Genomic DNA, 57,191 nt, shown 5'->3' with positions numbered 1-57,191 from the left:
AGAGCGTGACGCCCTCGTGCCAGAGGTTGGCGTACTCGAAGACCTGCCCGCAGACGAAGATCGCGCCCATGCAGTACGTGACGAAGAACCACTCGGTCATGCCCCACTTGAAGGGGCTCCAGCTCGTCCGGTGGACCTGGAAGCGCTCGGCGGCGAAGACCGCGAACTGGCAGGCGAAGCTGGACAGCACCAGGATGATCGTGTTCACCGACGCGAACGGCACCTCGAGCTTGGCGGTCTCGGTGGCCCAGAGCTCGGGGGAGGTGCTGCGGAGCGTGAAGTAGATCGCGAACAGGCCGGCGAAGAACATGACCTCGCTGCCCAGCCACACGATCGTCCCCACGGCCACGGCGTTGGGCCTGTTCAGGACCGGTGCGGTGGCAGATCTGGAGAGAGGGGTGCTAGTCACAGACTCCATTATGGCCGAAACCACCGACAGTGTTTTCGCAGCCAACTGGTGGGTCGCTCGAATTCACTACGATCGGATCATGCACGACCAACTCACCTGGCCCTCGGTGATCAGCGCGCTCATGGCGCGCCAGGACCTCTCGATCAGGCAGTCCACATGGGCCATGGAGGAGATCGTCCAGGGACGCGCGACCGCCGCCCAGATCGCGGCCTTCGCCGTGGCCCTCCGCGCGAAGGGCGAGACGGTCGACGAGGTCGTCGGCTTCCGCGATGCGATCCTCGACGCCGCGGTCCCGCTGGACGTCGACCCGATGGCGCTCGACATCGTGGGCACCGGCGGCGACGTGGTCGGCACGGTGAACGTCTCGACGATGGCGGCCATCGTGGTCGCTGCCGCCGGCGTCCCGGTCGTCAAGCACGGCAACCGCGCGAGCTCGTCGAAGTCCGGCTCGAGCGACGTGCTCGCGGCCCTCGGGCTCGACCTGACGATGGACGCCGCGCGTGTTGCGGACACCTTCCGGCGTGTCGGGCTGACCTTCGCCTTCGCCAGCGCCTTCCACCCCGGCTTCGCGCACGCGGCCCCGGTCCGCCGCGAGATCGGCGTGCCGACGGTCTTCAACTTCCTCGGCCCGCTCGTCAACCCCGCCCGGTGCGAGGCCAACGCCGTCGGGGTGGCGCAGCTCGAGCTCGTCCCGATCATCACGGGCGTGTTCCAGACCCGCGGGGCGACGGCGCTCGTGTTCCGCGGCGACGACGGGCTCGACGAGCTCACCACCACCGGTCACAGCCACATCTGGGAGGTCACCGGCGGGCGCATCATCGAGCACGACCTCGACCCGCGCGACCTCGGCATCGCCCGCGCGCGCACCGATGACCTCCTCGGAGGTGACCCCGAGCACAACGCGGCCGTGGTGCACCGGGTCCTCGAGGGCGAGACCGGCCCGGTCCGCGACATCGTCCTGCTGAACGCCGCCGCCGGCCTGGTGTCGTTCCGCCTGGCCGAGGACCCGGCCGAGGCCGACCGTCCGATCCTCCAGCGCTTCCGCGAGCAGCTCGCCGTCGCGGCCGAGGCGATCGACTCCGGCGCGGCGACGCGGAAGCTCGCCGACTGGGTCGGCAGCGCCCCCGCCGCCTGACGAGCCGCCCGTACCTGGTCCCGCAGGTACGACGCGTGCCGTCGCAGGCACGACTCGCGTCGTCGACGGCGCCCCGCGCCCACCGCGACGCCAGGGAGGCGCGGTGCCGGTCTCGTGGACCGGCACCGCGCCTCCAGGCGGTCGCGTCAGGCGACGACTACTGCACGTCCTCGTCGACCCAGTCGAAGGTCTTGGTGACGGCCTTCTTCCAGAGCCGGAGCGTGCGCTCGCGCTCGGCTTCGTCGAGCTGCGGCTCCCAGCGCTTGTCCTCCTGCCAGTTGGCGCGGAGCTCGTCGAGGTTCGCCCAGAACCCGACGGCGAGACCGGCCGCGTAGGCGGCGCCGAGCGCGGTGGTCTCCGCGACGACGGGACGCACCACGGGCACGTTCAGGATGTCGGCCTGGAACTGCATGAGCGCGTCGTTCGCGGTCATGCCGCCGTCGACCTTGAGCTCCGTCAGGTCCACACCGGAGTCCGCGTTCACCGCGTCGAGGACCTCGCGGGTCTGCAGCGCGGTGGCCTCGAGGGCGGCGCGGGCGATGTGCCCCTTGTTGACGAAGCGCGTCAGGCCGACGATCGCACCGCGGGCGTCCGGACGCCAGTACGGCGCGAACAGGCCCGAGAACGCCGGGACGAAGTACACACCGCCGTTGTCCTCGACCGTCTTGGCGAGGGCCTCGACCTCCGGGGCGCTGCCGATGAGCCCGAGGTTGTCGCGGAGCCACTGGATGAGCGAGCCCGTGACGGCGATCGAGCCCTCGAGCGCGTAGTGGGTCTCCTGGTCGCCGAGCTTGTAGCCGACGGTGGTGAGGAGGCCGTTCTCCGACCGGACGATGTCCGTGCCCGTGTTGAAGATGAGGAAGTTGCCGGTGCCGTAGGTGTTCTTCGACTCGCCCTCGTCGAACGCCGCCTGGCCGAACGTGGCCGCCTGCTGGTCGCCGAGGATGCCGGCGATCGGCACCTCGCGGAGGAGGCTGGACGACTCGACGTGGCCGTAGACCTCGGAGGAGCTGACGATCTCCGGGAGCATCGACGCCGGCACGCCGAAGTCGGCCAGGATGTCGTCGCGCCACGAGAGCGTCTCGAGGTCCATGAAGAGGGTGCGCGAGGCGTTCGTGACGTCCGTCTTGTGCACGCCGCCGTCGACGCCGCCGGTCAGGTTCCAGAGGACCCAGGTGTCGGTCGTGCCGAACAGGAGGTCGCCGGCCTCGGCCTTCTCGCGCGCGCCGTCGACGTTCTCGAGGATCCAGGCGATCTTCGTGCCGGAGAAGTAGGTCGCGAGCGGGAGCCCGACGATCGACTTGTACCGGTCGGTGTCCCCGTCGGCGAGCTTGTCGACGATCGACTGCGTGCGGGTGTCCTGCCAGACGATCGCGTTGTAGACGGGCTGGCCGGTGGTCTTGTCCCACACCACCGCGGTCTCGCGCTGGTTGGTGATGCCGACGGCTGCGACGTCGTGCCGCGTGATGTCGGCGCGGGAGAGCGCCTGGCCGATGACCTCGCGGGTGTTGTCCCAGATCTCGATCGGGTCGTGCTCGACCCACCCCGCGCGCGGGAAGATCTGCTCGTGTTCCTTCTGTCCGACGGACACGATCGAACCGGAGTGGTCGAACACGATCGCTCGGGTGGAGGTGGTGCCCTGGTCGATGGCGACGATGTAGTCGGCCATTGGTGCTCCTTACGGGTGTTGGGTGTGCCGCGGCCGGCAGCGGTGCCGGCCGCGGCGGTGGTGAGAGAGGGAGAGGACTAGGAGACGATCGGCAGGAGGAAGGTCGAGGCGCCGGCCGCGAGTGCGCCGCCGATGAGCGGACCGACCACCGGGACCCAGGCGTAGGACCAGTCGCTCGAGCCCTTGCCCTTGATCGGCAGGAAGGCGTGCGCGAGGCGGGGGCCGAGGTCACGGGCCGGGTTGATGGCGTAGCCGGTGGGGCCACCGAGCGAGACGCCGATCGCGATGACGAGGAAGGCGACGGGGACCGCGCCGAGTTCCTTCGGCGTGCCGCCGTTCGTGAACGCGAGGACGACGAACACGAGGACGAAGGTGCCGATGACCTCGGTGACGAGGTTCCAGCCGTAGCTGCGGATGGCCGGGCCGGTCGAGAACACGCCGAGCTTGGCGGCCGGGTCCGGCTCTTCGTCGAAGTGCAGCTTGTAGGCGAGCCAGACGATGACCGCACCGATGACCGCGCCGATGAGCTGCGCGATCCAGTACAGGAACATCTCGCCGACGGTGATCTTGCCGAGCAGGGCCAGCGCGAGGCTCACCGCCGGGTTGAGCTGACCGCCCGAGCTGTACGACACCGTGACGCCGGCGAAGACGGCGAAGCCCCAGCCGATCGTGACCATGAGGAAGCCCGCGCCGAAGCCCTTCGACTTCGTGAGGGACACGGCGGCGACGACACCGCCACCGAGGATGATGAGCATCGCCGTACCGACGAGCTCGGAGAGGAAATTGACGCCGATGCCGTCCATCGGTGACCTCCAGTGCGTGAGGGTGGGGGTCCCGGTGGTGCTGCTGACCGGCACTCCCCGTTGAGTGATTGGGGCGAGCATACTGACGCGGATCAAGGCTCCGCGACGGAATCGCGAGCGATCCGCGGGAAAGTGCACGAACGTGCATCTGGCCTGCGAGATCGCCCGTTCTGGCGGTGCTGCTGGCCTGGAACATGGTGCACGAACGTGCACGTCGGCCGAACGGTCGGCCGCTGTAGGGTGAACGCGTCACCGTCGACACAAGGAGTTCCGCATGAAGAAGCTCATCAACGACCCGCACGCCGTGGTCGACGAGACCGTCCGCGGCTTCGCCCGTGCACACGCCGGGCACGTGGTCCTGGTCGAGGACCCGATCCACCTCCACCGGGCGGACGCACCGGTCTCCGGCAAGGTCGGGATCGTCAGCGGCGGGGGCAGCGGGCACGAACCACTCCACGCCGGGTTCGTCGGGTACGGCATGCTCGACGCGGCCGTCCCCGGGCCGGTGTTCACGAGTCCCACCCCGGACCCGATCGTCGCGGCGACGAAGGCCGTCGACGGGGGAGCGGGCGTGCTCCACATCGTCAAGAACTACACGGGCGACGTGCTCAACTTCGAGACCGCGGCCGAGCTCGCCGGGATGGACGACGTCCGCGTCGAGTCCGTCGTCGTCGACGACGACGTCGCCGTGCAGGACTCGCTGTACACGGCCGGCCGCCGCGGGGTCGCCGGGACCGTGGTCGTCGAGAAGTGCGCCGGTGCCGCGGCCGAGCGCGGGGACGACCTGGATGCCGTCGCCGCGGTCGCGCGCCACGTCAACGAGGTCACCCGGTCCATGGGGCTCGCCCTGTCCTCCGGCACGGTGCCGCACGCCGGCGAGCCGTCGTTCACGCTCGCGGACGACGAGGTCGAGCTCGGCATCGGCATCCACGGCGAACCGGGGCGCGAGCGCATCCCGATGGCGCCGGCGGACGAGCTGGTCGACCGGGTGCTCGAGCCGATCCTCACCGACCTCGACGCCCCCGCGGGCTCGAAGCTGCTGCTCCTCGTGAACGGCATGGGCGGGACGCCGCAGTCCGAGCTCTACATCGCCTACCGACGCGCCGAGGAGGTCCTCTCCGCCCGCGGCCACGAGGTCACGCGCAGCTTGGTGGGCAACTACGTCACGTCCCTCGAGATGCAGGGGTTCTCGTTGACCGTCACGGTGCTCGACGACGAACTCACCGCACTCTGGGACGCCCCGGTGGAGACGCCGGCCCTGCGCTGGGGCCGCTGACCCCGCCGGACCACGACCCCGGCCCGGGACACGGGCCGGCCGCAGGAAGGGACACCGCATTGGCGCTCGACACCGCATGGGCCATCGACTGGGTGCGTCGCTCGGCAGCGACCATCGACAACCACCGCGCCGAGCTCGTCACGCTCGACCGGGAGATCGGCGACGGCGACCACGGCGAGAACCTCGACCGGGGCTTCCGCGCCGTGGTCGAAGCCGTCGACGCCGGCTCGTTCGACACCCCCGGAGCGGTCTTCAAGACCGTCGCGACGAAGCTGATCTCCACGGTCGGCGGCGCGGCCGGACCGCTCTTCGGCACGGCGTACCTCAAGGCCGCCCAGGCCGCGGGGGAGGCCGAGGCGCTCGACGCCGACGCCCTCGTCGCGGTCCTCACGGCAGCGCGTGACGGCATCGTGTCCCGCGGCAAGGCCGAGGTCGGCGACAAGACCATGGTCGACGCCTGGACCCCGGCGGTCGACGCGGCCGCTGCCGCCGCCGGTGAGGGCGCCAGCCCGGAGCAGGTCCTCGCGGCCGCGGCCGACGCCGCGGCGACCGGCGCCGAGTCGACGGACGCCCTCGTGGCGCGGAAGGGCCGTGCGAGCTACCTCGGCGAGCGTGCCGTCGGGCACCGCGATCCGGGGGCCCAGTCCTCGGTGTACCTCCTCCGCGCCGCGGTGGACGCCGCGTGACCGTCGGCATCCTCGTCGTCTCGCACAGCGCGTCGGTCGCGACCGGCACGGTGGAGCTGGCGCGCCAGATGGCGGCGGACGTGCCGCTCGTCGCGGCCGGCGGCACCGAGGACGGCGGGATCGGCACGTCGTTCGAGGCGATCACCGCCGGGCTCGAGGAACTCCGCGACACCGACGGGATCGTCGTCCTGTGCGACCTCGGGTCGGCCTACCTCACGACCGAGACGGCGCTCGACTTCCTCGACGAGGACGACCGCGCGCGTGTCCACGTCTCACCGGCACCCCTCGTCGAGGGCACGGTGGCCGCGGCGGTCGCCGCCCAGACCGGCGGTGACGTCACGGCGGTGCTCACGGCCGCCGCGAGTGCCGCGGGCACCCCCGACACGGACCGGCCTGGAGGCACGGCACCGGACCCCACGCCGGCTGCAGTCGACGAGACGGCCGGGTCCTCCGACGGCGCTGTCGCGTCGGCCGCCGTCGAGCTGGTGAACGAGAGCGGGCTGCACGCCCGGCCCGCTGCGGAGTTCGTGAAGACGGCCGCGCGCTTCGAGGCGCGGGTCCGGGTGAACGACGTCGACGCGAAGAGCCTGCTCGCGATCATGGCGTTGGCGCTGCCGAAGGGCGCGACGGTCTCGGTCGAGGCGTCCGGTCCGGACGCCCGGCAGGCAGTGGACGCCCTCGTCGCGCTCGTGCGGTCCGGCTTCGGCGAGTGACGCCGCGGTCGGTCATCGCACGGCGGTGACCGAGAGGGTCGACGCGAGGTCGACGTCCTCAGGAGTGCCCGCGACGCCGGCTGCACGGAGCAGCGCGGCGCCGAACGCCGCACTCCAGAACGTCCGGACGTCGCGTGCCAGCGCTCCGGCGGCCCACCCTCGGTCGGCGGCCACCCGGGCGAGGTAGCGCTCCGACCGGCGGAAGAGCAGGTCGAGGAGCTGCGCGCTCCGCTCCGGCCCGCCGGTCGCGAGCGCCCCGACGACGAGGGGGAGCGACGGCATCGCCAGGGCGGTGCGAGCGAGCAGGTTGCGGAACGCCTCGGCCGACGCGACCCGTCGTCCCGCCGCCTGCATCCGGCTCGTGTCCCGGAGGAAGAGCGTGAACGCGGCGTCGAGGACGAGGCGGTCCTTCGATCCGAAGTGGTGCGTGATCTGGTTCGGGTAGACGCCGGCCGCACGCGCGATCGCACTCACCGTGACCTCGGTCGACGCACCCGCCGCGAGGAGCCCGGCGGTCGCCGCGATGATCCGTGCCCGTGTCGCGGTCCCGCGTGCGGTCGTGCCGTCCCCGTCGGTTGCCATGTCGGAATTGTACGTGGTACAACTCAACTTGTTCAACGTACAAGCAGGAGGTTCCGCGTGGACATCGTCATCACCGGGTACGGCACCGTCTCCCCGTTCGGCCACGGTGTGGACGCGCTCTGGGACGCGCTCGTCGCGGGCCGTTCGGGGGTGCACGTCCTCGAGCGCGAGGGCGACCTCTGGGACCGCGTGCCGATCCGCGTGGGCGCCGACGCGCGCCTCGACGCCGATGCAGCCCTCGGACGAGTCCGCGCCGCCCGACTCGACCGCAGTCAACAGCTCGCGCTCGTCGCCGCACAGGAAGCCTGGGCCGACGCGGGCACCCCCGAGGTCGACGGCGACCGGCTCGCCGTGGTGGTCGGCACGGGCATCGGGGGAGTGGAGACGCTCCTCGACGCGCACGACGTCCTCGGGGACGCCGGAGCCCGGCGCGTCTCGCCCCGAGCCGTCCCGATGCTCATGGCGAACGGGGCCGCGGCACAGATCAGCATCGAGCTCGGAGCTCGGGCGGGCGCCTACACCACGGTCTCGGCGTGTGCGTCCGGCGCCGAAGCGATCGCGACCGCCGCGCGCCTCATCGCGACCGGGGAGGCCGACGTGGTGGTCGCCGGCGGGACCGAGGCCGCGGTCACCCCGGTCACCATGGCCTCGTTCGCACAGTCGCAGGCCCTCGCGAAGCCCGGCGACGACGACCCGACGACGCTGTCGCGACCGTTCGACGTCGACCGGCGGGGCTTCGTGCTCGGCGAGGGTGCCGGGATGGTCGTGCTCGAACGTGCCGAGCACGCTCGCGCCCGCGCCGCACGCACCCACGGCCGGCTCGCAGGCTGGGCGGTCACCTCGGACGCGCACCACATCACCGCCCCGCTCGCCGACGGCAGCGAGCAGGAGCGGGCGATGCGCGCCGCGGTCCGGATGGCCGGGCTCGTCGGCTCCGACATCGACCACGTGAACGCCCACGCGACGAGCACCCCGGTCGGGGACGTCGGTGAGGCCGCCGCGATCGCCCGGGTCGTCGGTACCGGGGCCGCGGTGTCCGCGCCCAAGAGTGCCATCGGCCACCTCTTCGGCGCGGCCGGTGCCGTGGAGTCGATCCTGGCCGTCCGCGCGATCGAGACCGGCACCGTCCCGCCGACGCTCAACCTCGACCGGCTGGACCCGGCGATCGACCTCGACGTCGTGGCCGGGCAGGCTCGACGCGGTCGAGTCGGTGCCGCACTCAACAACTCGTTCGGGTTCGGCGGCCAGAACGCCTCGCTCGTGTTCACGGCTGCCTGACCACCCGCGTGACGGGCGTGGCGGCGGCGATCCGTGCCTCCAGGCCGGACCACCGGCGTGTAGGCGTCCGGCGCGTCAGCGCCCGGCGTCGTCGACCGACGCTGCGCCCCGCGGCCGACCCCGCCCGCCGCGCCGACGCAGGACCGCGGTGACCGCTGCGACGATCGCGACCACCACGGCGAGCCCGCCGATGACCCAGACCAGTCCGCTGGAGTGCCCGGCGTGCGTCGTCGCGCCTGCCGGCGCAGCGGTGGCCGTGGCCGTGGCCGCCGCCGCGGATGCGCCGGAGGAGGCCGCGGCCGACGGCGTGACGGGAGCCGTCGACGATGCCGTGGGCGACGGCGTCCGCATCGGGAGCGACGCGGTGAAGCCGTACTCGCCGGTGATCGGGTGCCCGTCGGGGGAGACGTACCGCCAGAGCACGCGGTACCGCCCGGACCCGAGGTCGACGGCCTTGGACATCGCCGTGCCGGACACCTCGACGTCACCGGTCGAGACGTCGGCGCCCTGGCCGTCGCGGACCTCGATGCGGAGTCCGGCGTCGAGCCCGGCCAACGGCGCCTCGGAGAAGGTGAGGGTCACCCGGTCGAGCGGCGCGGACACGGTGCCCTCCGCCGCCGGGTCGCTCGAGACAAGCGCCGAGTGCGCGCTCGCCGGCGCCGCTCCCACCAGGGTCGCCAGCGCGACGAGGAGCAGTGTGACGAGGATGGACCGTGAACGCATGCTCAGGAGCCTACGGGGTACGACCGACCTGCCATGATGGGCGGGTGCGAGCAGTGCAGTACTCCGAGTTCGGTTCCGTCCCCGCCGTCGTCGAGGTCCCCGGGCCGGACCTGCCGCCGCACGGCGTCCTCGTCCGGGTGCGCGCGACCGGCGTCTGCCGGAGCGACTGGCACGCCTGGAAGGGGCACGACGACTCGGTGACACTGCCGCACGTGCCCGGACACGAGTTCGCGGGCGAGGTCGCCGCCGTCGGGGCCGAGGTCCGACGGGTCGCGGTGGGGGACCGCGTCACGGCGCCGTTCATCTTCGCGTGCGGGACCTGCGAGCAGTGTCGTGCAGGGGCGACGCAGGTGTGCACGGCGCAGCAGCAACCCGGGTTCGACCTCGCCGGCTCCTACGCCGAGTTCGTCGCGGTGCCGCACGCCGACCTCAACGTCGTCGCGCTGCCGGACGAGGTCGGCTTCGCGGAGGCCGCGAGCCTGGGCTGCCGGTTCGGTACGGCCTACCACGCACTCCACGCAGTGGGACGGGTGACCGCAGGTGAGTGGGTCTCCGTCTTCGGCTGCGGCGGCGTCGGCCTCTCCACCGTCCAGGTCGCCGTCGCCGCGGGCGCCCGCGTCGTGGCGTCCGACATCTCGCCCGCTGCGCTCGAGCGTGCTGCAGCCCTCGGTGCGGCGACCGTGCCCATGGATGCCGGGGCCGTCGGGGCGATCCGGACGCTGACCGGCGGTGGCGCGCACGTCTCCGTCGACGCCTTCGGGAGTCGGGCGACGTCGGTCGCGGCCGTCGGGACCCTGCGGCCGCGCGGTCGGCACGTGCAGGTGGGGCTGCTGCTCGGCGACGAGGCGACCCCGGCCATCCCGATGGGCCGGGTGATCGGTGACGAGCTCGAGATCCTCGGGAGCCACGGGATCGGCGTGCGGGAGTACGCAGCCATGCTGGACGACGTCGTGGCAGGTCGGTTGCGTCCGGCGGACTCGATCGGTCGGACGATCGGCTTCGACGAGCTGCCCGAGGCGATCCTGGCGATGGACCGCCCGGCCGTCGGGTCGGGGATGACGGTCGCGACGTTCTGATCACGGAGCTCGACGGTCGGACGGACACGAGCACCGCGTCGGCGGTGCGTCGTGGGTCGGCGCTGTCAAAGGGAACGCCATCGATCGGCGGGGGACGACCGGAGACGTCAGGATGTGGACCCACGATCCCCGGCGCGGGCCTGACCCTGCAGCGCCGACGGCATCCCGCACGATCCGTACTGCGGCCTCGCTTCGTCGTGCGCCGGTCGTAGGCTGCGAGCGGGCGTGGAGTGGTCTCGTGACCGCACGTTCGTCGTCGACCTGGTACATGCCTCCCTCGAGGGTGTCGTCGCCGGTCTGCACCGGAACGCGAAGCGGTCGCTGCGTGCTGCTGCGAGCAACGGTGTCGAGGTGCGTCCGGCGCGACCGGGGGAGACGGCGGCGTTGCTGCCGCGGGTGCTGAGCGAGTCGTACACGGTCCGCGGAGTGCCCTCGCCCTACCCGGCCGACATCGGCGAACGCGTCGAGCGGTGGGCGGCTGGTCGTGATGACGTGTACATCGGCGCCGCGGTCGTGGAAGGGGAGACCTCGGGTGTGATCGTGGCGTTGGGCTCTCACCCGGTCGCGTCCGCGTGGGCGGGTGGCACGTTGCGCCAGCACCGGGCGGCGAACCCGAGCACCTCGCTGTACTTGGACGTACTCCGGTGGTCGCTCGAACGCGGGCACACGGCCGTGGACCTCGTCGGCCGTGTGGACGATGGGATCGCCCGGTTCAAGACCGGGATGGGCGGGGTCGAGACGCCGTACACGAGCATCGCTTCCTCGCCGCTGCCACGTGCGGTCCGGGACACCGGGGTGAAGCTCTGGCGGACGATGCAGCGAGGATGACCGCGCTCGATCGGCGCGGACGCTGCGACGGGAGAGCGGCCGGCCCGACTTTCGCTGTCGGTAATCTGACATAATATGCATTATCGGCGCTTGCCGGTCGTGACGTCTGACGGCTTCGCGCAGAGTTCTCGCACCCCAGCGTTCCCGTGCTCGGCCGATGCGTAGGCTTCGGGCGGGCTCTGAAGACGGTGTCCGCGAACTGGAGGTCGATGTGGGTGGGACGATCCGGTTCCGGCGGGCTCGGGGTGCGGACGAGTGGGACGCGCTCGTCGCTGCGCACCCCGGCGCGACCGGGTTCCACGACTGGGGCTGGCTCACGCTGCAGGCCGAACTGTTCGACTGGCGGTTCGAGCCGCTCGTGGTCCTGATCGACGGCGCGGCGGTCGGCGTGTTCCCGGTGCTCCTGCACCATGGAGCGCTGCGTCGGCCGGTGCAGGCGCCGTTCCCGTTCGTCGGACCGCTCGTCCCGGAGCACCTCCTGGCAGCGACCCTCCGGGCGTTCCGTCGGTGGCAGCTCCGGCACGGCGTGCTCGTGGCACGGTACGACCTCGGCCCGGACGCCGCCGTCGCTCCGGCCTCGGCCACGACCCGCGCAGGTGTCCTCGGCGCACCGGACCGGACGTACGTCGTCGACCTCGTCGACGCGACGATCGAACGACTGGAGCAGGGCATGAAGCGCGGCGCCCGACAGGCGCTCCACGTCGCCGAGCGCAAGGGTGTCCGGATCAGGCCGTCGGAGCCGGGCGAGCTGACCGAGTTCCTCCCGCTCGTGCTCAGCGAGTCGTACTCGAGCCGAGGCGTCCCGTCGCCGTACCCGGACGACATCGGCGCACGGATCGAACGGTGGGCCGCCGAGAGCGGCGATGTCCACACGGCGACCGCACTCGTCGACGGGGTCGTCGCCGGTGTCATCGTCGCGCTGACGCGGCACCCCGTCGTCACGGGGTGGGCTGGCGGGACCCTCCGGGCGTTCCGGAGCGTGAACCCGAGCACGCCGCTCTACTTCGACGTGATCCGCCATGCCCTCGAGCACGGGCACACGGCCGTCGACCTCGTCGGGTGGGTGGACGAGGGCATCAGCCGGTTCAAGATGTCGCTCGGGGCGACGGAGCGACCGTTCACGACGGTCGTCTCGTCTCCCCTGCCACCCGCGGTCCGCACCGGCGCACTGGCGCTCCGGCAGCGGGTGTCCCGACGTCACTGAGGTCCGTGCTGCCGTCAGGCGCGGTCGTGGAGCGTGACGTGGTAGCCGTCCGGGTCGGCGAACGTGAAGGTCCGCCCGAACGGGCCGTCGATCGGCGCACTGACGATCCGGTGGCCGTCCGACACGAGGGCGTCGTGGATCTCCTGCACGCCCTCGGCGTGGAACCAGGCGGCGATGCCGACGCCGGGCTGCGGCACCGTCGCGAGGTCGGTGCCCTGGACGACGTCGCGCAGCGCGAACGCGATCGGCTTCGTGTCGAAGACGACGGCGTGCGGTGGGCCGGCCGGTGAGCGGACGAGACCGAGGTACCGCTCGTAGAACGCCTGCGAGGCGTCGAGGTCGCGGACCTGAAAGGAGATGAAGTCGGGGCCGGTGACGGGCATGGTGTCGCTCCTGGGTCGATGTGTCAGTTTCCTGACACAGAGCCTATGTCAGAATGCTGACATGCGTCAAGACTCCCCCGGCATCGACCTCGAGACGTCACTCGGCTACTTGCTGAAGGAGGCCTCGAGCGCCCTGCGTGGCGCCATGGAGGACGTCCTCCGACCGCTCGGCATGAACATCACGCACTACTCGTGCCTCGAGCTGCTCGCCCAGCGCCCGGGGCTGTCGAACTCGGACCTCGCCCGCGGGGCGTTCGTCACCAGGCAGACGATGAACGTCCTGCTGCAGGCACTCGAGCGGGACGGTGTGGTGGTCCGCTCCCCCGAGGACGGGGCCGGGAAGGTCGTCCCGGTGACGCTGACCGACCGGGGACGTGAGGACCTGGCGCGGGCGACCGCCGCGGTCCGCGGCGTGGAGGACCGCATGCTCGCCGGCATGACCGTCGAGGAGCAGGCTGCAGCGCGTCGGGCGTTGCGCTCGATGGTGACGTCACTGCGCGCGGCGTAGGACGTCGACCACAGGTCGGAGGTGCGGGTCGACGGGGAATCGATCCGCCCCTCCGGCTCGGATGGGCTGCTCGTCAGGCCGGTCTGGCGTCACGAGCAGGGGCACGTCACTCCCCCGCGGAGTCGTCCTGTTCGGTGGCGTCGTCCTTCTCGGTGGGCACGTCGTCGGCGTCGATCTCGAGCGCGGCGTCCTCGCGTCCGGACTCCTCGAGGAACTGGTCGTCGGTGTCCGGCTGCTCGGGGGCTCCGCCCGCGGTGGTCTCTTCGGCAGGGTCAGGCTGGCTGTAGGTCATGCGCAGGACCGTACGCGCCGACTGCTGAGCGTGCCGGTCGTCAGCTCCCGACGAAGTCCGCGAGGTGCTGCGCGGTCAGCGTCGACCGAGCCGCGACCAGCGCCGCCGGCGTGCCCTCGAAGACCACCCGCCCACCGTCGTGCCCGGCGCCCGGCCCGAGGTCGATGATCCAGTCCGCGTGCGCCATCACGGCCTGGTGGTGCTCGATGACGATCACGGTCCGACCAGCGTCCACCATGCGGTCGAGGAGACCGAGCAGTTGTGCGACGTCGGCCAGGTGCAGACCCGTGGTCGGCTCGTCGAGGACGATCACGCCGCCGGGCTCGCCCAGGTGCGTCGCGAGCTTGAGGCGTTGGCGCTCCCCGCCGGACAGCGTGGTGAGCGGCTGCCCGATCGTGAGGTAGCCGAGGCCGACGTCGGCGAGCCGCTCCAGGACGGCGTGCGCGGCCGGGATGCGGGCATCGCCCTCGGCGAAGAAGCGCTCGGCCTCCGTCACCGACATCGCCAGCACGTCGCTGATGTCCTTGCCGCCCAGGTGGTACTCGAGCACGGACTGGTCGAAGCGTCGTCCGTCGCACTCTGCACAGGTCGTCGAGACGCCGGCCATCATACCGAGGTCCGTGTACACGACTCCGGCGCCGTTGCACGCGGGACAGGCGCCGTCGGAGTTCGCGCTGAAGAGCGCCGGCTTCACGCCGTTGGCCTTCGCGAACGCCTTGCGGATCGGTTCGAGCATGCCGGTGTACGTCGCCGGGTTGCTGCGGCGGGACCCGCGGATCGCGCTCTGGTCGATCGTGACGACGCCGTCGCGACCGGACAGCGCCCCGTGCACGAGGGAGCTCTTGCCGGACCCTGCCACGCCGGTCACCACCGTGAGCACCCCGGTGGGGACGTCGACGTCGACCGCCCGCAGGTTGTGCGCCGACGCCCCGCGGATCTCGAGGGCCCCGGTCCGGTCACGGACCTCGGTCTTGAGCGGCTGCCGATCGCCGAGGTGTCGGCCGGTGACGGTGTCGCTCCCCCGCAGACCGTCCACGGTGCCCTCGAAGCAGACGGTGCCACCGGCCGTCCCTGCCCCGGGGCCGAGGTCGACGACGTGGTCCGCGATCCGGATCACCTCGGGTTTGTGCTCGACGACCAGGACGGTGTTGCCCTTGTCACGCAGACGCAGCAGCAGTTCGTTCATCCGCTCGACGTCGTGCGGGTGGAGCCCCGTGCTCGGCTCGTCGAAGACGTACGTGACGTCGCTCAACGCCGAGCCGAGGTGCTTGACCATCTTCACCCGCTGGCCCTCGCCACCGGACAGCGTGCCGGTGGGGCGGTCCAGCGAGAGGTACCCGAGGCCGATCTCGACGAACGAGTCCACGGCGTCCCGCAGGCCCTCCAGGAGGGGGCCGACGCTCGGCGCGTCGAGCTCGTGCAGCCACCGGGCAAGGTCGCTGATCTGCATCGCACAGACGTCGGCGATGTTCTTCCCAGCGATCCTCGATGACCGAGCCGTGTCGTTGAGGCGCGTCCCGTCGCACGCCGGGCAGGTCGTGAAGGTCACGGCCCGGTCGACGAAGGCGCGGACGTGGGGTTGCATCGCCTCGCGGTCCTTCTGCAGGAACGACCGGCGGAACCGGAGGACGAGCCCCTCGTACGTCATGTTGATGCCGGCGATCTTGCGTTTCGTCGGTTCGCGGTACAGGAAGTCCTGACATTCCTGGTCGGTGTACTCCCGGATCGGCTTCGTCTTGTCGACGTAGCCGGACTCGGCGTACATGCGGACCATCCAGCCGTCCGTCCCGTAGCCCGGGATCGTGATCGCCCCCGCCGCGAGGGACTTCGTGTCGTCGTAGAGCTGGGAGAGGTCGATGTCCGTGACCTGCCCGCGGCCCTCGCAGTCCGCGCACATCCCGCCGAGCCGGTTGAAGGTGACGTGCTCGGCCTTCACGTCGGTGCCCTTCTGGACGGTGATGGCTCCCCCGGCCGACACGGTGGCGAGGTTGAACGAGAACGCGTTCGGGCCGCCGACGTGCGGCTGTCCGAGGCGGCTGAAGAGGACGCGGAGCATCGCGTTGGCGTCCGTCACCGTCCCCACCGTGGACCGTGGATCCGCGCCGATGCGCTCCTGGTCGACGACGATGGCGGTCGTCAGTCCGTCGAGCACGTCGACGTCCGGCCGACCGAGCGACGGCATGAACCCCTGCACGAACGCGCTGTAGGTCTCGTTGATCATCCGCTGGGACTCGGCCGCGACCGTGCCGAAGACGAGTGAGCTCTTGCCCGAACCGGACACGCCGGTGAAGACCGTCAGACGGCGTTTCGGCAGGTCGACGTCGACGTCGCGGAGGTTGTGCTCGCGTGCCCCGCGGACACGGATGCGGTCGTGCTGGTCGGCGGCGTGCCCGGAACCGGTGTGCATGCGGATCACGGTAGCGCGGCCCCGTGCCCGACCGACCCCCCTGTGGAGCGAGCCGACCCGGCGGCGGCGATCCGAGCCTCCAGGCCGCTGCGGAGCAGTCTCCTAACGGGACGGCGCGAAGCGACGGACCAGATCGGGGAGCTCGGCCGGTTCGAACGGTTCGGTCGTCGCGTCCAGCTCGTCCGCGGTCCACCACCGCGCGGCGGTGATGTCGACCCGCTCGTCCTCGGTCCACCCCGCGTCCGACAGTTCGAACCCGTCCGTCCGGACGACGTAGAACTCGGAGTGGCCGCGGTCGTGGTCGGCCTGGTCCCACGCGACGTCGAAGTCCCACGACCAGACGCTCTCCCCCGGGTCGTCGATGACGATGCCCGTCTCCTCGTGCAGCTCGCGCACCGCGGCCGTGCGGTGGTCCTCCCCCGGATCGACACCGCCGCCGGGGGTGATCCAGCGGTGGAAGCCGTCCGAGGAGGGCGCGGCCGTGTCCATGAGGAACACGCGTCCGTCCGGGTCGAGCAGCAGGATGCGGGAGGTGCGGCGCAGGCCGGGCTTCGCGGTCACCCCAGCGACGCTACGCCTCCGCGGAAGCCGGCGTGGGCTGTGGGCGGGGGCGTCCGCGGGTGGGCCGGCGCCGGCGCGGGTGCGTGCGTGCGTGCGCCGGGGCGCTACGCGCCGAAGCCGCTGACGTCGCCGACGAGCTTGGTGTGGTCGGCCGGGATGGGCTCGACCGCAGCGAGGGCGATCTCGGCGGCGAACTCGGACACGCTGTACAGCTTGCCGACCTCCTGCCGACGGCCCTCGATCGCACCGGGGTTGAGGCGGTTGAGGAGGGTCGCGGTGATGGTGCCCTCGATCATGTCGCCGGAGACGACGACGAACTCGATGCCTGCGGCCTCGAGCTGCGGGATCAGCTCGCGGAGCGCCAGCTCGCCGGCGCGCTTGCTCTTGGCGACGGGCACGTACTCGTCCATCGTCTCGGCGGTCTCGACGAAATGGGCCTGGTGGCTCGTGACGAAGACGACCCGGGACCCGGCGGGCATGTGCGGCACGGCGGTCTGCAGCATGTCGACCTGCGCGTCGCGGTTCAGGCGGAGGGCGTAGTCCTCGCCGACACCGGACTCCATGCCGCCGGAAGCGTTCAGTACGAGGAGGTCGATGCCGCCCCAGGCCTCGACCACCTGGTCGACCATGGCCTGCACGGAGGCGTGGTCGGTGAGGTCCGCGCCGATCGCGAGCGCGGCGCCGCCGTCCGCGACGACCTGCTCGGCGATCTGCTCGGCGCGCTTGGCCTTGTTGCGGTAGTTGACGACGACCTTCGCACCGGCCCCGGCGAGGTACCCGACCGTGTCGGCGCCGATCCCGCGCGACGAACCCGTCACGAGGGCGCGCTTGTCGGCGAGGGATCCGGGGGCGAGGGGGTTGCTCACAGTCGTGCTCCTGGTGGGGTCGGAGGTCTCATTGCCGCAACGAGCCTACCGTCCGGCGCCCCCGTGTCGGTCGCAGTTGATATGTTGAACGGAGTTGGATCGGCCGTCGCGACGCAGCGAACGGCGTGCGCGACCGAGGGAGGGAGATCGCGTGTCCGGACCTGATTGGATCCAGACCATCGTGTGGATCGGCCTGGTGCTGATCCTGGGGGTGGTCGAGATCTTCACGCTCGACTTCATCTTCATCATGCTCGCAGCAGGCGCCGCCGGTGGCCTGGTCGCCGCGCTGCTCGGAGCGCCGTGGTGGCTCTCCGCGCTGGTCGCAGCCGCGCTGGCCCTGCTGCTGCTCCTGCTCGTCCGACCGCGGCTCCTGCACGCCCTGAACCGCGGCGCGGACCCGCACCGCACCGGTATCGACGGGCTGGTGGGCCTCTCCGGCACGGTGGCCGTCGCCTTCACGTCCTCGTCGCCCGGTCAGGTCCGCCTCGCGAACGGCGAGACCTGGAGCGCGCGCCTCGCCGGTGACCCCTCCGATCGTCTGCCCGCCCTGGGCACCCCCGTCGTCGTCGAGTCCATCGAAGGCTCGACCGCCGTCGTCCGCATCAACCAGAAAGACGTCTCATGACCCTCTCAACGGGGACGATCCTGCTCCTCCTGCTCATCCTGGTCGTCGTCATCTTCGTGATCGTCGTGCTCGCTCGCGCGATCCGGATCGTGCCGCAGGCCACCGCGGGCATCGTCGAACGCCTCGGGAAGTACCACAAGACGCTCAGCCCGGGGCTGAACCTCCTGGTGCCGTTCATCGACCGTCTCCGGCCGCTCATCGACATGCGTGAGCAGGTCGTCTCGTTCCCGCCGCAGCCGGTGATCACCGAGGACAACCTGGTGGTCTCCATCGACACCGTCGTCTACTTCCAGGTGACGGACGCGCGGGCCGCGACCTACGAGATCGCGAACTACCTCGGGGCGGTGGAGCAGCTCACCACGACGACGCTCCGCAACGTCGTCGGTGGCCTGAACCTCGAAGAGGCCCTCACGAGCCGCGACAACATCAACGGTCAGCTCCGCGTCGTCCTCGACGAGGCGACGGGCAAGTGGGGCATCCGCGTCGGCCGCGTCGAACTGAAGGCGATCGAGCCGCCCGTGTCGATCCAGGACGCGATGGAGCAGCAGCTCCGAGCCGAACGGAACCGTCGTGCGGCGATCCTGCAGGCCGAAGGAACGAAGCAGTCGGCGATCCTCGAGGCCGAGGGCCAGCGGCAGGCAGCGATCCTCCAGGCCGAGGGTGACGCCAAGGCCCAGGTGCTCCGTGCCGAAGGTGAAGCGCAGGCGATCGCGACGGTGTTCGACGCGATCCACACCGGGGACCCGGACGAGAAGCTGCTGTCCTACCAGTACCTGCAGACCCTGCCGAAGCTGGCCGAGGGCACGGCGAACAAGCTCTGGATGATCCCGAGCGAGTTCACGAAGGCGCTGTCCGGCATCGCCGAGGGCTGCACCGCGGGACGCAGCGGCGGTGCGCCGTCGGCCGGCGGCACAGGCGGAGCTGACTTCCTCGCGCGGATCTCGAAGCTGGCGAACGAGAGCCTGGCGAACACGGCTGCAGCGAACACCGCGGCCAGCGCTGCTCCGCGTCCGGATGCGACCGCGGCCGACATCGTGCCGGAGTCCGACCTCGACCAGCGGCTGGCGGACTCCGACAAGAGCGTTGACCAACGACTCGCGGCGGCTGACGAAGCGACCGACCGGGAGCTCGGCGACACCAAGTAGCCCGCAGCACGCGACGACGCCCGCCTCGGTTCTCCGTGGCGGGCGTCGTCGCGTTGCTTGGTGCTTCCGACCTCAGCCGTGTTGCAGCAGCGAGGTGGTCGATCAGTGGGTCAGGCTCCGCGGCGGGCGCGGAGGAACTGCAACCGTTCCTCGAGCAGTTCCTCGAGTTCCTCACGGGAGCGCCGCTCGAGCAGCATGTCCCAGTGGGTGCGTGGTGCCTTGACGTCCTCTTCGGCGACCTCGACGGGCACGCCGTCATCACCGAGCAGTCGTCCTTCGCGCCCGGAGCGAGGGTCCGACCAGGTCGATGGGACCTCTGCTTCGGCCGAGAAGATCACGTCGAAGGTCTCGCCGGAGTCCGCCTGGTAGACGGCGCGCTTCCGGTCGGAGAGTTCGACTCCTTCTTCGCTCTGGAGACTCTGACTCCCGAGTCGCATGCCGCGAAGACTTCGATCAGCCATCTGTGTGCTCCTTCCGCTCGTCGTCCTGCCCTGCACAACACTGTTCCACCAGTGTTCGTTCCTCGACCCGTGCATTCACAGTGCGTTCCCAGAGGGCGGCGCCGGGAGCGGGGATGTCGCGCGATCCGGCGTCGTGCGAAGTGCGCGGGCGGGGTGGCAGCGGTCGGGGGACGTCGGTGCAGAACGACCGCGCCGATGTCGTACGACGACGGCGGTGTCGCTACCCCGCGCGCGCGATCGTCAGCGGGCGCAAAGAACGACGGCGCCGATGTCGCACGACGACGGCGGCGTCGCACGACGACGGCGGCGTCGGGGCGACGACCCACCCCCGCGCGCGCGATCGTCAGCGGGCGCAAAGAGCGACGGCGCCGATGTCGCACGACAACGGCGGTGTCGTTCCGGGGCGACGACCCTCCCCCGCGCGCGCGATCGTCATCACCGGCCGTGCCCGTCTCGCCGTCGCCGCGCCCACGGAGCGCACGCGAGCAGCACGAGCAGCCCCCCGAGCGACACGAGCAACGTCACGGGGCCGGAGAACAGCGTCGCCGGCGTCGTCCCGGTCCCGAGCGGCACGTCCGTCACCATCGACGTGGCGGTGTACGCCGGCACCTTGTCGATCGTCCGTCCGCTCGGGTCGATCACCTGCGACGCCCCGACGGTCGAGATGTTCACGAGGGACCGCCCCGTCTCGATCGCCCGCATCCGCGCGATCTCGAGCTGCTGCAGGTTCTCGTCGGTGCCGTCGAAGTCGGCGTTGTTCGTCTGCGCCAGGATGACCCGCGCTCCCCCACGAGCCATGTCCGTCGTGAGGCCGTCGTCGACGATGTCGAAGCAGATCGATATCCCGGCCTTGATGCCCGCGACGCTGAGGACGTTCGGCTTGGTGCCCGGGGTGTAGTCGCGCTGCAGCAGCCCGATGAGCGAGGGTGCGAGCTTCGAGAAGAACCACCGGTCCGGGACGTACTCGCCGAACGGGACGGGCCGCTTCTTGTCGTAGGAGGACTGCCAGCCGTCGGCGGTCCACACGAACGAGGTGTTGTGGAGCACGCCGGACCGCGTCTGGGTGATCGCGCCAGCGACGATCGGCGCACCCACGGACGTGACGACGGAGTCGAGCGCCGACGCCACGGCCGGCTGCTGCCGCGGGTCGAACTCCGCGGACGCCTCCGGCCAGACGACGAGGTCGACGCCCTTCGCCTCGACGTCGGTGGCGGCGAGCTGCGCGGCGAGCACTTCTCCCGGGCTCGCGCCGTCGAAGTAGCCCGCCGGCCCGTTGCCCTGCACCGACTCGATGCGGATCGTGCCGTCGATCGCGGTCGGCCACGCAGGCACGGCGAGCACGGCGCCGACGAGGAGTCCGGCGGTCGCGATCCGCACCGGGGGCCGGAACGACCTGCCGAGCTCGGTGGGGACGACGAGCGCGAGCGACACGATGACCGCGACGCAGTAGACGACGACGAAGGTCAGGCCGAGCACCCCGAAGTACGCGGCCAGGTGCGTGAACGGGCCCTGCGACTGCGAGAGGCCGACGCGCCCCCACGCGAACCCGCCGTAGGGCCAGCTCCCCGAGAACCACTCGCGCCCGGTCCAGAGTGCCGCGACCACCGCCGGGAGGCCCCACACCCGCCCGGCGGTCGACGGCACCACGCGTGCGACCCACCGGTAGGCGAGCGCGATCGCGACGCTGCCGAGCGCCAGGTACGCGGCCTCGAGGAGCGCGAGGGCGAACCACGGGACCGGGCCCAGGTAGCGGCCGGCCCAGGAGATCGCGGGCACCCAGAACGCCACCCCGGCCAGGTACCCGAGCCATGCCGCGCGGCGGGCGCGCTGCCCCATCACGGCGACGAGCAGGCACGCCACCGCGGGGTACGCGAGGAACCACCAGCCGGGCGACGGGAAGGACAGCGCGAGCAGGATCCCGCCGATCACGGCGAGCGGGAACGCAACGCCGATCGGCAGCGCCCGGAACGGCTCCCCCGCACCCGTGTCGCCGACCGCCGGACCGACCGCGGCGCCGCGACGCCCACGCCCACGCGCTACACGGCGCCCGCCGGACGCGAAGCGTTCACCGGGCGCCAGGCCCGGGCCCCCCGCCCGCCCCCCGTCGGAGCGACGGCCCGCGCCGATCCACCGAGCAGGCGCGTCGGACCCGGCGCCCTGCGGACGCACGTCGGACCCGGCGCCCTGCGGACGCACGTCGGACCCGGCGTCCTGCGGACGCACGTCGGACCCGGCGTCCTGCGGACGCACGTCGGACTCGGAACCAGGCACCGGGCCTCCCGTCAGACCGTCGCGTAGGCGACGATGCCGCGGCGGACCGCGTCCGTCGCACGCCGCGCGGTCTGCGCGAGGTCCGGATCGCCCGCGTTGCGGACCTGGTCGAGGAGGTCGATCACCTGCTTGCACCAGCGCACGAAGTCACCGGCCGGCATGTCGAGCGTCCGGAGGACGTCGTCGAGCGCGGAGCCCGACGCCCACCGGAACATCCCGACCGCCATCGCCGGTGTGGGCGGCTGCGAGCCCGCGAGCCGCGCGTCCCGCTCGATGTCGTCGAGGCGGGCCCAGATCGTCAGGGTCTCGTCGAGCGCGGGGCGGAAGGCACCGCGCGGCAGGGCGTGCTCCGTTCCGGGGGCGTCCTCGCGTCGGGGCTGGTACACGATCGTGGAGGCCATCGCGGCGAGCTGCGCGGGCGTGAGCTCCTTCCACACGCCGGCCTCGAGGCACTCGGCGACGAGCAGGTCACGGTCGCCGTAGATCCGCTGCAGACGACGCCCACCGGCGGCGACCGTGGCCTCGCCGGAGCCGTCGTCCGTCGCGACGAGGTAGCCGAGCTGCAGGAGCACGTCCGTCACCCGGTCGAACGTCGTGGCGACGGCGCCGGTGCGCGACCGGATCTGCTGCACGAGCTTGTCGTTGGCGCGCTTCAGCTTGTACCAGCGCTCGGCCCAGCGGGCGTGGGCTTCGCGGTCGGGGCAGGCGTGGCAGGGGTGCCGCTGCATTCGACGTCGGACGTCGGTGATCGCGGCCTGGCGTTCCTTGCGGGCACCGTGCGAGGCCTCGCGGCCACCGGGGACGTTCGTGCGCTCGAGGTCCGAGAGCTCGCGCCGCAGCGCCGCGTACTCGGTGAAGTCGCCGAGGTGGCAGGTCATCGCCTGGCGGTAGCCGTCGAGGGACTCCTGCTGCGACCGCACCTTGCGCGCCAGGTCGACCACGGACCGGTCGGCCTGGAACTGCGCGAACGACGTCTCGAGGACTTCGCGGGTGCGACTCCGTCCGAACTGGTCGATGAGGTTCACGGCCATGTTGTAGGTCGGCTTGAACGACGAGTTCAGCGGGTAGGTGCGTCGGCTGGCGAGCGAGGCGACGGCCTGCGGGTCGAGGCCGTCGGTCCACTGGATCACCGAATGACCCTCGACGTCGATGCCGCGGCGGCCCGCACGACCGGTGAGCTGCGTGTACTCCCCCGGCGTGATCGGCACGCGCGCCTCGCCGTTGAACTTCTCGAGCTTCTCCAGCACCACGGTGCGGGCGGGCATGTTGACGCCGAGGGCGAGGGTCTCCGTCGCGAAGACGACCTTGAGGAGCTTCCGCTGGAAGAGGTCCTCGACGACCTCCTTGAACGCCGGGAGGAGCCCCGCGTGGTGCGCCGCGACGCCCCGCTCGAGGCCTTCGAGCCACTCCCAGTACCCGAGGACGGCGAGGTCCTCGTCGAGCAGGGTACGGCAGTGGTACTCCGCCGACTCGCGGATCTCCCGACGCTCGTCCGCGGTGGTCAGCGACAGCCCAGAGCGGAGGACGTTGCGGACACCCTGGTCGCAGCCGGCGCGGCTGAACACGAAGAAGATCGCCGGCAGGAGCATCCGGTCGTCGAGCATGTGGGCGATCTGCTCGCGGTACAGCTTCTCGGTGCGCGGCCCCCGACGGTCGTGGTAGCCGCCCCGGCCCCGTCCGCCGCGGTGTCCGCCGCCGTGCCGCTCGCTCCGCGACGCTCCCCCGACCAGGCGGAGGACCTCGGGGTTCACGCGGTTCGTGGCTGCTGCGCCGCTGGAGTCGAACAGGTCGACCATCTTCGAGCCGACGAGGACGTGCTGTTCCAGCGGGACCGGGCGGTCCTCGGAGACGATGACGTCGGTGTCGCCGCGGACGGTCTGCAGCCAGTCACCGAACTCCTCGGCGTTCGACACGGTCGCGCTCAGCGAGACCAGCCGGACCTCGGTCGGCAGGTGGAGGATGACCTCTTCCCACACGGCGCCGCGGAACCGGTCGGCGAGGTAGTGGACCTCGTCGAGCACGACCCACGCGAGGTCGTCGAGGAGGTCGGAGTCCGCGTAGATCATGTTCCGCAGGACCTCGGTGGTCATCACGACCACGCGCGCCCGCGGGTTGACGTTCGTGTCGCCGGTGAGCAGGCCGACCTCGGTCTCGCCGTAGGCCTGGACGAGTTCGGCGTACTTCTGGTTGCTCAGGGCCTTCATCGGCGTGGTGTAGAACACCTTCGCCGTCGGCTGGCGCATCGCCAGCCAGATCGCGAACTCGGCCACGATCGTCTTGCCCGCGCCGGTCGGGGCCGCCACCAGGACGCTTCGGCCCTGGTCGATGGCGCCGCAGGCGGCGAACTGGAACGGGTCCAGGTCGAAGCGCAGGTCGGACCGGAACAGCTCGAGGTTGCGCGAGCGGTTCCGGACCTTCGCCGCCGCGTAGCGCTCGGCGGGGCTGAGGTCCGTGTTCGTCACAGTCCGTACTCTTCGTCCAGCTTCGCCTGCCGCTTCGCCATGCGTCGATCATGCACCCACGCCACCGCGCACGCTGCGATGTAGAGCACCACCATCGGGACGGCGAGCAGGAACATCGAGATGACGTCGGCCGAGGGCGTCACCATCGCGCAGAACACCAGGATGCAGAGGATCGCCACGCGCCACGACTTGATGATCGCGGACGCGGAGAGCACGCCGACGAAGTTCAGCAGCACCAGGAAGACGGGCAGCACGAACGCGATGCCGACCGCCACGATGAGCTTGATGACGAAGTTGTAGTAGGCCTTCGCGTCGACGATCGAGGTGTCCTGGGTCGACACGAAGCTGCCGAGGATCTGCACCACGTGCGGCAGGATGTACCACCCGAACCAGCAGCCGGCGAAGAACAGCGGGATGGCGGTGCCGAGGAACCCGAAGACGTACTGCTTCTCACGACGCACCAGCGCGGGCACGATGAACGCCCATATCTGGTAGAGCCACACCGGGCTCGAGATCACGATGCCGATGGTGATCGCGATCTGCAGCTTGAGGTCGAACGCGCCCGTGATCATCGGGAAGTTGAGCTCCGCGGTGTGCCCACCGATCTCGGCGAGCTGCGTGACCGGCTGCCGGAGCGCGTCGAGCACGAAGGGCGTCAGGAACCAGCCGCCGATCGCGCACACCACCACCGCGATGACCGCGCGGAAGAGACGGTTGCGCAGCTCGATGAGGTGCTGCCCGAGCGACATGCGACCCTCGGCGTCCTTCTTCGGACGCCCGGGCCGCTTCGCTCGCCCGCTTGCGGTCGTCGAAGCCATGCGCCGATCTTACGGGACCCGACCGACACCGCACGCCGTGTGCGCGCGCTCGCACAGGCGGCCTGGAGGCACGGTGAGGGGCCGCCACGCGCCTCCCGGCCGGTGGGTGGTGACGGTGGCACCGACGCAGGCGGGCGTTGCCACGCGTCGCGCCCGCGACGGGATGGTCGGCCGCTCGGCGCTCAGGCCTCCGCGAGTGCGGCGGCGGCGAAGTCGCGGATCGCCGCCCGCGCTGCCGGCGGATCGAGCACCACGGCACGACCGGGCAACCCCGCGACGAGCCGCACGACTCCGTCGAACCCGTTCGACGCCGCGAGTCGGATCCGGACCCGACCGTCCTCATCGGGCAGGTCGGCGGTGTCCGCGAGGAAGTCCGCCACGAGCGGCAGCGACGACGAGTCGAGCTCGACCGTGACGATGACGTCCTCGCGGGACTGCTGGAACAGCGTGTCGGGGATCGCCACGTCCGCCGCAGTGGTCGTGACCGCGCGCTCCTCGATCCGCACGGCGGACATCCGGTCGAGCCGGAACGTCCGGAGCGCCTGCCGGTCGAGGTCCCACGCGCGCAGGTACCAGTCCGTGTCGATCGACTCGACGCGGAGCGGGTCGACCCGGCGCGTGCCGCCTTGGGTCCGGGGGCCGGCGTAGTCGAACACGAGCCCGCGCCCTTCGGCCATCGCACGGCGGATCGTCGCGAGGGTGGCGTCGTGGAGGTCCTGTCCGACGGCCACGGTCGAGGCGGCACCGCCGGCGCCGCGCGACAGCTTGGCCATGAGCGCACGGATGGCGTCGCGGTCGGCGGCCTCCGGGAGCGCCGAGAGGTACTGCAGCCCCGCGATGAGCGCCGAGGCCTCACGGGCGGACAGCCGGGGCGAGTCGTCGATCGCGACGAGGTTCGTCAGCACGATCATGTCGTTCTGGTCGAAGTCGTCCCACGCGATGTCGAACAGGTCGCCGTGCTGGTACTGCATGGTCTCGCCGGGCACCCCGGACACCGCGATGAGCTCGACGGCCCGGCGGATCCGGGCTTCCGGTACCCCGAAGTGCCGCGCGGCCTCGGCCACCGAGACCCGCTCACGGTCGATGAGGTACGGCACGAGGGCGAGCAGGAACGCGAGTTTGTCCTGCGCCTGGAGCGGCTGCTGCTCAACCACGGACGTCCCCCTCGTGGTCGGCGACGAGCGCTCGGAGCCGGGCGGTCACCCGGTCGCGGAGGTCGTCGGGTTCGAGCACGCGGACCTCGGGCCCGAAGGCCGCGAGTTCCTCGGCGAGGATCTGCGGATCGACGTGGTGGAGCGCGAGCGTGCCGTCGGGTTCGGTCGCGGTGTCGCGGCGACGGGAGAGCCGGCGTTCGGCGTCCGACCCCGGCACCACGTGGATGCGTGCGGTGCGGGTCGCCCAGATGCGGTCGAGCTCGGCGAGGGTCCGCTCCGCCGCGCCGGCCGGGGCCGGGTGTCGGCCGACCTCGTACTGGGTCACGGGGCCGACGATGCGCGACAGCAGGTAGTTCTTGTCGGAGTCCGTCGCGAACTCGTGCGCCGCGAGCATCCACCGCCCGCCGTGCTGCACGAGGGCGAGCGGCGCGAGCTCGCGGCGGCGGGCCTCGTGCTGCCCGGGCGTGATGTAGTCGAAGCGCACCGCCGCGGCCCGGTCGAGCGCCGAACGGAGCGGTTCGAAGGCGGCGTCACGGGCGCGGAGCCGCGGCGCGTAGGCGTCCATCCCGAGCACGCCGGAGGCTGCGTCGTCCTCGGCGCCGGCCGACCGGACCTTCAGCAGCGCGCGGCGTGAGTCGGCGGACAGCGCGCCCTCGCGCCACGCCATCGCCGCGAGGGTCAGCAGCGCCGACTCGTCCGGCGTGAACCGGACGTCGAGGGGCAGGTCGTACTCGCCCTTCGGGATGCGGTACCGGAGTGTCTGGTTGTTGCCCGCCGCGCCGGGGGTCTCGATCGTCTCGAGCGGGATCCCGAGGTCGCGCACGTCGTCCTTGTCGCGCTCGAACTGGCGCTCGAGCGAGGCGTTGTCCCCGCCCTGGGTCCACCGCTGCCGGTAGCCCTGGACGTTCGCCAGGATCTCGGCCTTCGTCAGCCCGGACTCCGTGGACAGCAGCGCGAGCACCAGGCTGAACAGCCGCTCCTCGGCAGGCACACGGGCAACTCGGGACGCTGGCACAGGCCGATCCTACGGCAGCGCGGGTGCACCGGAGTGCACCCGCGCCGGGGCCCGTGGACGGTGCTCGCGGGTCAGCGCGGCATCGCTCCGAGGAGGTCGATCACGTAGACGTCGGTCGAGCCCTGGTTGTGCACGACGGCGAGCACCTGGTCGCCGACGCGGTGTCCGACGATGGCGTTGCGGACGCCGTCGATGACCTGGCCCTTGGCGAGGGGCACGGCCTGCGCGCCCGAGCCGTCCGTCCAGCTCGACCCGGTGACCGACGGGTCCGAGCTCCAGGTCACGGCGGTGTACTTGATGATCGCCGTGTCCTTCGCGGTGAGCTTCGTGCCCGAGCCCTTGCGCAGCAGGTGCAGCTCGTCGGACTTCGGGGCGTCCCACGACGGGATGGTGACGCCGGGCGCTCCGGACGGCGCGAGCACGACGGCGGGCATGCCGTCGCCGGCGAGCTGCGGGGTGCCGGTCGCCCGGGAGTCGAACGCGCGCTTGACGTCGATGACGGCGATGACGGCGTCCTCGGCCTTGGTGCTCGACGACGAGCCCGCGGTGCCGGACGAGCTGCTCAGCGCGCTCTTCGGCAGCGCGACGGCGAGGCGGTCGCCGACGTGGGCGCACTCGACGGCCTCGCCGAGCGCGCCGTAGTTCGCGGCTCCGGCCGTGATCGGGGCGGTCGTGCCGGAGTAGCCGCTCGTCTGGGCGACCTTGCCGGTCTCGCCGTCGACGACCGTGTACTCGATCAGGACGGGCGTGCCGTCCTCGACCTCGCGCCCGGTGCCCTCCTTGAGCACCGACACCTGGGTGCCCTTCGTGGTGAGCCCGGCGGGGACGGAGACCTTCGGCTCCTCGCCGAACGCGCCGGTGGCCGTCACGGCCTCGGACGCGGCACCCGGACGGTCACAGCTCGACGGGGTCGTCCCGGCGCCGCTCGCAGCGCACGCCGTCAGCGACGCGGCGAGTCCGAGGGTGACCAGGAGCGCGGGGATGGTTCGATGCAGGACGGGCACGGTCGGTACTCTACCGGTCGTCCCCACGGGCCCCGGACGCGTCGTCCGCAGCCGGGGCAGCGTCCACAGCGTCGGACGCGGCTTCCGCGGCCGCGACCCGCCGGGCCTGCGCCGCCGCCTGCCGGGCGACCTTCCGGAGCTTCTTGTCGCTCGCGCTGCGCTCCCCCACCGCGCCGGGCGTCCAGGCCTCGACGTCCTCGTCCGAGAACTCCGCCTTGCCCGCGCGGCGCTTGAGGTTCGGCAGCACGACGCCGTCGGCGAGGCGCCGGGCGGTGACGAGGAACCCGGTGTGCCCCACCATGCGGTGGTCCGGACGCACGGCGAGGCCCTCGACGTGCCACGTCCGCACGAGCGTCTCGCTCGGCATCGGGTCCGTGAAGCGCCCGGTGTCGCGCAGGGCCTCGGCGGTGCGGGAGAGCTGGGTGACGGTCGCCACGTAGCAGACGACGAGGCCACCGGGGGCGAGGGCGTCGGCGGCCGCGTCGACGCACTCCCACGGTGCGAGCATGTCGAGGACCACGCGGTCGACGCTCTGCGGCTCGGTGGCCTCGGGCAGCGCCTCGACGAGGTCGCCCACGGTCACGGACCAGTTGTCCGGGACGGCGCCCAGGAACGTCCCGACGTTGCCGCGGGCGATCGCCGCGAACTCCTCGCGGCGCTCGAACGACTGCAGCCGGCCGGTCGGACCGATCGCGCGGAGCAGGAAGAGCGAGAGCGCGCCCGACCCGACGCCCGCCTCGACGACACGCGCGCCCGGGAAGACGTCGGCGAACGCGACGATCTGCGCGGCGTCCTTCGGGTAGACGATCGCCGCACCGCGCGGCATCGACATCACGTAGTCGTTGAGGAGCGGCCGCAGGGCGAGGTACTCGTCGCCGGTGGTCGCGCGGATGACGGAGCCGTCCGGCTGGCCGATGACGTCGTCGTGCTTCAGGACTCCGCGGTGGGTGTGGTACTCCCCGCCGGTCTCGAGCGAGAGCGTCGTCAGCTTGCCCTTCGGACCGGTCAGCTGCACGCGGTCGCCGGAGCGGAAGGGGCCCCGCGGCGGCGTGTGCGGGGCACCGCCGGCGGTGTGCGGCAGCGACGCTGCCGCGTCGTCCGGGTGGGAGGCGCGGATCGCCGCCGCCTCGTCGCCGACGTGGTCGAGGTCGCTCACCGGGCACCGTCCTCGGTCACCGCGGCGTCCGAGGGCACCTGCACCGTGCCGCTCCCCGCCGGCACGGCCTGCTCGTCGGACGCGGCGGCGCGCGCGGCGAGCGCGGGCGTCGTCAACTCGACCAGGCGGTCGACGTCGACGCCGTCGAGGGTCGTCAGGTGGACGTCGCCACCGGCGATGTCGTCCAGCGGCACGATGTGCTCGACCGCGATCGTGACGGCGCCGGAGGCGACGGCCGACGCGACACCGGTGGCGGAGTCCTCGATCGCGACGCAGGCGGTCGGCTCGACGCCGAGCTGCGCGGCGGCCGACAGGTAGGCGTCCGGGAACGGCTTCGGGCGCTCGACGTCGTCGCCGGCGACGACGACGCGGAAGCCGCGCGCGCCGAGGGCGTCGGCGGCGACCAGGGCCATCGACCGACGCGACATCGTGACGAGGGCGGTCGGGATGCCGCGGTCGTGCAGCTCCTCGACGAGCTCGCGTGCACCGGGCCGCCACGGCAGGTCGTCGTGACGGAGGCGGTCCGACACGTACTCGGTCATCCAGAGGACGATCTCCTCGACCTCCATGTCGACGCCACGGTCGCGGAGGATCTCGCCGGAGCGCTCGAGCCCGGAGCCGACGAGCGACAGGCCGTCCTCGTGCGTCCAGGTCGCACCGAAGCGTTGGGTCAGCTCGACCTGGGACTGCTGCCAGATCGGTTCGGTGTCGATGATCGTGCCGTCCATGTCCCACAGCACGGCTGCGGGCAGGACTCGGTCGGGGCGCTGGGCGGTCACGGGCGACGAGTCTACCGGGCGGTGCCCGGGGTCCCGGGCCGCCCGGCGTTCCGCTGCGGGCGGATTGCTGCTCGGCGGGGCGCAGGACGGGCCTACAGTGGTTGCCTGGTCAACGTCCCACGCGCGCGGTCCGCACGAGCGGCCCACGCCATCTCCAGGAGGTCCGCTCCGTGCCACAGCACTCCCCCTTCAGCGACGGCCGACTCCTCGTCGTCGCGTTCGAGGGCTGGAACGACGCGGGCGAGGCCGCGAGCGGTCTGGCCCGGCGGATCGTCGACGCGCTCGAGCTCGACGAGCTCCGCGAGATCGACGGGGAGCGCTACGTCGACTACCAGTTCAACCGTCCCACGGTCGGCTCGGACGACGACGGCACCCGCGGCATCCAGTGGCCCCGCATCGTCCTGCACGGCCCCGGGGCGGACGGGCGACCCGTCGTCGGTGCGACCGGCTCCGAGAGCGAGCGGGACGTCTACGTGCTCGTCGGGCCCGAGCCCTCGCGGACCTGGCGGGCGTTCTGCGCCGAGGTGATCGACCTCATCGACGTGTACTCGATCGACGCCGTCGTGTTCGTCGGCGCGATGCTCGCCGACGTGCCGCACACCCGGCCGATCTCGGTCTTCGTGTCGAGCGAGAACGCGGGCGTCCGCGCCGCGTTCGACGTCGACAAGTCGTCGTACGAGGGGCCGACGGGCATCCTCGGGGTGCTCGCCGACGCCGTCGACAAGGCCGGCCTCACGACCCTGTCGCTCTGGGCCTCGGTGCCGCACTACGTGCACAACTCCCCGTCGCCGAAGGCCACCCTGTCGCTGCTCGACAAGATCGAGGAGCTCACGGACGTCACCGTTCCCCGGGGCTCCCTGCTCGACGACGCGACGGAGTGGGAGGAGGGCATCGACGCCCTCGCTGCAGACGACGAGGACATGGCGAGCTACATCGGGCAGCTCGAGCAGGCGCGGGACACGGTGGACTCGCCCGAGGCCTCGGGTGACGCGATCGCGCAGGAGTTCGAGCAGTACCTCCGCCGACGGGAGCGCAAGGACGGCGGGACCGCGGGCGGCGAGGGCTTCCGGCCGCCGCAGCCGCCGCAGTAGGGCGACGCGGCGCGGGCGCGGCGCGCTCGGGCCCGGCCGTGCCGCCGGTCACGACTCCCCGCTCAGGTCCGTCGAGCGGTCAGGAACGGTCGCTCAGCCCGCCCTGGACCGACGGTTCGTGACCGCCCGCCGGCATCCGCGCGGGGTGGGCGCCGAACACCAGGGAGCACGAGCACGGGCACGAGCGTGAACACACGCACCCGCACGCCGGACCGCCCGGCAGCCCGCGGATCAGCCCAGGCGGATGCCGAGCAGGGCGTCGATGACGTCGACGAGCTCGGGCGTCGCCGCCGTCCCGCCCGCGAGCGCCGTGTCGACCGCGGCGACCGCACCCGGCGTGTCGAGGTCGTCGGCGACGCGGGCGCGGATGCGTGCGATGACGTCCGCTGCGTCGTCGGCGTGTGACGGCGCTCCCTCGGACCATGCGTCCCACGACGCCAGCCGCGTGGTGGCCGACTCGAGCTCGGCGGGGAACCACTCCCAGTCGTCGGAGTACTTGTGCGACAGGAGCGCGAGGCGGATGGCGCGCGGGTCGGCACCGTCGTCGAGGAGCCCCCGCACGGTGACCAGGTTGCCGAGTGACTTCGAGATCTTCTCGCCCTGGTAGGCGATCATTCCCGTGTGGACGTAGGCGTTCGCGAGCGGCTGGTGCGCGAGCGCAGCGGCGTGCCCGGCGCTCATCTCGTGGTGCGGGAAGACCAAGTCGCTCCCGCCACCCTGCACGCTGATCGGCAGACCCAGCTTGTCGCCGGCGATCACGCTGCACTCGATGTGCCACCCCGGGCGGCCCGGGCCGAGTTCGGTGTCCCAGCTGGGTTCGCCGTCACGTGCGGCACGCCAGAGCAGCGGGTCGAGCGGATCGCGCTTGCCCGGACGTTCCGGGTCGCCGCCGCGCTCCGCCGAGAGGGCGAGCATGGTCTCGCGGTCGAGGCGGCTCTCGTCGCCGAGCGCCCATGCCTCGGTCGGACGGTTGACGTCGAAGTAGACGTCGTCGCCATCGGAGCCGTCGGTCGGTACGTCGTAGGCGTACCCGGTCTCCTGCAGGAACGCCACGGCCTCGGCGACCCGGTCGACCTCGTCGGTGACGGCCACGTAGTCGTCCGGCGGGAGGATCCGCAGCGCCTCCATGTCCCGTCGGAAGAGGTCGATCTGCGACGCGGCGAGCTCGCGCCAGTCGACGCCGTCGCGCGCCGCGCGCTCGAGCAACGGGTCGTCGACGTCGGTCGTGTTCTGCGCGTAGTCGACGTCGAGACCGGCGTCCCGCCAGGCGCGGACGAGCGTGTCGAACGCGAGGTACGTCGCGGCGTGCCCGAGGTGGGTGGCGTCGTACGGGGTGATGCCGCAGACGTACAACGCCGCGCGCTCCTCACCCCGCGTCGGGTCGACGGGCTTGCCCGCAGCCGTGTCGTGCACGACCGGACGCGGACCGGTGCCGGGGACGGACGGGAGGACGGGGGCCTGCCAGGCCCTCACGGCTGGATCACACCAAGCGACAGCAACACGATGAGAACGATACCGAGTGCGATCCGGTAGACCACGAAGGGCAGGAAGCTGCGCTTGCTGATGTAGTTCATGAACGCGGCGATCACGACGAACCCGACCACGAACGCGACCACCGTGGCGACGAGCGTGTCGACCAGGCCGAACGGTGCGCCGCTGTCACCGAGGCTCGTCGCTGCCTCGTAGAGACCGGACAGGAACACCGCCGGCACCGCGAGCAGGAACGCGAAGCGGGCGGCCGCCGGGCGGGTGTAGCCGAGGGCGAGCCCCATCGAGACCGTTGCACCCGCGCGGGAGACGCCCGGCACCAGGGCGAGCATCTGCGCCACGCCGATCAGCAAACCGCCGCCGAACGTCATGTGTTCGATCCGACGGGCCTTCTTGCCCACGACGTCGAGGACGCCGAGGACGATGCCGAACCCGATGAGCACGATCGCCACGATCCACAGCGATCGGAACGTGGTCTCGATCGAGTCCTTCAGCAGCAGACCGGCGACACCGATCGGGATCGTGCCGAGGATCACCAGCCACCCGAGGCGGGCGTCGGGGTCGTTCCGCGGGACCGTCCGGCCGGACAGCGACCGGAACCAGCGCCCGACGATCCGGGTGATGTCCTTCCAGAAGTAGATGAGCACCGCGGTCTCGGTGCCGAGCTGCGTCACGGCCGTGAACGCTGCGCCGGGGTCCTGCGCGTCCGGCAGGAACAGCCCGACGATGCGCAGGTGCGCGCTCGACGAGACGGGGAGGAACTCGGTGAGCCCCTGGACGAAGCCGAGGAAGATCGCCTCGAGGATGTGCATGGCACCGGCCTTCCGGGGAGGAGGTCTGTCAGGACACCGCCACGAGGGCGACCGTGGACGGTATCAGTAGGTCGCGAACAGGTCGCCGAGGACACGCCGCCCGAACGCCAGGGCGTCGAGCGGCACCCGCTCGTCGACGCCGTGGAACATCGCGGGGAAGTCGACGCCGGCCGGCAGCTGCAGCGGGACGAACCCGTAGCCCGCGATGCCGAGGGTCGACAGGGCCTTGTTGTCGGTCCCGCCCGAGAGCAAGTACGGCAGCACCGGGGCACCCGGGTCGTGGCGACCGAGGACGTCCCGCACCGCGTCGACGAGCGGACCGCCGAAGTCCTGCTCGAGCCCGATGTCGCGGAAGGACATGACGACCTCGACGTCGTCGCCGGCCAGCTCGCGGACACGTTCGAGCACGGACTCCTCGTCGCCGGGGAGGCACCGGATGTCGATGAGCGCCTCGGCGGCGTCCGGGATGACGTTGTGCTTGTAGCCCGCCTGCAGGACCGTCGGGTTCGTCGTCGTGTGCAGTGCCGCGTGGATGAACCGCGAGGCGGACCCGGTCGCGAGCGCGACCTCGTCCGGGCCGGTGACGGCGGGGTCGACCCCGAGGAAGCGCGCGACCTCGGCCACCATCGCGTCCGTCGTCGCCGAGAGCCGGACCGGCCATTCCTCGCTCCCGATCCGAGCGACCGCGGCGGCGAGCTTCGTCACGGCGTTGTCGCGGATGACGTGCGATCCGTGCGCAGCGGTGCCCTTCGCGACGAGCTTGATCCACATCAGGGCCTTCTCGCCGGTCTGCAGGAGGTAGGCGCGACGGTCGCCGAGGGTGATCGAGTACCCGCCGACCTCGCTGATCGCGGCGTCCGCCCCCGCGAAGACCTCCGGGTGGTTCTCAACGACGTGGTGGGAACCGAGCACACCCCCGGCTTCCTCGTCGGCGAAGTAGGCGATCACGAGGTCCCGCTCGGGTGCTCCCTGACCCGCGACGACGTCCGCGAGGGACGTCAGCATCATCGCGTCCATGTTCTTCATGTCGACCGCGCCACGACCCCACAGCATGCCGTCCTGCACCACGCCGCCGAACGGGTCGACGCTCCAGTTCGCCGGGTCGGCCGGGACGACGTCGAGGTGGCCGTGCACGACGAGCGCGGGCTTCTCCGGGTTGCGTCCGCGCACCCGGGCGACGACGCTCACCCGGTCCGGTTCCGACTCGAAGAGCTGCGGCTCGAGCCCCAGGTCACGGAGCTTCGCCTCGACGTAGTGCGCGGCCTCGGTCTCACCGCGGGACATCCCGTCGCCCCAGTTCGTCGTGTCGAACCGGATGAGGTCCCGAGCGATGGACGCGGTCTCCTCGAGCTCGATGTCGGCCGCCGTGCTCCCCTGGAGGTCAGTCATGCCCCCACGCTACCGGGCCGCTCCGACACCACCGATCCCCGGGTCCACAGCGGGACGCGCCCGGGATACGCGCCCGTGTTCATCGGGCGTTCAGACCCGTGCTAGTGTCTTCTCTCGGCAGGAACGCCGGGGAAAACGCCCCGGACGACCGGCCAGCACAACAGAACAACACCTGTCCGGGTGGCGGAATTGGTAGACGCGCTAGCTTGAGGTGCTAGTGCCCGTATTAGGGCGTGGGGGTTCAAGTCCCCCCTCGGACACACGGAATGGATGCCCCTTGGCCTTGCGGCCAAGGGGCATTTCGCGTTCGTGCTTCGCGGCGAGCATCGGCGTCGCTCCACTCGGGGCACCCCTCACCGCGACCACGACCGGACGGGAGGCGCGGGGCGGGCCCGCACCGCGCCTCCCGTCCGGTGTGCGTCACCGAGCGGGCGGTCACCGACCGCGACGTGCCCGCGCGATCCACCGGACCACGAGGACCGCGCCACCGACGGCGGCCGACCACCCCCAGTTCGCGACCACCGGGTCGAGGAGGCCGTGCCTCCAGTGCCGCCGCGACGAGCGGACGCGGGACGCGACCGGGTGCCCGGTGCCCTCCGCCCGGACGCCCGTCTCGCGCACGACCCGGTCGGGCCGACCACGCAGCGCGTCCGTCACCCGGTGGGTCGCGACGTCGATCCGGTCACCGAGGACGAGGAGCAGCCAGTGGGCCAGCCGCCCCTCGCTGAACCGGGCGTACGCGACCCGCCGGACCGCCGCGGCGGGTCCGCGATGTACGGGATGTGATCGGTCATGGCGCGCTCCTTCACGGGACGATCACGGGCTTGATGATGCCGTCGAGCTTCGACGAGAACAGGTGGTACCCCTCGGCGATGTGCTCGAGCGGGATGCGGTGCGTGACGATGTCGCTCGGCTTGGGGTGCCCGGCCTGGATGTGCTCCCGATGAACTCGAGCCCGAAGGTGTGCCCGACGCGGGTGTCCGACATCATGCCGTGGTGCAGGTGCAGGTGCAGGTCCGACCCGCAGATCGCCGCTCGTTCGACACGGACGACGGCGTCGTTCTCGTGCTGGATCCTCGGAACGGGCTTCTCCTCGACGCGGACCCGGGAGGGCCCGCGGAACGTCATGGCGCGCATGGACGCTCCTCTCGCTGGTGTCGTCCACGCTGACGACACGGGCGTCCGAGCCGTCCCAGATCCGCACGGATCGGACACCGGGTCGCGCAGGCCCGGCCGGGCTCACCCGTCGCGCTGCGCTCCGTCCGCGAGGTGCGCCCTGAGCCAGTCGCGGAGCCAGTCCCGCGCCCCGCCGAGGTCGGTGAACACGCCGTCGTCCTCGGCCTCCGTCGCTGCTGCGAGCACCTCGCGGAACCGCGGTCCGGGGGTCAGCCCGGCGTCCAGGAGGTCCCGTCCGGTGAGGAGCCCGGCACGTGGGCGCGTCGACACGTCGCGCAGCATCACCGCGAACCACTCCCGGGCAGCCGACGGTCCGGATGCGGGACCACGCCCCCGGGAGTCCGCCTCGCACACCCGGGCCCAGGCCTCGGCGGCCGACAGCGTCCCACCGAGCCGACGGAACAGTCGCCGCGTCGCCGCCACCGAGGGAGGTGCTCCCCCGGCCGAGTGGACCACCATGTGCTCCCGGACGAGGGGCACCACGCGATCGACGACGGCGCGCGGCGCACCGAGCCGACGCAACAGCTCGCGAGCCGCCACCGCGCCCGACACCTCGTGTCCCAGGCTCCGGATGCGAGGGGTTCCCTCCTCCGAGGAGACCTGCGTCCCGGAACCGGCCTTGCCGAGGTCGTGGAGCACAGCCGCGAGCACGATCACCACGCGGTCGTCGCCGCGGACGCCGTCCTCGGTGCAGGCACGGGCTGCGGCATCGCCCGCCAGGCCGGCGTGCACGTGGACCGGTCCCTCCGGGTGCCAGTGCGGGTCCTGCGGCACGTCGCGGAGGGCGGCGAGTTCCGGCAGGTGGACGTCCCACCCGGTGTCGTGGAGGACCTCCAGGGCCGCGGAGACGTGGTCGCCCAGCGCGGTCTTCCGGATCTCCGGCCAGACTCGCTCGTGTGCGACCTCGCCGAAGCGGTCGACGAGCGTGCGGGCGAGCGCGACCGTCCCGTCGTCGACCTCGAGACCGAACCTGGCGACGAGCTGCACCGCACGCAGCACCCGCAGCGGGTCGTCGCCGAAGCGCTCGGACGTGTGCCGCAGGACACCCACGACCGCGTCGTCGATCCCCCCGAACGCGTCGACGTACTCGTTCGTCACCGGGTCCCAGGCGACCGCGTCGACGGTGACGTCGCGGCGCGAGGCGGCCGCCGTGAACGGAGCGTCACCACCAGGACTCGCCACGGTCGCCACGTCGAGGTGCGTCCCGTCGAGCACGACCTTGAGGACCTCGAACCGGACGCCCGCCCGGACGACCACCGCGCCGACCGCCCGCAGTGCAGCCGAGACCGCGTCGAGATCCGTGCCGTACACCTCGATGTCGACGTCCGGCACGGCCGTGGCCGGGACCGTCCGACCGGACTCGCGGAGCAGGGCGTCACGGACGGTGCCGCCGACGACGACCGGGGATCCGACCGTGCGCAGCGCCTCGAGCGCGACGACCGCGGCTCCTCCGAGACCGAGGGCCGCAGCCGGGTCGGCTGGTCCGGGGCACCGGTGGACGCCCGTCGAGGGTCGCGCCGTTCCACAGCGCTGGCAGGTGATGGTGTCGATCATGGTCACGTCTTCCGGACCGTCGCGCCGCCGCGCGAGGGAGTCAGTCTGCCGCACCGTGCGGTGCGGGCGCCACCACGACACGGACGGGAGGCGCGGTGCCAGCCGACACCGCGCCTCCCGCCCGTCAGGTGGTCGCGTCTAGCTCTTCGACGCCTCGACGAAGTTGCGACGCGGGTCCGTCTCCTTGATGAGCGAGGTCGCGTCGCGACCGGACACCGCTCCGGTGACCCAGCCGATGACGATCCGCGCCTTGCGGTTGAGCGTCGGCATCGCGTACACGTGGTAGGCGCGGTGCGCGAGCCAGGCGAGCAGGTTCGTCATCTTGACGCCCTTGATGTTCGCCGCGCCCTTCGCGACGCCGTAGGACGCGACGGTGCCGATGGACGGGTGGCGGTACTCCTCGAGCGGCTTGCCCGTGATGGTCGCCACGACGTTGTCGGCCGCGACGACGGCCTGCCGGACCGCGTTCTGCGCGTTCGGCGGGTAGTACGCCGGCTGCTTCTCCGCGGTGAGGTCGGGCACCTGTGCGACGTCGCCGAGGCCCCAGACACCGGGGACGACCTCGTGCGTCGACTCGTCCTCGACCTGGAGCTTCGCGTTCGCGGCGAGGTGGCCCTTCGGTCCCCGCGGCAGGTCGGTGGCGTCGAGGAGCGGGTTCGGCTTGACGCCGGCGGTCCAGACGAGGAGGCCGGCAGCGAACTCGTCGCCGTCGGAGAGCTTGATGACGCCGCCCTCGGCGCTCGGCATCGTCGTCTTGAGGCGGACGTCGATGCCGCGGGCGCGCAGCGACTCGAGGGTCCACTTCGACAGCTCGGGGCCGACCTCGGGCGCGACGCGGTCGAGGGCGTCGATGAGGACCCAGCGGGGGTGCTCCCCCGCGAGCGACGGGTACGTCTTGATGGCGGCCTGCGACACGTCGAACAGCTCACCGATCGCCTCGACACCGGTGTAGCCACCGCCGACGAAGATGCTCGTCAGGAGGCGACGGCGCTCGTCCTCGTCGCGGGTGGCAGCGGCCTTCGCGATGTTGTCGAGGAGCTTGGCGCGGACGTACGCGGCTTCCTCGACCGTCTTGAAGCCGACGCCGTACTCCTCGAGCCCGGGCGTCGGGAAGGTCCGGGTGACCGATCCGAGCGCGACGACGAGCTGGTCGTAGCCGAGCGTGCGGTCGTCACCGCCCGCGGTCGAGATCGACACGGTCTTGTCCTTCGACGAGATCCCGGTGACCTTGCCCTGGATGACCCGTGTCTTCTTGAGGGCGCGGCGCAGCTCGAAGGTGACGTCCTTCGGCGCGATGTGGCCGCCGGCGACCTCCGGCAGGAACGGCAGGTACGTGTAGTAGGTGTTCTGGTCGACGAGCGTGATGCGCATCGGAACCGTCGCGGCGTGCTTCTGCAGCTGCTTGACGGTCGTGTAGCCGGCGGAGCCGCCACCGAGGACCAGGACGTGCGGGATCGAATCTGCCATGTGTCCGGTCTACCGGAGTTTCCCTGGCGGCGTCACCAAGCCGCGCCGTCGGTCGGCGCGGTCGTCGCTCCGCGGATGGGTACGGTCAGGGCATGACGACGTCGATCTCCGTCCGGTCCGCCACACTCGAGGACGCCGAACCGATCGCACTGGTCCACGCGACGTCGTGGCGCGAGACCTACGGCCGCTTCGTGGAGGACCCGGACACCAGCCCGTGGTTCGCCGTCGAGCCGCGGATCGCGATGTGGCGGACGAACCTGACCGAGCACGCGTTCTCCACCGTGGTGGCCCTCGACGGCGACGACCTGGTCGGCTTCGGTGCCGTGCGACCGACGCCGTCCTCGCCGACCGACGAGGACCCGGTGCGGCCGGAGGAGCTCACGATGCTCTACGTGCTGGCGCGGGCGCACGGATCCGGTGCCGGGCAGCGACTCCTCGACGCGGTGCTCGGCGACCGTCCGGCGTCGCTGTGGGTCGCGGAGGACAACCCGCGGGCGCAGGCGTTCTACCGACGCAACGGGTTCGCCACCGACGGGGCGAGGTCGTCGTTCGGCCCGATCGAGCGGTCGCTCCGGATGGTGCGCTGAGCTCCGCCCGCCTCGCTGGTGGGCGCTGTCGCTGGAGGGCGCTCCCCCCGGTCGGCGCTGTCGCCGGTGGGTGCTGTCACTGTTCCGTGCTCGACCGACCGGGCTCGGCGGGCGCGCTCCGGCGACGGTGCTGCAGCAGGTCGGCCGACCGGACGAGGCGCAGCGCGGTCACGAGGACCACACCACCGAGGACGTTGAACACGAGGGTGTACCCGAACCACCCGAGCCACTGGCCGTAGCTGATCGACGCGCCGGCCTGGATGGCGCCGAAGACGAGCAGCGAGTCGAGGATCGAGTGGAACAGCTGGAGGCCGGACAGCAGGAACCCGCCGATGACCGCGGCGACGATCTTCGCCGGGTCGGAGTCCGTCCCCTGCTGCATCCGGGTCACCAGCGTGATCGTGCTGCCGCCGAGCACGGCGAGCACCGCGACCTGCAGCCCGAACGGCGCGTCCACGTAGTGGCGGGCCGACTCCTCGAGTTCGTCGTGCCACTGCGGGAACGCCTGGACGACGAGCCACATGAAGAGCCATCCGCCCGCGAGGTTGGCGACGAGGGTGCCGACCCACAGCCGGAGGAGCTGGCCGACCGTCCCCTCCTTCGCGACGAGCGCGACGATCGGCATCAGGAAGTTCTCCGTGAACAGCTCGCTGTGCGCGAGGTACAGCGCCACCAGCCCGACACCGAACGCGATCCCGGCGAGGAGGTGGTCGCCGGTCGCGTGCAGGACGGCGAGGTACGCCATCACGCCGAGCCCGATCTCGAGGCCGCCGGCGAACCCGGTGGCGAGCACGACCCGCGTCGTCCGCTGCAGCCGTTCGGTGCCCTCCTCGACGACGGCTTCGAAGGAATCGTGGATCTCGTCTTCGACGGGGGCATCAGCACGGCCGACTTCGCGGCGACGTTCGTCGGTCACGGATCGCACGCTAGACCGTGCCTGGTGTGCACGCCCGGCGTCGGTCGCGGCTCAGTCTCGTCGGCGGTCGCGGAGGCGCCACCATGCGGTCTCGGCGAGCTCGGGGCCCGTGAACACCCCGTGGGCAGTCCGACGCGACTCGGTGAGCGAGAAGCGGCGCAGCCGGTAGCCCCCGGCGAACCGGTCGATGATGGCCTCGGGCGAGGACTCCGCGTCCCGCTTGACGAGCCACGTGCGGTCGTCGACGGGCTCGATCACGGGAGGGTCACCGCCGTCCGCCGATGCGCGACCGGAGCACGTCGATGCGCTTCTGGATCTGCTCGACGCTCGCCTGCGCCACGGCCGGACCGCCGCTGATCCGTCGGAGCTCCGCGTGGATGGCCCCGTGCGGCTCGTTCGAGTGCCGGGACCAGATCGAGACGAGGCGTGCGAGCTCGGTCCGCTGCTCCTTGAGCGTCATGTACATCGGCCGGCTCTCGTCCGGCGTGGCCCTCGGCATCCCGTCCTTCGCCGGCCGCCCCTTGGAGCGTTTGGCCTGGGACGCCTGCCGGGCTCGGAGCAGGTCGCGCACCTGGTCGGGCTCGAGGAGCCCGGGGATGCCGATGAAGTCGAGTTCCTCGAGCGAGCCGACCTCGCCACCGGACCCGAACTCGCCGCCGTCGTAGAGCACGCGGTCGAACGACGCCTGCGAGTCGAGGGCCTCGAACGGCTGCACCTCGAGCAGGCTCTCGGACGCGCGGTCCTCGCGGTTGGCCTCGGCGACCATCGCGTCCTCGGGGTTGTACATCCCGTCGTCCGCGTCCTTCGGGCGGTCGAGGGCGTGGTCGCGTTCGAGCTCGAGCGACGCCGCGAGGGCCATCAGGCCTGGAACGCTCGGCAGGAACACGGAGGCGGTCTCGCCACGACGGCGGGCACGCACGAAGCGACCGATCACCTGGGCGAAGAACAGCGGCGTGCTCGCGCTCGTGGCGTACACACCGACGCAGAGCCGCGGGACGTCGACGCCTTCGGACACCATGCGGACGGCGACCATCCAGCGTGAGTCGCCCTCGGCGAACGCTCCGATGCGCTCCGAGGCGGCGGCTTCGTCGGAGAGGACGACCGTCGGCCGCTCCCCCGTGATCTGCGTCAGCATCCGCGCGTACGCCCTGGCCGTCGTCGTGTCCGTGGCGATGACGAGCCCGCCGGCGTCGGGGACGCCCCGACGGACCTCGGTGAGCCGTTTGTCGGCGGCCGTCAGGACCGCGGGCATCCACTCGCCGTCGGGCGACAGGGCGGTGCGCCACGCCTGGGCGGTGATGTCCTTCGTGACCTGCTCGCCGAGCGAGGCCGACATCTCGTCGCCCATGCGGGTCTTCCAGCGCATCTGACCGGCGTAGGCCATGAACAGCACCGGGCGGACGACGCCGTCCTTGAGCGCGCGCCCGTAGCCGTAGTTGTAGTCCGAGATCGAGGTCCGGATCCCCTGCTCGTCGGGCGCGTACTGCACGAACGGGATGGGCGCGGTGTCGGAGCGGAACGGCGTGCCGGACAGCGACAGCCGACGGGTGGCCTTCGAGAAGGCTTCCCGGATGCCGTCGCCCCAGGTGAGGGCGTCGCCGCCGTGGTGGACCTCGTCGAGGATGACGAGGGTCTTGCCGCCGGCCGTGATGCGCTGGTGCACCTCGGGGTTCATGCCGACCTGGGCGTACGTGATCGCCACGCCCTGGTAGTGCCGGCCGAACATGCCGTCGCCGTTCTTGAACATGGGGTCGATCCGGATGCCGACCCGGTCGGCGGAGTCCGCCCACTGGCGCTTCAGGTGCTCGGTCGGGGCGACCACGACGATCCGGTCAACGGTGCCGCGGGCGAGCAGCTCGGTCGCGAGCCGGAGCGCGAAGGTCGTCTTGCCGGCGCCCGGGGTCGCCGCTGCGAGGAAGTCACGGGGCTCGGTCTCGAAGTACTTCGTCAGCGCCTCGACCTGCCAGGCGCGGAGCTTCGACGCGGTACCCCAGGCGGCGCGGTCCGGGAACGCGGGCGAGAGGTGCTCGGCGGCGGCGTTGCCTGCGGCCTCGGCCTGCGCGGCGGCTTCGTCGTGGGGCCGCGCGGCGGCTTCGTCGTGGGGCCTGGCGGCGTGGCCGTCGGCGGTGGCCGGGCGCTCGATCGGGTTCGACGACGCATCGCCCCACAGCGTGGCGGCCTGCTGCTGGTTCTCGTACTCCGCTGCGCTCACTGCACGCGATTCTACCGTCACCCGGGGTCCTGCCTGGCGTGCGGGGCCCGCTGCTCGGGCGCGCCGCGGACGAGCGAGGCCGGCCGGAGCACGCCCGCGCCGAACCGTGCCGCCACGGCGTCGACCGTGGTCTCGGTGTCTCGCCACGGCGCGTCGTCGTCCCACAGGGCGTTGCTCGCCGCCGCGGGAACGAGGTTCTCGCCACGGACGCCGATGAGCCGGATGCGGTTGCCCGGTCGGTGGAGGACGTCGTAGAGCTCGACGGCTTCGCGGTGGATCCGCTTGGCGACGTCGGTGGGCTCGGCGAGGGTGCGCGACCGGGTGAGCGTCGTGAAGTCGGTGTACCGGACCTTGAGCGCGACGGTCCGCGCCTGCACGTCGGCGCGACGGAGCCGGACGGCGACCTTGTCGGCGAGGCGCAGGAGTTCCCGGGCGACGTCGTCGCGTTCGGTGAGGTCGCGGCCGAAGGTGACCTCGTGCCCGATCGACTTCTCACCGACGCCGGTCTCGACGGTCCGTGGGTCGCGGCCCCACGACAGGTCGTGGAGCCGCTGGCCGCCAGCGGGACCGAGGGCCGCGACGAGCGACGGCAGCGGCGTCGTGGCGAGGTCGCCGACGGTGCGGATGCCCCGGCGTTCGAGGGTCTCCTGGGTCTTGCCGCCGACGCCCCAGAGCGCGGACACGGGCTGCGGGTGGAGGAACGCGACCGTGTCGGCAGCGGGGACGACGAGCAGGCCGTCCGGCTTCGCCCGACTGGACGCGAGCTTGGCCACGAACTTCGTCGACGCCGCCCCGACCGAGCAGTGCAGCCCGGTCTGCTCGAGGACGGCGGCGCGGATGGCGGTGCCGATCTCCCACGGGGTGCCGTAGAGCCGGATCGCGCCGGCGACGTCGAGGAAGGCTTCGTCGATGCCGAGCCGCTCGACCCGCGGGGTGAAGCGGTCGAACACGGCCATCACGGCGGCGGACTGCTCGCGGTACTTCTCGAAGTGCGGCTCGACGATCACGGCGTTCGGGCACCGCCGCTTCGCGACGGCCATCGGCATCGCGGAGTTCACGCCGTAGCGTCGGGCCTCGTACGTGGCGGCGGTGACCACGGAGCGGTCGGAGTCGTGCCCGACGATCACGGGCAGCCCGACGAGGTCGGGACGGTCGAGCAGTTCGACGGAGGCGAAGAACGCGTCCATGTCGACGTGCAGCACGGTGGCGCTGACGTCGTCGACCGGTGCGTCGGAGACGAGCCGGTTGCGTCCGTCCTGCTTGCTCACACGGCGATGATGCCACCCACCACCGACAACGCCGGCTCCCCGCTCGTCAGCGGGCCGGACCGAGCAGCGCCGACGCGATCGTCCGCGCCGCGGAGTCGCGGGAGGACGGGTGGTACTGCCCCGCTCGGACGTCGCGCGCCAGGCGGGCGAGCTCGGCGTCGTTCCGGTAGGCCGCTCCGCCGACGACCCGCATCGCCTCGTCCACGACCTGCTGGGCCGCGTCGACCGTGCGGGCCTTGGTGCCGACGAGGAGCGGGAACCAGCGCGCCCCGTGGTCGACGAGCTCGTCGACGTCCCGGGCCAGGGCGTCGACCTGGAGCGCCACCGCGTCGACCACACCCTGGGCGTCCGCGAGGGCGCGACGCACCGCGGGGTCCTCGGACCGCGGCGTGCCGTCCAGCGACCTCCGTCCCCGGACGGCGTCGACGGCGAGCTCGACGGCACGCTCCGCGACGCCGACGTACACGGACGCCACGAGCAGCTCGAAGGCGGCGAACACGCCGAACACGAGCGGGTCCTGGTTCGGCCCGACCGGCAGCACCCGCGCGATGCGGTCGGCGGGGACGTGCACGCCGTCCAGGACGGTCGTGCGGCTCTGCGTCGCACGCATGCCGAGGGTGTCCCAGTCGTCGCGGTGGGCGACGTGGCCGTCGGACCGGAGCACGAACCCGTGCACGAGCACCGGCTCCGGCCCAGAGGTGTCCTTCCCGAACACGCTGAGGACGTCCCACGCGGGCGCGAGCGAGGTCGACACCTTCGTGCCCGTGAAGCGGTAGCCGCCGTCGCCGTCCGGCTCCGCCGTCGTCAGCGAGTCGAAGAGCACGGCGTCGTTGCCGGGTTCGCTCACCCCGAACGCGAGCAGGTGGTCGTCCGCCGCGTGGTCGGTGACGGCCTGGAGGAACGCCTCGCCGCGCGCGCGCACGCTGCGGGCCGCCTGCACCCACACCTGGTGCATCCCGAGCCCGAGCGCGGTCGCAGGGGCGGACCGCGCGAGGGTGCGCTGGACCGCCGCGGTGTCGCGGAGTCCGAGGTCGAGGCCACCCTGCTCCGCGGGCACCCCGATCCGCAGGTAGCCGGCGGCGCGGAGCTCGTCGAGGTCCTCCGCGCAGAAGGCGTTCGCCGCGTCGTAGCCCGGCGCCCGCGCGGCGATGCGCTCGAGGAGGTCGGCGGGGATCGGGTTGGCCGTGCTCATGGCACGAGACTAGGGTCCGATGCGTGTCAGTACGTCATCCCTGGTCCAGGTACGTCGCGATCGGTGACTCGTTCACCGAGGGGATCGGTGACCCGGACCCCACGGTGCCCGGGGGCAACCGCGGTTGGGCGGACCGGGTGGCCGAGGTCCTCGCGCACCAGGCGGCCGCCGCCGGTGCGGGCGACGGCGACTTCGCGTACGCCAACCTCGCGATCCGCGGGCGTCTGCTGCAGCAGATCATCGACGAGCAGGTCGAGCCGGCCCTCGCGCTCCGGCCGGACCTCGTCACGGTGTCGGCGGGCGGCAACGACATCATCCGCCCCGGGACCGACCCGGACGACCTCGCCGAGAAGGTCGATGCGATGATCGCCCGGCTGCGCAGCGACGGCGCGACGGTCGTGATGTTCACCGGTCCGGACGTCGGCATGACGCCGGTGCTCGGGATGGTGCGGGGCAAGACGGCGATCTACAACGAGAACCTGCACGCGATCGCGCTGAAGCACGGTGCCCTCGTCGCGGACATGTGGGCGCTCCGGGTGCTCCGCGACCCGCGGATGTGGGCACCGGACCGGCTGCACCACTCGCCCACCGGCCACGCCACCGTCGCGGCCGCGGTCCTCGACGCGCTCGGGGTCGACCACGGGCTCGCGCCGTTCAACCCCGAGCCGCTCGAGGCACGCCCCTGGCGGGAGGCCCGCGTCGAGGACCTCGGTTGGGCGCGGGAGTACCTCGTGCCGTGGGTCGTCCGGCGCATCCGGCACACGTCGTCCGGCGACGGCGTGCACCCGAAGCGGCCGGAGCTGCAGGACGTCGTCGACCACCGGTCCGACACGCCCTGACCGGCCTCAGTCGGCGGGCCGTCGGAGCGTCGTCGGTCCGTCGTGCAGCGGCTGGGTCACCCAGGCGAAGGTGGCGTCGCCCGTCGCGGTGTCGACCCGGACGTGCGCGGCGTGCGGGGTCTCGACGAACCGGACGGACACGAGCACCGCCGCGCCGTCGTCGACCAGGGCCGCGCTCCCGGCGAGCGGCCCCTCGACCGCCCACGCCCCCTCCGCGACCGGGACGGACAGGTGCCCGCCCTCGACGTCCAGCTCGAGCCGCCACCCGTGACCGTCGCGGTGCAGCGGTCCGACGGCAGCGACGTCCGGGAGCCGCTCCCCCGCGACCGGTGGCAGCCCCAGCGAGGCGATCCGTTCCTCCAGGCCGGTGTCCGCAGCCGCGCCGGGGTCCGCAGCGTCGACGGCGGGCAGGAGGTGCTCCCAGGCCGCGTCGAGCACGGCCTGCATGTCGAGGCTCTGCCCGGTCAGGGCGAGCACGACGTCCTGCTCCGGCAGGACGACGCAGAACTGCCCGTAGGCACCGTCGCCGCGGAACCCGTGCCGAGCCATCCAGAACTGGAAGCCGTAGCCCTGGCTCCAGTCCGGGTTCTCCTCCTGCGGGTTCTCGACCTGCACACGGGTCGCGGCGTCGACCCAGTCCTCGTCGAGGATGCGCTGCCCGTCCCACACGCCCCGCTGCAGGTACAGCTGCCCGAGCTTCGCGACGGCCTCGACCGGGGCGTAGCACCCGCTGAACCCGAGCTCGTTGCCCTGCTCGTCGCGCTTCCAGGCGAGGTCCTCGATGCCGAGCGGGTCGAGCAACCGCGGCCGCAGCCAGTCGACGAGCGACCCGCCGGACACCCGCCGGACGATCTCGGCGAGCGTGTACGTGCACGGCTGGTTGTACGCGAACACCGAGCCCGGCTCCTCGTCCGGCCGCAGCAGCAGGAACCCCCGGACGATGTTCGTCGGGTCGATCGCCCGAGCGCGCTCGAGCGTCTCCTCGCGGTGGCCGCTCGCCATCGCGAGGACGTGCCGCACGCGGATCCGACGACTGCGCTCGTCGGTCACCTCGGCGTCGAGCTCCGGGAAGTACGACAGCACGGTGGCGTCGAGGTCGACCAGGCCCTCGCGCACGGCGATGCCGACACCGGCCGCGGTGAAGCTCTTGCTGAGCGAGTACAGCAGGTGCACCGACTCGGCGCGGTACGGGTCCCACGTGCCCTCCGCGGCGACCTGACCGTGGCGGAGCAGCACGAACGAGTGCGCTTCGACGTCCGGCGTGGACTCGAGGGCGTCGAGGAACGCGGCGACCCCGCGTGCGTCGATGCCGAGGGCGGGCGGGGAGCTGCGCGGGAACGTCGTCGTCACACGGTCGACCCTACGGCCCGCACGGTGTGCGTGTCAGGTCCCCTGGAACGGGTTGGTCCAGCGCCACCAGACACCCGGGTCCGCGATGGAGCGGTCGAGCTCCAGCGGGACCGTCACGGCCGGGTGGTCCGAGATCGTGAAGCGCACCCGCCCCACGCGCTCGCCGCGGTCCCCGAACGTCACCCGGTCGAGCCGGGTCTTCGCCGTCACCGTGGTCCGGCCCCACACGAGCACCTGGGACGCCTCTGCCGCGACCGCGTCCGCCCCGTCCTGCCACGGCGTGCTGTAGGTACCGAAGGTCTGCCCCTGGTGCGTCAGCGTCACGACCTGGAAGTCGTCGGCGACCGACCGCAGCAGCCGCTGGACGTCCTCGTCGAGCGAATCGTGGTCGACGCCCCCGAGCATCGCGCCGACGACGGTCACCTTCCGACCGCCCCGCTCGTACGTCGCGGCGAAGAGCAGGCACGCGCCGGCCTCGTCGAGCGTGCCGGTCTTGATGCCCTCGACGCCGTCGAGACCGAGGAGCTTGTTCGAGTTCTCGATCTCGCCGACGCCGGGCACGGTGACCTGCTTCGTCCCGACGATCTCCTTCACCACGGGGTTCGCGAGGGCCAGCTGGCCGAGCTCGACGAGGTCGGTGGCCGTCGCCGTGTTGTCGGGGTCGAGGCCGGTCGGCTCGTGGATCCGCGTGTGGTCGAGACCGTGCTCGTCGAGCCACGTGTCCGCTGCCCGCTCGTACGCGTCGAGCGACCCGAACGCCCACAGCGCCAACGCGCCGGCGTAGTTGTTCGCCGACTTCATCAGCATGACCTGGAACGTCTGGTACTCGGAGAGCCGCAGCCCGGCGGGCATCGGCGCGACCTCGCCGTTCTGCGCGAGGTACTTCGCGTACAACCCCTGCATCTGCTTCGTGAACGTGATCGTCGGACCCCGCTCGCCGCGTCGCATCGGCTTCTCGTCGAGGACCACGAGCGCCGTCACGACCTTCGAGATGCTCGCGATCGACCGTTCCTCGCGGTCGCCGCTCGTCCGCAGACTCTCCGGGAAGTCCGTCGCCTCGACGGCGGTCGCACCGTAGCCCGGGAACGACAGCTCCGGAGTCGTGGTCGTCGGTGCGGCGTAGGTGGTGGTCGCGGCGCTCGCCGGGGCGAACGGCACCACGGCCGCCGCGACGAGGTAGCCCACCGTGAGCAGGAGCACGGCGACCACGGTGATCGTCACGGGGTGCCGGACGGCGGAGCGGGGGCGGCGGACGACTCGTGGCACAGCAAGGGAGCGTACTGGAGGCGCGTGGCGGCTCCCCGGGTGTCCGCCCGGTCCGGCGGGGCGCCGCCGGGCCGCGCGTCCGGCACGGTGCGAGGTTCCACGCACCGTGGCAGGGCATTCCCCTCGCACCGTGTCGACAACCTCGCACCGAGCGGGGCGCAGCGCAGCGCCGGGCGGCCGCCGCGACCGGCCGACGCGAACCGTCGGGAGAGCTCTTCGTCGGCGTGCGGTCAGCGCGCCCGCTGGGCGTGCGCCACGGCCCAGAGGCCGACGGCGCTCGCCGCGGCCACGTTGAGGGAGTCGACGCCGTGCGACATCGGGATCCGCACCGTCGTGTCCGCCGCCGCGATCGCCCGGTCCGTGAGGCCCTGCCCCTCCGTCCCCATCACGAGCGCCACCCGCTCCGGGACCTCCGCGACGAACGCGTCGAGGTCCACCGACCGGTCCGTGAGCGCCATCGCCGCGAGGTGGAACCCCTGCGCCCGGAGCTCCTCGCCCGCCGCCGGCCACTCCCCGATGCGCGTCCACGGCACCTGCAGCACGGTCCCCATGCTCACGCGGACGCTCCGGCGGTAGAGCGGATCGGCACACCGCGGGCTGACGAGGACCGCGTCGGCACCGAGGCCGGCGACGCTCCGGAAGACCGCCCCGACGTTGGTGTGGTCGACGATGTCCTCGAGGACGACGACGAGCCGCGCGTCCCGGACCACCTCGGCCACCGACGGCAGTACGGGGCGGTGCATCGCGGCGATCGCCCCGCGGTGCATCCGGAAGCCGGTGAGCTCCTCCAGCAGGGCGTCCGCACCGACGAACACCGGGCCGTCGTGCTCGGCCACGAGCGGGAGGACGTCGTCGAGCCACTTCTCCTGCACGAGCACGCTCCGCGGCACGTGGCCGGCACGGACCGCCCGCTCGATGACCGTGTTCGACTCCGCGATGTACAACCCGCCCTCGGGCTCGGTGACCCGGCGGAGCGCCACGTCGGTCAGCCGTGCGAAGTCGTCGAGGCGCGGGTCGTCGAGGGAGTCGATGCGGACGGGGTGCACGGGGCTCCGATTCGTGGGAAGTGCGCTGGACGGTCGGCTGTTGAGGGTACCGTGAACACGATGCCCACGAGCGACGAGCACAGCACCGCGGCCGACCTCGACCGCGCCGTCGAGCTGCTCGCGGGCAAGCGCCTCGCCGTGCTCTCCGGAGCAGGGCTCAGCACCGACTCGGGCATCCCCGACTACCGGGGCGAGGGCCGTGTCGTCCGGAAGCCGATGACCTTCCAGGAGTTCCGCTCCGACCCGGCCAAGCGCCAGCGGTACTGGGCCGGCTCCCACCTCGGTTGGCGGACCTTCGCCGCGGCCGTCCCGAACGACGGGCACCGGGCGCTCGCCGACCTCGAGCGCGCCGGGGTCGTCACCGGGGTGATCACCCAGAACGTCGACGGGCTGCACCTCCGCTCCGGCTCCCGTCGCGTCGTCGAGATCCACGGCTCGATGGACCGCGCCGTGTGCCTGACGTGCGGCCAGGTGTTCTCGCGGTCCGACCTCGCCGCGACGCTGGACCGCGCGAACCCGTGGATCGACGAACCCGGCTCCGTGCAGCTCCAGCCGGACGGCGACGTCGAGATCACCGACGTCGAGCGCTTCGTGGTGCCGGACTGTTCGGTGTGCGGCGGTGTGCTCAAGCCCGACGTGGTGTTCTTCGGCGAGTTCGTGCCGGCCGAGAAGTTCCGGGAGTCGGTCTCGCTCGTGGCCGACGCCGACGCGCTCCTCGTCGTGGGTTCCTCGCTGACCGTCAACTCGGGCGTCCGCCTGGTCGACCACGCCGTCCGCCGGAAGCACCCGGTCGTCATCGTCAACCGCGGGACGACCCGGAGCGACCGCCGCGCCGCGGTGAAGCTCGACGCCGGCACCACCGAGACGCTCGTCGCGCTCGCGGAACGCCTCGGCACGGCAGCGGCAGCGGCCGCGGCGACGGCCGCGGTCGATCTGGGATGATCGTCGGGTGACGACCCACCTGTCCCTGGTCCGCCACGGCGAGACCGACTGGAACCGGCAGCGACGCATCCAGGGGTCGACCGACATCCCGCTCAACGACGTCGGTCGCGACCAGGCCGCCGGTGCCGCCGAACTCCTCGCCCGTCGCCGGTTCGACGCGGTCGTCGCCTCGCCGCTGTCGCGGGCCCGCGAGACGGGGGCCATCATCGCGACCCGGCTCGGACTCGCCGAGCCGGACACCTACGCCGGGCTCGCCGAACGGTCCTACGGCGATGCCGAGGGCCTGACGGACGTCGAGATCCGGACGCGCTGGCCCCACGACGACGTGCCCGGACGGGAGTCGCGGACGGCGTTGCTCACTCGGGTGACCGAGCAACTCGCCGAGATCGCGATCCGGTTCGACGGCGCGTCCGTCGTGGTCGCGACCCACGGCGCCGTCATCCGCAGCGTCGTCAACGCCGCCGCGCCCGGGACGGCGGACCGGCACCGCACACCGATCCGCAACGGGTCGATCCACTCCTTCCGGTGGGACCCGGAGCGGTTCCAGGCCGAGCTCGTCCGGTTCGACGACCCGATCGACGACGCCTCCGACGGCCCCGGCGGCTTCGCGTTCGAGTACCAGAACCCCCTCGAACGCCGAGGCTGATCCGTCCTCACGTCCACCGGGACTAGGCTCCGACCCACTCCGCGATGCGGATCGGATCCGGACCCGCCCCGGCCCGTCCGGTCCGCTCGAGCGGGCTGACTCGTCCGCCCGCTCGAGCGGGATCGGTCAGCTCGACCGACAGCAGCCGTCCGCACCACCGGCGGCCCTGAGAGGAGGACGGCATGAGCACGGAGCGGCCAGGAGGGCAGCTCGACCCCGAGGACGACGACCTCGACCGCGCCTTCGGCCCCGACACCGGCTCGGTGACGATCCGCACCACTCCCCAGCGGGTCCGGCGGGGTGCCCTCGTCACCGTCGGGGTGGTCCTCGCGGCCGGGGTGCTCGTCATCGCCCTCGGGACGATCATCAGCAGCGTGCAGAACGGTGTCGGCGGGGTGTTCCCGCAGCCCGAGGCCGCGCTCGCGCGGTTCGACACGGCGGCGCGGGCCGTCGACGGCGTCCGTTCGGTGGAGGGCGTGCGCACCGTCAAGACCGGCTTCGCGAGCTACGACGTCGTCTCGGTCGCGACCGCCGAGGACGGGTTGGCCCCGGACGCACAGGACGACCTCGTCGCCGCGCTCAGTGCGGCAGCCGCCACGACCGGCGGCAACGGCGTCCGCGTCTTCGCGGTCGTGCAACTCGACACGATGCGGGTCGGCCTCTCGGCGGACGCGGACGTCACCGCCGCGCGGCTCGACCTCGCTCGCCGGGTCGACGCGATCGGCGGGGTCCGTGCGGTGCGCTGCGCCTGGGCCACGGACGCACCCTCCGACGAGGCGACGGCGCAGGAGGTCACCCTGCAGACGATCGGCCGCGGCGCGGCGCTCGACGCGGTCATGGCGAAGGCGCAGGAGTCGACGCAGGCGGCGTTCCGCGGGGCGACCGTCACGGCCGTGCGACCACCCGCCTGACCGCGAGCCCGAGCGGGCAAGCGCCCAAGCCTGAGGGCACGAGCGGGCAAGCGCCCGAGCCCGAGCACCCGAACGGCCGAGCGCCCGAGCGGGTGCCCTACCGCCGCGCGGCTCGGTCCCGCACGGCTCGCTCGACCGCCCCGACGACCTGCTCCGCGGAATCGGCCCACCGGAACCGTGCGGCCTGCTCGACGGACTGCTCGGACCGGTCGTCCCAGCGCTCCTCGAGCCGCCGGACCGCGGCGGCGACCGCGGACGGCGACGACGGGTCGAAATACTCCGCCGCGGCGCCCCCGATCTCGCGGAAGATCGGGATGTCACTGACCGCGACCGGTGTCCCGACGCCCATGGCCTCGACGAGGGGGATGCCGAAGCCCTCGTCGTACGACGCCGTCACCAGGGCCGTGGCCGAGCGGAGCACATCGAGGTAGACCTCGTCGCTGGCGCCGTCGTGGAAGACGAGTGACCCCGCTGGTGCGAGCCGTTCCAAGCGGGCGCGGTCGGCAGCGGACACCCGCGACATGCAGTGCAGCCGCCAGTCGGCACCGAGGAGCGGCAGCGCGGCCGCGAGGGTCTCGACGTTCTTGTACGGCATGAACGAGCCCATGTACACGAGGTCGTGCCGGCGCTGCCCGTCGGCCGGTCGGCGAGGAGCCGGGTCTGCCGCGTTGTACGCGACGGTGACCGGCCGCCTGGTCAGCCGGTGCTCCCGAATGAGTCCGGCGGTCGTCTCCGAGACGGTGACGACGCCGTCCGCCCCGTTCAGCAGGAACCGCTGCGGCGCCCAGCTCAGGTGGAACGCCCGCCACCCGAGGCGGAGCGGCCACGAGAGCTCCCGCGGGGGCGTCCGGTTCCGGTAGTAGATGAGGTCGTGCAGCGTCAGCACGAGGGCGTACTCGCGGCCGCGCGACCCCATCGTCTGCATCGGCGAGAACACCGCTTCGAGGCCGAGCCGGTTCACCCTCCGGGCGACGAGGGGTTCCCCGGGATCGGTCGGCGCGGGCAGCACGGCGTGCGGCAGACCGTCCGGCAGGGACTCGAGCTGCCGGACGTCGTGCACGAGCAGCGTGTAGTCGTGCCGGTCGGGCAGGTGCGCCACGATGCCGGCGGTGAACCGCGAGATGCCGTCGTGGCGACCGATGCGCACGTAGCGGCAGTCGATGCCGATGCGGAGGCGGCTCACGACGCGTGCTCCGCACCGTCGGACGGCCGGGAGGCGCGGGTCGACCCCGACGGGTCCGCCGACGCCGTCTCGGCTCGCGCTCCACGCCGCTCGCCTCCACCGCGCCGTGCTCCGCCGCGACGGGCACCACGGGCAGTCGTGCCCGGGTCACCCATCCGTCGGAGCACCGCGGAGGCGGCCGCAGCGGGCGTCTCGTAGTGGACGAGGTGCCCGACACCGGGCACCACCACGAGCTCGGCGTCGGCCAGGCGCGCGGCGAGGGCCTGCTGCTCGGGGACCGCGGTGATGTCGTCGTGCTCGGCGGCGATCATCAGCACGGGCACGTCGATGCGGTCCGCGTACTCCGAGACGTCGTGCGTCACCGAGGTGCGGAACGCCTCGAGCACGGACGTGCGGTCGGAGAACGCCGAGAAGTAGCGGTCGTGCTGGTCGTGCACCCACCGTCGCAGGTCGCGGTCGTGCGACTTCAGCATCGCGATGCTCATCACCCGCACGATCGCCGGGTTGCGCAGGAGCGCCAGGCCGAGGGGGCGCGGCAGGACGGCACCGGCCCGGTAGTACCCGATCGCCACGCCCGTCGCGATCGCCCGCGGACCCTGGAGCGCCGGGGCTGCGATCGGGTTCACGAGGACCAGGAGGCGCGTCCGCAACCCGGCGGCGACGGTCGCCGCGACGACGATCGATCCGAAGGAGTGTCCGAGCACGACGGTGTCCGCGCCGAGTCCGAGCGCGCGGTGGAATCCGTGCAACCAGGCCACGTACGAGTCGATGTCGGACGACGACAGCGGGTCCGACACACCGAAGCCGGGCAGGTCCGGGACGATCACCCGGACACCCTGCAGGTGCGCCGCGATCGTCTCGAGTCCGTGGTGGTCGCCGCGGAACCCGTGGACGGCCAGCACCGTCCGTGCTGCGTCCTCGGGTCCGTACACCCAGTAGTGCGTCGTCCGACCGTCGACCTGCACCGCGCGGTGCACGACCGGGGTCGCGGCCATGAGGGACTGGTACGGGGACAGCACGGGCGGTTGCATCCGGGCCAGTCTAGGGAAGCCGGCCCGACCAGCCGCCGCAGCGCGGTGCAGATGTGGAGAACTCGCAGACGCGACGTGTGCCGGGCGGTGATCCGCGCCTCCAGGCCGGATCCGCGTCTTCCTGCGGACAGCGGCAGTCGCGCGGCCTAGCGTGTCCAGGGTGACGTTCACGGCCCCGATCCAGCTCCCAGGCCTGACCCTGGACCCGCAGTGGTACAAGCGATCCGTCTTCTACGAGTGCATGATCCGCTCGTTCGTCGACTCGAACGGCGACGGCATCGGTGACATCCAGGGCGTGATCGGCAAGCTCGACTACCTCCAGTGGCTCGGTGTCGACGCCATCTGGCTGCCGCCGTTCTTCCAGTCGCCGATGCGCGACGGCGGGTACGACATCGCCGACTACAAGGCGATCCTCCCTGAGTTCGGCACCCTCGACGACTTCCGCGAACTCGTCACGAAGTCGCACGAACGCAACATGCGCATCGTCATCGACATGGTGATCAACCACACGTCGGACCAGCACGAGTGGTTCCAGCAGTCGCGCGAGGACCCGGACGGCCCCTACGGCGACTTCTACGTCTGGCGGGACACCGACCAGGAGTACGAGAACATCCGGATCATCTTCGTCGACACCGAGGAGTCGAACTGGACGTTCGACCCGGTCCGGCGGCAGTTCTTCTTCCACCGGTTCTTCTCCCACCAGCCCGACCTCAACTTCGAGAACCCCGCCGTCGTCGAGGCCGTCTACGAGGTCGTCCGGCACTGGCTCGACATGGGTGTGGACGGGCTCCGGCTCGACGCGATCCCGTACCTCTTCGAGTCCGAGGAGGGCAACGGCGAGGGCGAGCCGGAGACGCACGAGTTCATCAAGAAGCTCCGTGCGATGGTCGACGACGAGTACCCCGGACGCGTACTCCTGGCCGAGGCGAACCAGTGGCCGCGCGAGACCGCCGCGTTCTTCGGCACCGACGAGGAGCCCGAGTGCCACATGGCGTTCGACTTCCCCGTCATGCCGCGCATCTTCTACTCGCTCCGCGCACAGCACGCCTCCGAGCTGAAGGCGATCCTCTCCGAGACGCTCGACGTGCCGGAGTCCGCCGCGTGGGGCGTGTTCCTCCGCAACCACGACGAGCTGACGCTCGAGATGGTGAGCGAGGAGTACCGCCAGGCGATGTACGGCTGGTACGGCTACGACCCGCGGATGCGCTCCAACATCGGCATCCGTCGTCGCCTCGCTCCCCTGCTCGACAACTCGCGTGCCGAGCTGGAGCTCATCCACGCGCTCCTCTTCTCGCTGCCCGGGTCGCCGTTCCTCTACTACGGCGACGAGATCGGGATGGGCGACAACATCTGGCTCCCGGACCGCGACTCCTCCCGCACGCCGATGCAGTGGACGCCGGACCGGAACGCCGGGTTCTCGACGGCCGACCCGGGGAAGCTCTACCTGCCCGTCGTCCAGTCGCTGGTCTACAACTACCAGCAGGTCAACGTCGAGGCGCAGCTGGCACAGTCACGCTCCCTCCTGCACTGGGTGCGCAACGTCATCCACGTCCGCAAGGCGCACCCCGTCTTCGGCCTCGGGACGCTTCACGTCAAGGACACCTCGAACGAGTCCGTGCTGGCGTTCGTCCGCTCGTGGGAGGGGTCGGGGCAGCAGTTCGGGCCGTCCGCCGAGGACGTCCTCTGCGTGTTCTCGTTCGCGACGAACCCGACGTCGGTGACGATCTCGGTGCCGGAGTACGCCGGACGTCCGCTCTACGACCTCTTCGGCGGGAGCGTGTTCCCGTCGTTCGACGAGAGCGGGTCGGTCACGCTGACGCTCGGCACGCAGTCGTTCTACTGGCTGCACGTGGGTGCGGCGCCGGCCGTCGCGCCCGTGGCAGCGCCGCCGGCTTCGGCCACGGCGTAGGGGCGGGCGGGCGGCTCGCACCGTGCGGGGCCGCCGGTCGGTCGCGCCCGGGCCGGTTGCGCCCGGGCCGGTCGGTCGCGCCGTGGGCCGGTCCCTCGCGCCCGGGTCGGTCGCGAGCGGGTCGGTCGCGCCGTGGTGCGAGGTTCCCGGCACGGTGCGAGGTGCTTCACGTCGCACGCCGCGTGCAACCTCGCACCATCGGGCTGTCCCTCGCACCGTGCGACCCGGCCTGGAGGCCCGGCCCGGCCCCGCCAGGCGGGTCGCGTCGTGCGGGCGGTCGGCTTCCCCGCCAGGCGGGTCGCGTCGTGGGTGTCGGTGCGTCCCGTTAGCCTGGCCGGGTGACGTACTCCCCCGCGACCGCAGTGGCGACCGACGTACCTCCGGCACCGGTGCCGCAGGACCTCTCGGGCCGGCCGTGGTGGCACGCCCTCGGCGTCTTCGACCTCGAGACCACCGGCGTCGACGTCGAGACCGCCCGGATCGTCACCGCGCACGTCGGCCTCATCGACATGACCGGCCGATCCATCGTCGAGGGTGCCTGGATCGCCGACCCCGGCATCGCCATCCCCGAGGGTGCCGCGGCCGTGCACGGCTACACCACCGAGCGCGCACAGGCCGAGGGGCGTC

The 57,191-nt window shown here is 72.1% G+C and carries 54 protein-coding genes, 1 tRNA gene and 1 pseudogene (2 of these 56 running past the window's edge); 20 read left to right on the top strand and 36 right to left on the bottom strand.

Translation table 11 applies throughout. The annotated features are described in order from the left end of the window. Positions 1 to 418, bottom strand: the 5' portion of a protein-coding gene (gene ctaE, locus IEY20_RS01915; RefSeq protein ID WP_175329242.1) for an aa3-type cytochrome oxidase subunit III. The gene continues 221 nt to the left of window position 1, outside the view; 418 of the gene's 639 nt are visible here — the first part of the coding sequence; it begins with the start codon at positions 416 to 418; the stop codon falls past the left edge of the window. 70 nt (positions 419 to 488) lie between these two features. On the opposite strand from ctaE, the gene trpD reads away from it, so the two are divergent. Next, complete coding sequence (trpD, locus tag IEY20_RS01910) at positions 489 to 1,544, top strand: anthranilate phosphoribosyltransferase (protein ID WP_175329241.1); 1,056 nt, start codon at positions 489 to 491, stop codon at positions 1,542 to 1,544. Positions 1,545 to 1,701: 157 nt separating this feature from the next. Here the strand turns inward: trpD and glpK are convergent, their stop codons facing one another. Both glpK and IEY20_RS01900 read right to left on the bottom strand, forming a co-directional pair. Continuing rightward, positions 1,702 to 3,213, bottom strand: coding sequence for a glycerol kinase GlpK (gene glpK, locus IEY20_RS01905; protein ID WP_175329240.1), 1,512 nt, complete (start codon positions 3,211 to 3,213; stop codon positions 1,702 to 1,704). Positions 3,214 to 3,290: 77 nt separating this feature from the next. After that, on the bottom strand, positions 3,291 to 4,016 hold the full coding sequence (locus IEY20_RS01900) for an MIP/aquaporin family protein (protein WP_175329239.1): 726 nt from the start codon (positions 4,014 to 4,016) through the stop codon (positions 3,291 to 3,293). A 274-nt stretch (positions 4,017 to 4,290) separates the two neighbouring features. On the opposite strand from IEY20_RS01900, the gene dhaK reads away from it, so the two are divergent. Genes dhaK through dhaM form a run of 3 tightly spaced genes read left to right on the top strand, consistent with a single transcriptional unit; the run spans position 4,291 to position 6,691 of the window. Continuing rightward, entirely contained in the window at positions 4,291 to 5,292 is a 1,002-nt protein-coding gene (gene dhaK / locus IEY20_RS01895; RefSeq protein WP_022904440.1) for a dihydroxyacetone kinase subunit DhaK, read from the top strand. Between the two features lie 59 nt (positions 5,293 to 5,351). After that, the gene (dhaL, locus tag IEY20_RS01890) at positions 5,352 to 5,978 is read left to right on the top strand and encodes a dihydroxyacetone kinase subunit DhaL (protein WP_175329238.1); all 627 of its coding nucleotides are present in this window, start codon (positions 5,352 to 5,354) and stop codon (positions 5,976 to 5,978) included. Beyond that, positions 5,975 to 6,691, top strand: a complete 717-nt coding sequence (gene dhaM / locus IEY20_RS01885; protein ID WP_175329237.1) for a dihydroxyacetone kinase phosphoryl donor subunit DhaM — start codon at positions 5,975 to 5,977, stop codon at positions 6,689 to 6,691. Before dhaL ends, dhaM begins: the two co-directional genes overlap by 4 nt. Before the next feature lie 12 nt (positions 6,692 to 6,703). On the opposite strand, the gene IEY20_RS01880 is transcribed toward dhaM, so the two are convergent. Next, on the bottom strand, positions 6,704 to 7,273 hold the full coding sequence (locus tag IEY20_RS01880; RefSeq protein WP_175329236.1) for a TetR/AcrR family transcriptional regulator: 570 nt from the start codon (positions 7,271 to 7,273) through the stop codon (positions 6,704 to 6,706). Between the two features lie 57 nt (positions 7,274 to 7,330). On the opposite strand from IEY20_RS01880, the gene IEY20_RS01875 reads away from it, so the two are divergent. Next, entirely contained in the window at positions 7,331 to 8,551 is a 1,221-nt protein-coding gene (locus IEY20_RS01875; protein WP_175329235.1) for a beta-ketoacyl-[acyl-carrier-protein] synthase family protein, read from the top strand. 75 nt (positions 8,552 to 8,626) lie between these two features. Here the strand turns inward: IEY20_RS01875 and IEY20_RS01870 are convergent, their stop codons facing one another. After that, a complete protein-coding gene (locus tag IEY20_RS01870) occupies positions 8,627 to 9,274 on the bottom strand; it encodes a copper resistance CopC family protein (protein WP_175329234.1) in 648 nt (215 codons plus the stop codon). Between the two features lie 44 nt (positions 9,275 to 9,318). On the opposite strand from IEY20_RS01870, the gene IEY20_RS01865 reads away from it, so the two are divergent. From IEY20_RS01865 to IEY20_RS01855, 3 genes are all read left to right on the top strand, one after another. Further along, positions 9,319 to 10,350: an alcohol dehydrogenase catalytic domain-containing protein gene (locus IEY20_RS01865; protein WP_175329233.1), complete on the top strand. Its 1,032-nt coding sequence runs from the start codon at positions 9,319 to 9,321 to the stop codon at positions 10,348 to 10,350. A 225-nt stretch (positions 10,351 to 10,575) separates the two neighbouring features. Next, positions 10,576 to 11,178, top strand: coding sequence for a GNAT family N-acetyltransferase (locus tag IEY20_RS01860; RefSeq protein WP_175329232.1), 603 nt, complete (start codon positions 10,576 to 10,578; stop codon positions 11,176 to 11,178). Positions 11,179 to 11,389: 211 nt separating this feature from the next. After that, entirely contained in the window at positions 11,390 to 12,382 is a 993-nt protein-coding gene (locus IEY20_RS01855; RefSeq protein WP_175329231.1) for a GNAT family N-acetyltransferase, read from the top strand. Positions 12,383 to 12,396: 14 nt separating this feature from the next. Here the strand turns inward: IEY20_RS01855 and IEY20_RS01850 are convergent, their stop codons facing one another. Continuing rightward, positions 12,397 to 12,765, bottom strand: coding sequence for a VOC family protein (locus IEY20_RS01850; RefSeq protein WP_022902730.1), 369 nt, complete (start codon positions 12,763 to 12,765; stop codon positions 12,397 to 12,399). A gap of 61 nt (positions 12,766 to 12,826) precedes the next feature. Between IEY20_RS01850 and IEY20_RS01845 the strand changes: the two genes are divergently transcribed. Continuing rightward, entirely contained in the window at positions 12,827 to 13,273 is a 447-nt protein-coding gene (locus IEY20_RS01845) for a MarR family winged helix-turn-helix transcriptional regulator (RefSeq protein WP_175329230.1), read from the top strand. A 106-nt stretch (positions 13,274 to 13,379) separates the two neighbouring features. Here IEY20_RS01845 and IEY20_RS01840 read toward each other — a convergent pair whose 3' ends face one another. From IEY20_RS01840 to IEY20_RS01825, 4 genes are all read right to left on the bottom strand, one after another. Beyond that, a complete protein-coding gene (locus tag IEY20_RS01840) occupies positions 13,380 to 13,565 on the bottom strand; it encodes a hypothetical protein (RefSeq protein ID WP_175329229.1) in 186 nt (61 codons plus the stop codon). Positions 13,566 to 13,605: 40 nt separating this feature from the next. Further along, entirely contained in the window at positions 13,606 to 15,972 is a 2,367-nt protein-coding gene (locus tag IEY20_RS01835; protein ID WP_188888861.1) for an ATP-binding cassette domain-containing protein, read from the bottom strand. Between the two features lie 102 nt (positions 15,973 to 16,074). Then, a complete protein-coding gene (locus IEY20_RS01830) occupies positions 16,075 to 16,533 on the bottom strand; it encodes an NUDIX hydrolase (RefSeq protein ID WP_175329227.1) in 459 nt (152 codons plus the stop codon). 104 nt (positions 16,534 to 16,637) lie between these two features. Continuing rightward, positions 16,638 to 17,399 carry an SDR family oxidoreductase gene (locus tag IEY20_RS01825; RefSeq protein ID WP_175329226.1) on the bottom strand — a complete coding sequence of 254 codons (762 nt, stop codon included), beginning with the start codon at positions 17,397 to 17,399 and terminating at the stop codon, positions 16,638 to 16,640. 151 nt (positions 17,400 to 17,550) lie between these two features. Between IEY20_RS01825 and IEY20_RS01820 the strand changes: the two genes are divergently transcribed. Next, the gene (locus tag IEY20_RS01820) at positions 17,551 to 18,024 is read left to right on the top strand and encodes an NfeD family protein (RefSeq protein ID WP_229727800.1); all 474 of its coding nucleotides are present in this window, start codon (positions 17,551 to 17,553) and stop codon (positions 18,022 to 18,024) included. Beyond that, positions 18,021 to 19,169: an SPFH domain-containing protein gene (locus IEY20_RS01815; protein ID WP_175329225.1), complete on the top strand. Its 1,149-nt coding sequence runs from the start codon at positions 18,021 to 18,023 to the stop codon at positions 19,167 to 19,169. The genes IEY20_RS01820 and IEY20_RS01815 overlap by 4 nt, the downstream gene beginning before the upstream one ends. Before the next feature lie 110 nt (positions 19,170 to 19,279). On the opposite strand, the gene IEY20_RS01810 is transcribed toward IEY20_RS01815, so the two are convergent. From IEY20_RS01810 to IEY20_RS01770, 9 genes are all read right to left on the bottom strand, one after another. Continuing rightward, entirely contained in the window at positions 19,280 to 19,630 is a 351-nt protein-coding gene (locus IEY20_RS01810) for an RNA polymerase-binding protein RbpA (RefSeq protein ID WP_022902737.1), read from the bottom strand. Between the two features lie 435 nt (positions 19,631 to 20,065). Further along, a complete protein-coding gene (gene lnt / locus IEY20_RS01805) occupies positions 20,066 to 21,901 on the bottom strand; it encodes an apolipoprotein N-acyltransferase (RefSeq protein ID WP_229727799.1) in 1,836 nt (611 codons plus the stop codon). 11 nt (positions 21,902 to 21,912) lie between these two features. Next, a complete protein-coding gene (locus IEY20_RS01800; RefSeq protein WP_175329224.1) occupies positions 21,913 to 24,363 on the bottom strand; it encodes a DEAD/DEAH box helicase in 2,451 nt (816 codons plus the stop codon). Continuing rightward, positions 24,360 to 25,112, bottom strand: coding sequence for a twin-arginine translocase subunit TatC (tatC, locus tag IEY20_RS01795; RefSeq protein ID WP_175329373.1), 753 nt, complete (start codon positions 25,110 to 25,112; stop codon positions 24,360 to 24,362). Before tatC ends, IEY20_RS01800 begins: the two co-directional genes overlap by 4 nt. Positions 25,113 to 25,363: 251 nt before the next feature. Next, positions 25,364 to 26,335 (bottom strand): helix-turn-helix transcriptional regulator, encoded by a 972-nt coding sequence (locus IEY20_RS01790; protein WP_175329223.1) that lies wholly within the window; start codon positions 26,333 to 26,335, stop codon positions 25,364 to 25,366. After that, entirely contained in the window at positions 26,328 to 27,350 is a 1,023-nt protein-coding gene (locus tag IEY20_RS01785; RefSeq protein ID WP_229727797.1) for a helix-turn-helix transcriptional regulator, read from the bottom strand. The genes IEY20_RS01790 and IEY20_RS01785 overlap by 8 nt, the downstream gene beginning before the upstream one ends. A 71-nt stretch (positions 27,351 to 27,421) precedes the next feature. Next, positions 27,422 to 28,354, bottom strand: coding sequence for an FKBP-type peptidyl-prolyl cis-trans isomerase (locus IEY20_RS01780; protein ID WP_175329222.1), 933 nt, complete (start codon positions 28,352 to 28,354; stop codon positions 27,422 to 27,424). A gap of 10 nt (positions 28,355 to 28,364) precedes the next feature. Next, complete coding sequence (locus IEY20_RS01775; protein ID WP_175329371.1) at positions 28,365 to 29,435, bottom strand: tRNA (adenine-N1)-methyltransferase; 1,071 nt, start codon at positions 29,433 to 29,435, stop codon at positions 28,365 to 28,367. Positions 29,436 to 29,506: 71 nt separating this feature from the next. After that, positions 29,507 to 30,289: an HAD family hydrolase gene (locus IEY20_RS01770; protein WP_307839804.1), complete on the bottom strand. Its 783-nt coding sequence runs from the start codon at positions 30,287 to 30,289 to the stop codon at positions 29,507 to 29,509. 170 nt (positions 30,290 to 30,459) lie between these two features. Here IEY20_RS01770 and IEY20_RS01765 point away from each other — a divergent pair, with 170 nt between their 5' ends. Beyond that, the gene (locus tag IEY20_RS01765; RefSeq protein ID WP_175329221.1) at positions 30,460 to 31,380 is read left to right on the top strand and encodes a proteasome assembly chaperone family protein; all 921 of its coding nucleotides are present in this window, start codon (positions 30,460 to 30,462) and stop codon (positions 31,378 to 31,380) included. Between the two features lie 231 nt (positions 31,381 to 31,611). Here the strand turns inward: IEY20_RS01765 and mshC are convergent, their stop codons facing one another. The 3 genes from mshC to IEY20_RS01750 form a co-directional block, all read right to left on the bottom strand. Continuing rightward, on the bottom strand, positions 31,612 to 32,853 hold the full coding sequence (mshC, locus tag IEY20_RS01760; protein WP_175329220.1) for a cysteine--1-D-myo-inosityl 2-amino-2-deoxy-alpha-D-glucopyranoside ligase: 1,242 nt from the start codon (positions 32,851 to 32,853) through the stop codon (positions 31,612 to 31,614). Further along, positions 32,850 to 33,680: an undecaprenyl-diphosphate phosphatase gene (locus tag IEY20_RS01755; RefSeq protein WP_175329219.1), complete on the bottom strand. Its 831-nt coding sequence runs from the start codon at positions 33,678 to 33,680 to the stop codon at positions 32,850 to 32,852. The genes mshC and IEY20_RS01755 overlap by 4 nt, the downstream gene beginning before the upstream one ends. A gap of 63 nt (positions 33,681 to 33,743) precedes the next feature. Next, a complete protein-coding gene (locus IEY20_RS01750) occupies positions 33,744 to 35,069 on the bottom strand; it encodes a M20/M25/M40 family metallo-hydrolase (RefSeq protein ID WP_175329218.1) in 1,326 nt (441 codons plus the stop codon). Between the two features lie 174 nt (positions 35,070 to 35,243). On the opposite strand from IEY20_RS01750, the gene IEY20_RS01745 reads away from it, so the two are divergent. After that, a tRNA-Leu gene (locus tag IEY20_RS01745) sits at positions 35,244 to 35,329 on the top strand. A 175-nt stretch (positions 35,330 to 35,504) separates the two neighbouring features. Here IEY20_RS01745 and IEY20_RS01740 read toward each other — a convergent pair. From IEY20_RS01740 to IEY20_RS01725, 4 genes and pseudogenes are all read right to left on the bottom strand, one after another. Next, entirely contained in the window at positions 35,505 to 35,726 is a 222-nt protein-coding gene (locus IEY20_RS01740; RefSeq protein WP_175329217.1) for a hypothetical protein, read from the bottom strand. A 261-nt stretch (positions 35,727 to 35,987) separates the two neighbouring features. Further along, positions 35,988 to 36,206: pseudogene (locus tag IEY20_RS17245) on the bottom strand (alcohol dehydrogenase catalytic domain-containing protein); the annotation flags it as partial. A 102-nt stretch (positions 36,207 to 36,308) separates the two neighbouring features. Beyond that, on the bottom strand, positions 36,309 to 37,799 hold the full coding sequence (locus IEY20_RS01730; protein WP_175329216.1) for an HD domain-containing protein: 1,491 nt from the start codon (positions 37,797 to 37,799) through the stop codon (positions 36,309 to 36,311). Positions 37,800 to 37,937: 138 nt separating this feature from the next. Further along, complete coding sequence (locus tag IEY20_RS01725; RefSeq protein WP_022904238.1) at positions 37,938 to 39,266, bottom strand: NAD(P)/FAD-dependent oxidoreductase; 1,329 nt, start codon at positions 39,264 to 39,266, stop codon at positions 37,938 to 37,940. 92 nt (positions 39,267 to 39,358) lie between these two features. Between IEY20_RS01725 and IEY20_RS01720 the strand changes: the two genes are divergently transcribed. Continuing rightward, positions 39,359 to 39,853, top strand: coding sequence for a GNAT family N-acetyltransferase (locus IEY20_RS01720; protein ID WP_175329215.1), 495 nt, complete (start codon positions 39,359 to 39,361; stop codon positions 39,851 to 39,853). A 76-nt stretch (positions 39,854 to 39,929) separates the two neighbouring features. On the opposite strand, the gene IEY20_RS01715 is transcribed toward IEY20_RS01720, so the two are convergent. From IEY20_RS01715 to IEY20_RS01695, 5 genes are read right to left on the bottom strand one after another with little or no spacing between them, the layout of a single operon-like run. Next, positions 39,930 to 40,769 (bottom strand): formate/nitrite transporter family protein, encoded by an 840-nt coding sequence (locus IEY20_RS01715; protein ID WP_175329214.1) that lies wholly within the window; start codon positions 40,767 to 40,769, stop codon positions 39,930 to 39,932. A gap of 51 nt (positions 40,770 to 40,820) precedes the next feature. Beyond that, positions 40,821 to 41,027 carry a hypothetical protein gene (locus tag IEY20_RS01710; RefSeq protein ID WP_022904235.1) on the bottom strand — a complete coding sequence of 69 codons (207 nt, stop codon included), beginning with the start codon at positions 41,025 to 41,027 and terminating at the stop codon, positions 40,821 to 40,823. Positions 41,028 to 41,034: 7 nt separating this feature from the next. Beyond that, entirely contained in the window at positions 41,035 to 42,981 is a 1,947-nt protein-coding gene (locus IEY20_RS01705; RefSeq protein WP_175329213.1) for a DEAD/DEAH box helicase, read from the bottom strand. A gap of 17 nt (positions 42,982 to 42,998) precedes the next feature. Beyond that, positions 42,999 to 44,249: a DNA polymerase IV gene (gene dinB / locus IEY20_RS01700; RefSeq protein WP_175329212.1), complete on the bottom strand. Its 1,251-nt coding sequence runs from the start codon at positions 44,247 to 44,249 to the stop codon at positions 42,999 to 43,001. Between the two features lie 46 nt (positions 44,250 to 44,295). After that, positions 44,296 to 45,441: an acyl-CoA dehydrogenase family protein gene (locus tag IEY20_RS01695; protein ID WP_175329211.1), complete on the bottom strand. Its 1,146-nt coding sequence runs from the start codon at positions 45,439 to 45,441 to the stop codon at positions 44,296 to 44,298. A gap of 23 nt (positions 45,442 to 45,464) precedes the next feature. On the opposite strand from IEY20_RS01695, the gene IEY20_RS01690 reads away from it, so the two are divergent. Beyond that, a complete protein-coding gene (locus IEY20_RS01690) occupies positions 45,465 to 46,280 on the top strand; it encodes an SGNH/GDSL hydrolase family protein (protein WP_175329210.1) in 816 nt (271 codons plus the stop codon). 6 nt (positions 46,281 to 46,286) lie between these two features. Here IEY20_RS01690 and IEY20_RS01685 read toward each other — a convergent pair whose 3' ends face one another. The 3 genes from IEY20_RS01685 to IEY20_RS01675 all read right to left on the bottom strand — a co-directional run bounded on the left by IEY20_RS01685 (position 46,287) and on the right by IEY20_RS01675 (position 49,942). Continuing rightward, the gene (locus IEY20_RS01685) at positions 46,287 to 47,630 is read right to left on the bottom strand and encodes a serine hydrolase domain-containing protein (protein ID WP_175329209.1); all 1,344 of its coding nucleotides are present in this window, start codon (positions 47,628 to 47,630) and stop codon (positions 46,287 to 46,289) included. A gap of 33 nt (positions 47,631 to 47,663) precedes the next feature. Then, positions 47,664 to 48,896 carry a D-alanyl-D-alanine carboxypeptidase family protein gene (locus IEY20_RS01680; protein ID WP_175329208.1) on the bottom strand — a complete coding sequence of 411 codons (1,233 nt, stop codon included), beginning with the start codon at positions 48,894 to 48,896 and terminating at the stop codon, positions 47,664 to 47,666. A 230-nt stretch (positions 48,897 to 49,126) separates the two neighbouring features. Further along, positions 49,127 to 49,942, bottom strand: a complete 816-nt coding sequence (locus IEY20_RS01675; RefSeq protein ID WP_022905167.1) for a TrmH family RNA methyltransferase — start codon at positions 49,940 to 49,942, stop codon at positions 49,127 to 49,129. 60 nt (positions 49,943 to 50,002) lie between these two features. On the opposite strand from IEY20_RS01675, the gene IEY20_RS01670 reads away from it, so the two are divergent. From IEY20_RS01670 to IEY20_RS01660, 3 genes are all read left to right on the top strand, one after another. After that, positions 50,003 to 50,884: a Sir2 family NAD-dependent protein deacetylase gene (locus IEY20_RS01670; protein WP_188888859.1), complete on the top strand. Its 882-nt coding sequence runs from the start codon at positions 50,003 to 50,005 to the stop codon at positions 50,882 to 50,884. Between the two features lie 7 nt (positions 50,885 to 50,891). Further along, positions 50,892 to 51,530: a histidine phosphatase family protein gene (locus IEY20_RS01665; protein ID WP_175329206.1), complete on the top strand. Its 639-nt coding sequence runs from the start codon at positions 50,892 to 50,894 to the stop codon at positions 51,528 to 51,530. 182 nt (positions 51,531 to 51,712) lie between these two features. Then, on the top strand, positions 51,713 to 52,441 hold the full coding sequence (locus IEY20_RS01660) for a hypothetical protein (protein WP_175329205.1): 729 nt from the start codon (positions 51,713 to 51,715) through the stop codon (positions 52,439 to 52,441). 97 nt (positions 52,442 to 52,538) lie between these two features. Here IEY20_RS01660 and IEY20_RS01655 read toward each other — a convergent pair whose 3' ends face one another. Both IEY20_RS01655 and IEY20_RS01650 read right to left on the bottom strand, forming a co-directional pair. Beyond that, positions 52,539 to 53,624: a glycosyltransferase family 4 protein gene (locus IEY20_RS01655; RefSeq protein WP_175329204.1), complete on the bottom strand. Its 1,086-nt coding sequence runs from the start codon at positions 53,622 to 53,624 to the stop codon at positions 52,539 to 52,541. Then, positions 53,621 to 54,655: an alpha/beta fold hydrolase gene (locus tag IEY20_RS01650; RefSeq protein WP_175329203.1), complete on the bottom strand. Its 1,035-nt coding sequence runs from the start codon at positions 54,653 to 54,655 to the stop codon at positions 53,621 to 53,623. Before IEY20_RS01650 ends, IEY20_RS01655 begins: the two co-directional genes overlap by 4 nt. A 160-nt stretch (positions 54,656 to 54,815) precedes the next feature. On the opposite strand from IEY20_RS01650, the gene treS reads away from it, so the two are divergent. Together treS and IEY20_RS01640 are read left to right on the top strand one after the other, a co-directional pair. After that, positions 54,816 to 56,564: a maltose alpha-D-glucosyltransferase gene (gene treS / locus IEY20_RS01645; protein ID WP_175329202.1), complete on the top strand. Its 1,749-nt coding sequence runs from the start codon at positions 54,816 to 54,818 to the stop codon at positions 56,562 to 56,564. 389 nt (positions 56,565 to 56,953) lie between these two features. Further along, a protein-coding gene (locus tag IEY20_RS01640) for an exonuclease domain-containing protein (protein ID WP_175329369.1) crosses the window boundary here: on the top strand, positions 56,954 to 57,191 show its 5' end (the start). 473 nt of this gene lie beyond the right edge of the window; only the first 238 of its 711 coding nucleotides appear in the window; its start codon is at positions 56,954 to 56,956; its stop codon lies off the right edge, out of view.

This window comes from Curtobacterium luteum, assembly GCF_014646995.1.
In the GTDB taxonomy this organism is placed as follows: domain Bacteria; phylum Actinomycetota; class Actinomycetes; order Actinomycetales; family Microbacteriaceae; genus Curtobacterium; species Curtobacterium luteum.
The sequence above is the reverse complement of the archived record's forward strand: the minus strand, read 5'-3'. Positions and strand labels throughout refer to the sequence as shown.

Coding starts and splice junctions, on each gene's coding strand:
- IEY20_RS01650 (WP_175329203.1), bottom strand. CDS start 54,655: ATGCAACCGCCCGTGCTGTCCCCGTACCAGTCCCTCATGGCCGCGACC.
- IEY20_RS01730 (WP_175329216.1), bottom strand. CDS start 37,799: ATGATCGACACCATCACCTGCCAGCGCTGTGGAACGGCGCGACCCTCG.
- IEY20_RS01720 (WP_175329215.1), top strand. CDS start 39,359: ATGACGACGTCGATCTCCGTCCGGTCCGCCACACTCGAGGACGCCGAA.
- IEY20_RS01670 (WP_188888859.1), top strand. CDS start 50,003: ATGCCCACGAGCGACGAGCACAGCACCGCGGCCGACCTCGACCGCGCC.
- IEY20_RS01850 (WP_022902730.1), bottom strand. CDS start 12,765: ATGCCCGTCACCGGCCCCGACTTCATCTCCTTTCAGGTCCGCGACCTC.
- IEY20_RS01835 (WP_188888861.1), bottom strand. CDS start 15,972: ATGCACACCGGTTCCGGGCACGCCGCCGACCAGCACGACCGCATCCGT.
- IEY20_RS01810 (WP_022902737.1), bottom strand. CDS start 19,630: ATGGCTGATCGAAGTCTTCGCGGCATGCGACTCGGGAGTCAGAGTCTC.
- IEY20_RS01870 (WP_175329234.1), bottom strand. CDS start 9,274: ATGCGTTCACGGTCCATCCTCGTCACACTGCTCCTCGTCGCGCTGGCG.
- IEY20_RS01725 (WP_022904238.1), bottom strand. CDS start 39,266: ATGGCAGATTCGATCCCGCACGTCCTGGTCCTCGGTGGCGGCTCCGCC.
- glpK (WP_175329240.1), bottom strand. CDS start 3,213: ATGGCCGACTACATCGTCGCCATCGACCAGGGCACCACCTCCACCCGA.
- IEY20_RS01660 (WP_175329205.1), top strand. CDS start 51,713: ATGAGCACGGAGCGGCCAGGAGGGCAGCTCGACCCCGAGGACGACGAC.
- trpD (WP_175329241.1), top strand. CDS start 489: ATGCACGACCAACTCACCTGGCCCTCGGTGATCAGCGCGCTCATGGCG.
- IEY20_RS01695 (WP_175329211.1), bottom strand. CDS start 45,441: ATGAGCACGGCCAACCCGATCCCCGCCGACCTCCTCGAGCGCATCGCC.
- IEY20_RS01840 (WP_175329229.1), bottom strand. CDS start 13,565: ATGACCTACAGCCAGCCTGACCCTGCCGAAGAGACCACCGCGGGCGGA.
- IEY20_RS01815 (WP_175329225.1), top strand. CDS start 18,021: ATGACCCTCTCAACGGGGACGATCCTGCTCCTCCTGCTCATCCTGGTC.
- IEY20_RS01845 (WP_175329230.1), top strand. CDS start 12,827: ATGCGTCAAGACTCCCCCGGCATCGACCTCGAGACGTCACTCGGCTAC.
- IEY20_RS01900 (WP_175329239.1), bottom strand. CDS start 4,016: ATGGACGGCATCGGCGTCAATTTCCTCTCCGAGCTCGTCGGTACGGCG.
- IEY20_RS01750 (WP_175329218.1), bottom strand. CDS start 35,069: ATGACTGACCTCCAGGGGAGCACGGCGGCCGACATCGAGCTCGAGGAG.
- dhaK (WP_022904440.1), top strand. CDS start 4,291: ATGAAGAAGCTCATCAACGACCCGCACGCCGTGGTCGACGAGACCGTC.
- IEY20_RS01880 (WP_175329236.1), bottom strand. CDS start 7,273: ATGGCAACCGACGGGGACGGCACGACCGCACGCGGGACCGCGACACGG.
- IEY20_RS01755 (WP_175329219.1), bottom strand. CDS start 33,680: ATGCACATCCTCGAGGCGATCTTCCTCGGCTTCGTCCAGGGGCTCACC.
- tatC (WP_175329373.1), bottom strand. CDS start 25,112: ATGTCGCTCGGGCAGCACCTCATCGAGCTGCGCAACCGTCTCTTCCGC.